This window comes from Glacieibacterium arshaanense, assembly GCF_004681125.1.
Taxonomy (GTDB): Bacteria; Pseudomonadota; Alphaproteobacteria; order Sphingomonadales; family Sphingomonadaceae; genus Polymorphobacter_A; species Polymorphobacter_A arshaanense.
Genome location: NZ_SIHO01000002.1, coordinates 961453 through 1016492, shown reverse-complemented (window position 1 = coordinate 1016492; position 55040 = coordinate 961453). Strand labels below are relative to the sequence as shown.

The following is a 55040-nucleotide window of genomic DNA, read 5'->3' as shown; positions in this document are numbered from 1 at the left end:
GCGGCGGCGATGCCCGCGCCCGCCGTTACCAATTACGGTCTCTGCCGCCGGCAAGCCAGCCCTAAGGTAGCGCCGGCAGATCAGGGCTTTCCCGTAGTTCGTTGCGGGACGGTATATGTTATGCTCTGCGCCTCGGTTCGAGGGGACAGGCCATGCATTTCCGTTCGCTACTCGCCTTGGTGTTGGTCGTGCCGCTGGCGCCGGTGACCGCCGCCGAACAAGTCGTCGTGCCGCCCAAGGCGCGCTACTGGATGAGCGCCACCACCGCCAACGGCATGAGCATGGGTGGCGGCATGAGCCAGGCCGACATGATGAAGATGGCCCTAGGGCAATCTGGGGGCGGCGGCGGCGCGCAGAAACTGCTCGACCTCGACCTCGGTTCGACGCTGGCGCCGACCGGCGGTGGCCCCAAGGCCGATGCGCTGATCCCGCCCGGCATGAACATGGGCGCGAGCCTGCCGCTGACCACGCCGGTCGCCAAGCCGGCACAGCGTGCGCCCGAACGCGAGGATGATGATTTCGAACGCCCCAAGGGCAAGCTGCTGCTGTTCTGGGGCTGCAGCGAAAAGGCCCGCCCTGGCCAGCCGGTGGTGATCGACTTTGCCGCGATGGCGGCGGGGCAGGTTCCGCCCAATCTGTTCGCCGGCGAACGCGTTCGCGTCGCCCGGCCGCCGAGTTCGGGCAATTCGAAAACTTTCGGCGAATGGCCGTACGGCGACAAGAACCCGCGCAGCATTCCCGCCAACGCCAGCCTGATCGGCAACCAGCGCGTCGAGGGCAATTACAGCCCGCCGATCAGCTTCGAGCTGGCGCAGGACTGGCTGGCGCCGCTGACGCTGAGCGGCAAGGGCAACGCCGCAGGCGGCCAGACGCTGGTCTGGAACGCCGTGCCCGCCGCCACCGGCTATGCCGCGACGATGATGGGCGGCGGCAAGTCGACCAGCGGCGAAGACAGCACGACGATGGTGTTCTGGAGCTCGTCCGACGTGCAGACCTTCATCAGCGGGCTGACCGACTATCTGGCGCCCGCCGAGGTCCAGCGGCTGATTGGCAAGAAAATGCTGATGCCGCCGTCACAGACGCAATGCGCGATTCCGGTCGAGGCACTCAAAGCCGTCGAAGGCGGCATCGTGTCGATGGTCGCGCACGGCCCCGAAATCAACAATGTTTCGCCGCCGCGCCCGGCCGACCCCAAGGTGCCGTGGGTGCAGGACTGGGTGTCGCGGACGCGCTTCCGCTCCACCGCCGGCGCGATGCTGGCGGACGGCGAGCTGATGACTAGCATGGGCGGCGGTATGGGTGGTGGTGGCGGTCACGCCGCAGCCGCCGGCGGTGTAGCACCGAACGCCAAGTGCCCGCCGCCCGCCAGCGCTAACCCCGCCGAAGCTGTCGGTGGCGCGATCGGCGGCAGCCTCGGCAGCGCGATGGGCTCGATGTTCGGCGGCAAGAAGAAGAAGGTCGACCCGAACTGCCCGCAATGATGGTTTCAAATCGCGCAGCTGATCCCGGCGCGCAGCACTTCGGACACGAGTTGGCGGTCGCCGGGCTGGTTGAGCTGGCGCGCGATGTCATTGAGGCTCATGTGGCCGATCTTGTCCTTGTTGAGCTGCGCCAGCGTCGCCAGCCGCTTCATCTGGTCGTGCGACAGCCGGTCGGCGAGGCGTTCGCCGACGCAGCGCGCCTGCGGCTCGGGGATGCCGACCTTGACGAGTTCGGTAGTGATGCGCTGCGCCGGTGTCGCGCACGCCGCCAGCAGCAGCAAAAGTCCAAACGCCAGCTTCCGCATCGCATACTCCTTGTCGGCAGCGGTTCTAGCGCAGCCCCGCGCCGCGCGCCATGCTTGGCGGTATCCACAACAGGCGCTAGAAGCGCGCACCATGTCGCTACCACCCGCCACTGATTTCCGCCCGCTCGGGCTGCGCCTGCTCAACGCAGTGTTTCCGCGCGTCTGGAACGCCGGGCTGCTGCCCTACCCAGACCTGCAGGAAGCGACGCTCGACGCGATGGCGACGAAGTCGACCGGGCTGAGCGATTTCGGCGATGACAGTTTCGCGCGCAGCCAGTTGCGCATGTTGCTGCCAGCGCTCGAAAGCGAAGCGCAACTCAACCCGATGGGCCGCGTCATTGCGCACGGCACCCTGCTCAAGTCGCTCAAGGAACGGCTGTGGGCGCAGGACCTGTTCAAGCGCCACCCCGAAATCCTCGACCGCCCGCTGGCACCGCCGATCGTCGTCATCGGCCAGATGCGGTCGGGCACCACGCGGCTGCAGCGGCTACTCGGCCAGGACCCGCGCTTTGCCGCGCTGCGGCTGTACGAATCGATGTCGCCGGTGCCGTGGCCGTCAAGCCAGCGTAACCCGAAGCGCGACCCCCGCGTCGGCTATACACAGCGCGCGTTCGCCTTCCTCAACTACATCAACCCCGGCATCGCCGCGACGCACCCCACCGGCGCGCTGGAGATCGACGAGGAGCTCGGTCTGCTCGATGCCAGCTTCACTGGTGCCGCGATTGAAGCGCAGCGCCGCGTGCCGAGCTTTGCCCGCTACTGCGAGGCGACCGACCAGACGCCGGCGTACCTGCATCTGCGGCGGCTGCTCCAGCTCGCCAGCTGGTTCCGCGGGCAAGACCCGGCGACGCCGTTCGTGCTCAAGATGCCGCAACACATGCAGGATTTGCCGGCACTGATGGCTGTGTTTCCCGATGCCAAGCTGGTGTTCATCCACCGCGATCCGGCTGCGGTGCTCGGCTCCTCGGCGTCGATGGTGTGGAACCAGATGGTCGTGCAATCCGACAGCGTCGATCCGCACTGGATCGGCGCCGAATGGCTGCACAAGGCGCACCACCGCGCTGCCGTCACCGCGGCGCTGCGGCCAAAGCTTGCCGCCGCCCAGCAGATCGACGTGCGCTTTGCCGACATGAACGCCGACTGGGTCGCTGTGATGCGCCGCATCTACGACTTCCTCGGTGTGCCGTTCGACGCAACGGCGCACGCCGCGATGGCGGCCTATCTGGCGCGCGCCGCGCGCGAACACCGCCATGACGAACATCGCTACACGCTCGAAGACTTCGGTCTCGACGCGCGTGTCATCAACGCCGGCTTTGCCGACTACCGCGCGCGCTTCGACATTCCGTTCGAAGTGCCTGCGGCAATGCGCGGGGCTGCAATTGCGCAAGACCCCGGCTACGGCATCGGCGAAGGAGTACCTGCATGATTTATAGTGGCCCCATCGCGTTCTGGCAGGGGATGCTCATCGCGCTCGGCGTCGTGCTGGTGATGGAAGGCGTCGCCTATGTCACGCACCGCTGGGTGATGCACGGCTTCCTGTGGGTGCTGCACGAATCGCATCACCGCCCGCGCATCGGGTTGTTCGAACGCAACGACTGGTTCGGGGTGTTCGGTGCCGCGGTGTCGATCACGCTGTTCTACCTCGGCGTCGAGCGCGGCTGGGGGCCGCTGACGGTATGGCTGGCGGTCGGCATCACCGCCTATGGCGCCATTTATTTCGGCTTCCACGACATCATCGTCCACCGCCGCCTCAAGCATCACTGGGTGCCCAAGAGCGCCTATATGAAGCGCATCGTCCAGGCGCACCGGCTGCACCATGTCGTCGAAACGCGCGAGGGCAACGTCAGCTTCGGGTTCATCTATGCGCCGCCGGTGCGGGTGTTGCTCGCCCAGCTCGAAGCGATGGGCGTCGGCAAGCTCAGGGTCTCGTCCAAAGTCCGGTCCGAGATGGACCGGGAGATGGCCAGCGTCGCGAACGGCTGAACGCCGCGGCGTAGCTCGCCGCGACGATCCCGAGCTTCTGCGCTGTCGAGGTACTGACGCGGTGCGCGAGCGCCGCCGCACCGCCAGCACGCACCTTGCGCCCGATGCCGCCGTAAATGCCCGCCGCCGCGAGCACCGCCCATGCCGAGCGCAGCGGCAGCGCCGGCGTGCCGTAGCGTGCTGACGCCTCATAGCCTTCGGCCAGATCGACCAGCCGCTTGACCACGCCGGCGAGCGTTTCGCGGTACCGGGGCGCGGCGTAATCGTCACGCGATAGCCCGGCAGCATCGATCCACTGCCCGGGCAGATAGCGCCGGCCGATTTCAGCATCCTCGACCACGTCGCGCGCGATGTTGTTGAGCTGAAAAGCCAGACCGAGGTCGCAGGCACGGTCGAGCGTCGCGCGGTCGTCGGGCGACACCCCCATGACAATCGCCATCATCACCCCGACGACGCCCGCGACGTGGTAGCAATAGGTCAGCAGGTCAGCCTCGGTCTCGAACGGGCGCTCCTCGACATCGATGCGGAAACCGGTGAGCAAATCAGCCGGGTAGCGTGCCGGCATGCCGGTTTGCGCCGCGACGCGCGCCAAGGCGTCGAACGCCATCACGCCAGTCGGTTCGCCCGCCAGTGCTTTCGCGGTCAGTGCTTCGAGTTCGGCGAGTCGCTCGGCGGGTGTCCCGGCATAGGCGATGCGGCCATGCCCCGATTCCTGCCCGTCGATGACGTCATCGCAGTAGCGGCACCACGCATAAAGCATCGTGGCACGGTCGCGCGTTTCGGGATCGAACAGCTTTGACGCCAGCGCGAAGCTTTTCGAGCCCTTGGCGATGGACGCACGGCTGGCGAGGACGAGTTGGTCGGTCACGCGGGCCTGCGTAGAGCAAGCCAGCCAAAACGGAAAGTTCTTCCCCTCTCCTCTTTCGGGAGAGGTAAGCATGACAATCAGGCGGCGCTGGCGCTGTTGTGGCCGATGCCGCCGCTATGGTCGACGACGGCCCCGCCTTCACCGTCGAGCATCAGCAGCGCCGTCGCCTTCGCCGACCCAACGACGCCCGGAATCCCCGCGCCCGGATGCGTGCCGGCGCCGACGAAATACAGGTTGGGCAGTGCGTCATCGCGGTTGTGCGTGCGGAAATAGGCGCTCTGCCACAGCACCGGTTCAAGGCTGAACGCCGAGCCCATGTGCGCGTTAAGTTCGTTGCTGAAATCCTGAGGGCTGAACGTCCGCATCGTCACCAGATTCTCGCGCAAACCGGGGATCAGCCGCGCCTCCAAGTAATCTAGGATGCGGTCGGCGTAGATCGGCGCCAGCGTCTCCCAGTCGCCCTTGAACTTGCCCAGGTGCGGCACCGGCGACAGCGCATAGAATCCGCTGCAACCTTCGGGCGCCATCGCCGGATCGGTCGCGGTCGGGTGGTGCAGGTAGATCGAGAAATCGTCCGCCACCACGCCGTGATCATAAATGTCCTTGAGCAGTTCACGGTAGCGCGGCCCGAACAGGATCGTGTGGTGCTTGATGTCGGGATACGTCTTGTTGAGCCCGAAATAGACCACGAACAGCGACGGCGAGAAGCTCTTGGCGGTCACCGCCTGCGTCGCAATCGCGCCGCGCGGATGCTCGGCGAGCAAGTCGCGGTAGGTGTGGACGATGTCGGCATTCGACGCGACCATGTCGAACTTCCCCGACCAGCCGTCAGCCGTCGTCACGCCGGCGACGCGGTTGCCTTCAGTGTCGATCGAGGTCACCGGCGAGCCGATCTTGAAGGTACCGCCAAGGTCCTCGAACAGCTTGACCATGCCGCGGATCAGCGCATGCGTGCCGCCACGCGGGAACCAGACGCCCCATTTCTTTTCGAGCGCGTGGATCAGCGCATACAGCGCGCTGGTCTTGAACGGATTGCCGCCGACCAGCAGCGAATGGAAGCTGAACGCCTCGCGCAGCTGCGGATCCTTGATGTAGCGCGCGACGATCGAATAGACCGAGCGGTACGCCTCGTAGCGCACCATCGCGGGTGCGGCCTTGAGCATCGACTTGAAGTCGAGAAACGCTACATGGCCGAGCTTGCGGTAGCCTTCGCGGAAGACATTTTCGGAATAGGCCAAGAAGCGCTTGTAGCCCGCGACGTCATCGGGGCTTTTGGCCTCGATCTGCGCGAACAGCGACGCGTCGTCGTTCGAATAGTCGAACACCGTGCCGTCGCTCCAGATCAACCGGTAGAACGGCGTGACCGGCAGCAATTCGACATAGTCCGACAGCTTGCGCCCCGACAGCTCGAACAGCTCCTCAAGGCACGACGGGTCGGTGATGACCGTCGGGCCGGCGTCGAACTTGAAGCCCTTGTCCTCCCAGACATAGGCGCGGCCGCCGGGCTTTTCGCGGCCTTCGATCAGCGTGGTTTGAATCCCCGCCGATTGCAGCCGGATGGCGAGTGCCAGCCCACCGAAGCCGCTGCCGATGACGGCTGCCGTACCCTTTGTCATGCGTCGTCTTTCCTGGAACTATCTTGCCTGAAACTATCTTGGAGCGGGGCCGAATATTGCCGACAGCGCGCGCCCGATCGGCACCGGCGGTTTTCCCGACAATACCCGGACCTTGTCGGCAAATGTCGACTGGCCGGCGTAGAATCGGCTGATGAGCGAAGCGTCGAGCCCGTAAAAGCGTTGTAGCACCTTGTAGCGCTGGTCGGGTTCGGCGGCGATGAACAGCATCTTGTTGAGCATCCGGTAAAAGCCGCGTGCCCTCCACGTCGAGGTGCTGTGTTGTCGCAGCGCCGCATATAGCGCCGGCGCCGACAGGTCGGGCAGGCTGGCGACCAGCTCCGCCGTACGCACCGCATCGGGGAAGCTGTAGCCGGTGGTCGGGTGGAACAGCGCGGCGCGCAAGCCGACGCGCGGCACGCCGGGCTCGCCCTCGTCCCACAGCGCTTCGATGTCGCCGTCGAGCGCAATCGGCAGCACCCCGGTTTCTTCGCGCAGCTCGCGCACCACCTGCAGGCCTTGGGCGGCGGCATAGGCCCGCAGCCGGGCGCGCAACGCTTCGGGCGCCAGCTCGGCGCCGTCGCTGTAATAGGTATCCTCGATCAGCACGCGGCGCGGTCCGAACGGCAGCGTATAGACGAAGCGGTAGCCGTCGAGCTGCGGCACCGTCGCGTCCATGATGATCGGCCCGGCCAGCCCATGGTCGGCCGCCAGCTCGAATTCGATACCGATGAATTTCTGCCAGCGCAGGTCGAGCGCATCCGTCGGCCCCTGCCCGCGCCCGTCGATGACCGCGTGCGCCTGCAGCACCGTACCGTTCGCTAACGTCACACTGGTCGGCGACAGCGCCGCTACTGCCACGCCGGTCAGCACGCAGCCCTGTGGCAAAGCCGCGCGCACCGCTGCATCGAGCCGTTCGGAGGTCGCGCTGCCATACGCCGCCGCCAGCTGCCGCGACCGCTTGGGGAAGCGGATGCCGTAGGTATCCCAGCGGTGTTCGGTCAGCGGCGCCGTCCAGCCGTGGGCGCCGCTATCGATATCACTGCCGAAGCTTGACCAGGTGTGGTTGCCGCCGATGGTCTCGGCCGCCTCGACAATCGCCACACGCAAATCGGGCCGCACTTCTGCCAGCCGCAGCGCGATCAGCCCGTTGGCAAGCCCGCCGCCGGCAAGGATGAGGTCGAAGTCCATTGCGGCGGGTTAGACGGTTTGTGCGCGCACCGCAATTTGGCGCGCGCCAGCGGCGTATCAGCGCAGGCGCGCGGGACGGCTGGCCCAACCGATCAGCAGTACCAGCCCGCCGAGCACGAACACGTGAATCAAATCCCCCTTCAGCGGCCCCAGTTGCGCAATCAGCGCCCCGCCGCTGATGCCGGCCAGCAGCACCGCGCCGGCGAACGTCGTGCGCGGCACCAGCAACAGCAACGCGCCGGTGAGTTCGATCACCCCGGTCAGGATGCGAAAGCCCTGCCCCAGCCCGATCTTTTCGAATTCCGCGACCATCTGTGGATTGCCGCTGAGCTTCATCACCGCCGCGTACAGGAACGCCGCGCCGACCAGCAGTTTGACCACCCACAGCGCGATATGCGTCCAGCTGCGACCGCTGGCATTGGCTTGTACCATTTCGGATTCCCCCGTGCTTTTTATCCGTCGCGCAGACTGCAACGGGTCGCGGCGCCATTGCAAGCCGCGCTGCGATGCCCCGTATCGCTCGCCGCGCGCACGCCGTATAAGCGCGGGCGATGCAAACCACCCTGACCTTGCTGCTGGCTGCGCTGGCGATGACCTTCATCGTCGCGGCGCGCTACCTGATCGTGTCGGGCGGCTTTGCCGCGCTGACGCGGGCGCGGCACCCGGAGCTCTACGCCGACAGCGCGCGCCGCACCGCGCAGGTGCGCCGCGAGATCGGCTGGTCGCTCAGCGCCGCCGCGATCTACGGCATCCCCGCCGGGCTGGTGATGGCGGCGTGGCGCAGGTTCGGCGCCACCGAAATCTACACCGATCCGCTGGCGCATGGCTGGTTGTGGCTGCTCGCCAGCGTGCCGGTCTATCTGTTCCTCCACGACAGCTATTTCTACTGGACGCACCGGTTGATGCATCGCCCGGCGCTGTTCCGCCGCATGCACGCCGTCCACCATGACAGCCGGCCGCCGACGGCATGGGCGGCGATGTCGTTCCACCCGTGGGAGTCGCTGTCGGGCGCGCTGCTCATCCCGGCGCTGGTGTTCATCATCCCGATCCACTGGGCCGCGCTCGCCGTCGTGCTGACCGTCATGACGGTATTCGGCGTCACCAACCACATGGGCTGGGAGATTTTTCCGCGCAGCTGGCTTGAAAGCGGCTTCGGGCGTGTCATGATAACCGCGTCACATCACCATCTTCACCACCGGAACTATCGCTGCAACTATGGGTTATACTTTCGCTTCTGGGACCGGGTTTGCGGCACCGACCAGGGCTGGGCAAAGGAACTGACACATGATCAAGAAACTCCTGCCATTGGCAATACTGGCGGCGCTGCCGTTCTCGGCCGTACAGGCAGCTGAAACCACGACGCTGCATGTCGTCGTCACCGGCCTGAAGACCACCACCGGCACGATCCGCGCCTGCGTCTTCACCACCCCGACGGCGTTCCCGAGCTGCGAAAAAGGCGTCGGCACCATCAAGGCCGAAACCCCCGCCAACGCCCCGACGGTCAAGTTCGATGTCCCCGGCGTGCCGGTCGGCGCCACCGTCGCGGTGTCGCTGTTCGCCGACGTCAATGACAACAAGAAAATGGACCGCGGCATGATGGGCATCCCCAAGGAACCCATCGGCATTTCGAACAACGCCACCAACTCGTTCAGCGCGCCCGATTTCAGCAAGGCGCAGTTCGTCGCCAAGCCGAACATGACGGTCAATATCGCGCTCCGCTACTATTGATTGCGAATCCGGCGCAAAAGCCGCACACTAAGCTTTGTTCCTGGGGGAGCCGCAAATCCGCGGCTGAGACGGTGCCGGCGCACCGAACCCTTTCGAACCTGATCCGGGTCATGCCGGCGTAGGAAACGGAACCATGCGCGCCCACCGATTGGCGCCCCGAATCCATCGTCCATGGCCCCCAACACGGGACGTAACGCCATGGCCGATATCAACTCGCCGATCGAAATGCCGGTCACCACCGGGCCGCTGCCCGGCAGCCGCAAGATCCATGTCGCGGGCGAGTTGTTCCCCGACATCCGCGTCGCCATGCGCGAGGTCAAGCTCGAGGACAGCGCCAAGGAGCCCCCGGTCCGCATCTATGACACGTCGGGCCCCTACACCGATGCCACCGCGCGCATCGATATCGACGCCGGCCTGCCCGCGCTGCGCACCCCGTGGATCGAAGCGCGCGGCGATTGCGAACGCTACCCCGGCCGCGCGGTCAAGCCCGAGGACAACGGCATCTTCGGCGGCAAGAAGCAGCCCGAAACCCCCGAGTTCCCGCACGTCAATCGCATGCCGTGGCGCGCCAAGGGTGGCCAAGCCGTCACCCAGATCGCCTACGCCCGGCGCGGCATCATCACCGCCGAAATGGAATATGTTGCCATCCGCGAAAACATCGGCCGCGCGCAGCTCGCCGGCCAGATCCGCGACGGCGAAAGCTTCGGCGCCGAAATCCCCGACTATGTGACGCCGGAATTCGTCCGCAGCGAAATCGCCCGCGGCCGCGCCATCATCCCGTCGAACATCAACCACCCCGAAGCCGAGCCCATGGCCATCGGCCGCAACTTCCTGGTCAAGATCAACGCCAACATCGGCAACAGCGCCGTCGCCAGCAGCATCGCCGAAGAAGTCGAAAAGATGGTCTGGGCCACCCGCTGGGGCGCCGACAACGTCATGGACCTCAGCACCGGCCGCAACATCCACAACACCCGCGAATGGATCCTGCGCAACTCGCCCGTGCCGATCGGCACCGTGCCGATCTACCAGGCGCTCGAAAAGGTCGGCGGCGTCGCCGAAGACCTGACGTGGGACGTCTACCGCGACACGCTGATCGAACAGGCGGAGCAAGGCGTCGACTATTTCACCATCCACGCCGGCGTCCGGCTCGCCTATGTGCCGCTGACCGCCAATCGCGTGACGGGCATCGTCAGCCGCGGCGGCAGCATCCTCGCCAAATGGTGCCTCAGCCACCACAAGGAGAACTTCCTCTACACGCACTTCGAGGAAATCTGCGAGATCATGCGCGCCTATGACGTGTCGTTCAGCCTCGGCGACGGCTTGCGCCCCGGCAGCATCGCCGACGCCAATGACCGCGCGCAATTCGCCGAACTCGAAACGCTGGGTGAACTGACGCAGATCGCCTGGAAGCACGACTGCCAGGTGATGATCGAAGGCCCCGGCCATGTCCCGATGCACAAGATCAAGGTCAACATGACCAAGCAGCTGGAGACCTGCGGCGAGGCGCCGTTCTACACATTGGGGCCGCTGACCACCGACATCGCGCCGGGCTATGACCACATCACCAGCGGCATCGGTGCCGCGATGATCGGCTGGTTCGGCTGCGCGATGCTGTGCTACGTGACCCCCAAGGAACACCTCGGCCTGCCCGACCGCGACGACGTCAAGGTCGGCGTCATCACCTACAAACTGGCCGCCCACGCCGCCGATCTCGCCAAGGGCCACCCCGCCGCCCAACTGCGCGACGATGCACTCAGCCGCGCCCGCTTCGACTTCCGCTGGCGCGACCAGTTCAACCTGTCGCTCGACCCCGAAACCGCGCTCAAGTTCCACGACGAAACGCTGCCCGCCGAAGGCGCCAAGGTCGCGCACTTCTGCAGCATGTGCGGCCCGAAATTCTGCTCGATGAAGATCACGCAGGACGTCCGCGACTATGCCGCCAAGCAGAACACCGACGCGATGCTGGAGGCCGGGATGGCGGAGAAGAGCGCCGAGTTCAAGGCGAAGGGCGGGGAGATTTATCTGCCAGCGGCAGAGTAGACTCTAAATCGCGCTTGGAGAAAAGCGACACGAGCGTCGTCGCGCCGGGCGAGCTTGTTTGGGCGCTCCCGCATTTGTGGAGCCATGGAAGCATGCAAATTGACACCAAATTCGACTTCAGAACTGACGCGTCGGGGAAAGACCCCGACGCGTACAGTGCGACGCTACGGCACTATCATCGCCACTTATGGAGCAAGCCGCTGCCAAGTGGCCAACCGTTCCATTTAGCGACCAACAAGCTCGGCGCTTACCTCCATCACGACTCCCATTTGGGTGAGTTCTTCCTCTCCAGCGACTCAGTCATTCCTTCATTCACGAGATGGAAGAGGCTGCAGCACATCATCGGGAAGTTTCCCGAAGAAGAAAATGAGGCCTTTCGCAGCATAAGCTACACAATCGGCGGCATGATGGTTTTTCCGGGCAACAAGGTCGATGGCAAGCAGACGATAAACGGAGCCCGTGGCTTTAACGGAAAAATTGCAGACCGTTTCGACCTGACGCTGGAGTGTATCCGCCGACACTATCTGAACCAAAGCAGTCCGCTCAGCGATACGCTGGCTCGATACCGCAATTTTTTCGCGCTATTCGATGATTTTAGCGGATATGCAGATTTCTTTTTGCTGCAAGATTTGGTCGCTCCAGATTATTCAGCGATCAAATTCTGCATGCCATTTGATAATTTTGACACGTCGCCGGTCCCCAAGGACTGTGACACCTACATAGAGTATCGAAGACGCAGCATCGAGTTCATCGTGTCGCGCAATGACCGCATAGACCGACAGACCAGCTGAGGCATAGCCACAGCCTGAGGTACAAATCTTTCGGGGTGACCACACCGCACCGGTCGCGCTAGCCTCTGCCCCGCGGCGATCAGGAGGCAGCGATGGCGGAGGGGTATCAGGCGCTGACGGCGAAGGAGAAGGAGGCGTTGCGCCTGCTGCTCGGCGGGCATGATGCCAAGTCGATGGCGAACCAGCTCGGCCTGTCGGTGCATACGATCAACGAACGGCTGCGCGATGCGCGGCGCAAGCTTTCGGTATCGAGCAGCAAGGCCGCCGCGCGCATCCTGCGCGACGCCGAGGCCCCCGCCCCCCAATTACTTGGGGACATGATTTCAGGGGATGCCGGCCAGCCCGCCCGCGCCCACAACTTCGACCCGGGCCCCGCGCACTCGCCGCGCCGGGCCGCCTGGACCATCGGAGGATTTGCCATGATCGCCATGTTTATTGCCGCGCTCGCGCTGTCGTCGACCGAACCCGCAGCCCCGCCCGCTGCGGCGACTGCCGCAACCACACCCGCCGCCGCCACGGCGCGCGTCGCCGAAAGCGATGTCAGCCGCGCCGCCCGCGACTGGCTGACGCTGGTCGATGCCCGCAAGTGGCAAGAAAGCTGGGCCGCGACCGCCGACTCGTTCCGCGCGCTCAACACGCTCGCCAACTGGCAGGCCGCCGCCGAGCAGGTGCACGCTCGCCTCGGCCCGGCGCAGTCACGCGAACTGGTGAGCGACGAAGACACCCCCGCCCCGCCCAACGGCTATCGCACCCTGCGCTTCCGCACCAGCTTCGCCAACAACCACGGCGCCACCGAAGTGATCTCGCTGGCGCAGCAGGGCAACCAGTGGCGCGTTGCCGGGATTTATGTCGAGTAAGCGCGTCGCCCGCGCCGCGACGGCGCGCGCAGACTTACGCCGGAAACGCGATTTCACTTGACATTACGAACCGAATCGGTTAGTGATGCTCTCAAGGCGGCGGGGAATGGGAGTTCCTCGTCCAACCTGTCCGGGCTCACGATCGCCACTTGCGTTCCCGGGCGTGACGTCTCACCGCCGCGCTTTTCAGCCCCGCGCTCTGTTAGATCGGGAACTTCAGCTCCAAGTGTTTCCAGGAGGACACTTTCTACCCTGTACGAAGCCTAGTGCTGACATACAGTACTGAAACAGTACTAGCGGCGTAAGAAACCGCCCGTCCTCCGCAACCCGGCTATCCCGATCAGCGTCACAAAGCCTGCCTCTTCCCGATGACCCAGCAACCCTCCCAAGGACGCCGTCATCGGGAAGAGGATTATCCCCACCGTGGCGGTGGGGGTCAGTACCCAAGGACGATGGACCGGGGCGGGGATAACCGCTGGCCGGAAATTCGTCGTGGGCGGATTTCCCACCCCCGACCCCTCCCGTGCCGGGAGGGGAGCAGAAAACAACCGGGTGCAGGCCTCAGGCCTGCCCGCCGGAGGCCCTTACTTGAGCAGCGGCGACTCCGGATCGATCACCAGAATAGGCTTCAGCGTCGCGCCGCTTTCGGAATCGGCGACGGCGCGGTTGATGTCGGCGAGCGGGTAGTAGCGCACCAGTTTTTCGAACGGGAACTTGCCCTGGCGCCACAACGTGATGAGCTTGGGGATGAACAGGTGCGGGACGGCGTCGCCTTCGACGACATAGCCCATCGACTTGTTGATCAACGCGTTCACCGGCACGGTGATTTCGGCGCCGGCCTTCGACACGCCGATAAAGGCGCAGCGGCCGCCGGTGCCGAGGCATTCGACGGCCTGGCGGATGACCGGCGGCAGCGCGCTGGTATCGACCGCGAAATCGACGCCGTCGGGCAGGATGGCGCGCACGGCTTCGACGGGGTTGCCGGCGCCGGCGTTGACGACATGCGTCGCGCCGAGTTCCTTGGCGAGCTTGAGCCGGTTGTCGTGGAGATCGACGGCGATGACGGTGGTGCAGCCGCTGGCGACGGCGGCCATCAGTGCCGCGAGGCCGACGGCGCCGGCGCCGAAGACCACGAAGCTGCTGCCCGGCCCGGGCTTCAACGCATTGAGCACGGTGCCCGAGCCGGTCATCAGCCCGCAGCCGAGCGGCCCCATCAGCGCCAGCGGCACGTCGTTGGGGATCTTGACCACCGAGCGCTTGTTGGCGACCGAATGCGTTGCGAATGACGACTGGCCGAAGAACATGCCGCCGACGCGTTCGCCGTCGCAGCCGCAGATCGGCGAGCTGCCGTCGGCGCGCATCGCCATCAGGTTGAGCAGCCCGAACTGCACGCAGCGCATCGGCTGGCCTGATGCGCAGTGCCTGCATTCGCCGCAATAGGCCGGCGCCAGCACGACATGGTCGCCGACCGCGACATGGGTGACATCGGCGCCGACGGCTTCGACAACGCCGGCGCCTTCATGGCCGAGCACGGCGGGCAGCGGTGTCGGCAGATACTGGTCGCGCACCGTCATGTCCGAATGGCAGATGCCGGTGGCGACGATGCGCACCAGCACCTCATCGGCGCGCGGCGCTTCGAGCTTGGCCTTTTCGACGGTCCAGGGCTTGAACGATTCGCGCAGGACGGCGGCGGTAATGTCGGTCATTCTATAATCCTTCGGCAGCAGTGTTCAGGTGATGCAGCGGTCAGCCGGGCGTCTTGGCGACGCGCGGCAGGTTGGCGAGGTTCGAAATCCACGGCTGCTCGCTGTCGCAATAGACCTGCACCGTCGGCTGCAGCCAGCTGACATCATCGAACGAGGCGGCCTTGATGGCAACCATACCCTGCTTCGTCAGCCCTTCGGTCTTCGAGATGATCGGCGACCCGCATTTGGGGCAGAAGCAACGCTCGACCTTGCCACCGCTGTCGGCAGTATCGAGATAGGTTTCGGGCTGGCCTTCGATCGCCAGCGCGCCGGCGGCGGCGAGCGCCACCACCGAGAACGCCGAGCCGGCGGTCTTCTGGCAATTGCGGCAATGGCAGACCGCGGTCATCGCCGGGTCGCCGGTCAGTTTGAAACGGATATTGCCGCACAGGCAGCCGCCGACATGGTCGGTCATCGATCATCTCCCCAGATGTTGTCCAGCGACCGCTAGCATGGCCGGACGCGGTCGTGCAGCACTTTTTGCACGCGGCGACACCAACTGCTAAGCGGTCGCAATGCGTTTGAAGTTTCTGGCTTTATTGTTCGCCGCCGCGCTGACGGCACCCGTCCAGGCTGAGCCCGGCATGTGGCGCGTCCATGACGCCGACACCGAAGTCATCCTGTTCGGCACGATCCACGAATTGCCGGTGACCGCGGTCTGGCAGACACCGCGCATCCTCGAAGCCTTTGACGCGGCTGATACGCTCGTCGTTGAGGTCGATATTCCCGATGACCCGTTTGTCGTGGCGCGCGCCGTCGAAACGATGGGCATCCAGTCGGGGCTGCCGCCGATCGCCGACCGCGTCCCCGCCGATCGCCGCGCCGCGCTGCTGAAGGCGATCAATGAGGCCAAGCTGCCGATTGCCGCGGTCGACCGCATGCGCACCTGGCTGGCGGCGATTACGCTAAGCGACCGGCTTGTCGATGCCGCGGGCTTCGATGCCGAAAGCGGCGCCGACACGCTGTTGATGCAACGCGCCCGCGCCACGAAGAAGCCGATCGTCGGGCTCGAGACGATCGAGCAGCAGCTCGGCTATTTCGATACACTGACCGAAGCCGACCAGCGTAAGCTGCTGCTCGCGACGCTCGATGACATCGGCACAGCGCGCGCCGATGCCGAAAAGTTGGTGGCCGACTGGCTGGCAGGCAACACCGACGCCATCGGTGCCAACGCCGACAAGGAGTTGCGCACCACGCCCGAACTGCTGGCGCGGCTGGTGCAGCAGCGCAACGCACGCTGGGCGACGTGGATCGAAGGTGTGCTGAAACGGCCCGGCAAGATCTTCGTGGCAGTCGGCGCCGGGCATCTCGCTGGCCCCGACAGCGTCCAGACCATGCTCGAGGCCAAGGGCATCAAGGTCGAGCGGATTCCCTGACCTCGGGCACCGGCCGCGCCGTGACATCGGCGCAGGGTGATCCGAACGGCGCGAAGCTGGCAGTACGCAAAGCGGCGGCGCGGCGGTGGCGCACGCCGTCATGGCGCACCCGGGCGCGCAGTTCATCGAGCAGCACCTGCCCGAACTCCCAGGTGCCAAGCGCGGAGGCGGCGTTGATATGGCCGAGCGCACCGGCATCGACAAAGGTGCTGCCCCAGCCGTCGGCCAGGCAGCGCGACCGCGCCGGCGTGGCATAGACATCATCGCGGCTCGCCACGACGACCGATGCGAACGGCAGCGCGATGGCCGGCAACGGTGCGAAGCGCTGCACCGACGGCGGCGCGTCAGGCCGCTCAACATCGCAAGGCGCGACCAGCAGCGCCGCGATGCGCGTGCTGCGCAGCGTCGTGTGCGCCGCCCAGTGCACGACGGTGGCGCAACCAAGGCTATGCGCGACCAGAACCACAGGTCCGGTTACGCCGGCAACCGCGTCTTCAAGCTGCGCGCACCATGCGTCAGGCTTCGGGTCGTTCCAATGCGCCTGCACGACACGCCGGCAATCGTCGCGTTCACGTTCCCACACCGACTGCCAGTGATCGGGCCCCGAGCCGTTGAGACCTGGAATGATCAATGTCGTCGGGTTCACCTGAGCCTCCTTGACGTCGCGTTGCGTTGTCAGGGTTGTATATCCTACTTGTTGAATAGGGATGACAAAGAAGATTTTGCTATCGCGACAAGCCGACGTTTCAGCGGCCACTGGCATAGCAGGCGAAAACGCAACTTGCTTGCTTTGGCGGGCCGCTGCCCCTATAGCCCCCGCTTCCTGCGCCCGCATCCCTGGAGGCGCGCAGGGTTTTTGCTATGGAGAAAGCACAATGAGCGAAACGCTGAAGCTTTCGGCCGAGATGCGCGAACGGGCTGGCAAGGGAGCCTCCCGTGCTGTTCGTCTGACTGGTCGAGTCCCCGCCGTGATTTACGGCAACAAGCTGGCCCCGGTGACGATTCACGTCGAAGAAAAGGCGCTGGTCAAGCACCTGCACACCGGCCATTTCATGAATTCGGTCGTCGAGCTCGAGCTCGGCGGCGCCGTCGAGCGCACCCTGCCGCGCGACGTCCAGTTCCACCCGGTCACCGACCGCCCGATCCATGTCGACTTCTATCGCCTCGCGGCGAACGCAGTCATTCACGTCATGGTGCCGGTGCACTTCATCGATGAAGACAAGTCGGTCGGCATGAAGAAGGGCGCCGTGCTCAACGTCGTCCGTCACGAAGTCGAACTGATCTGCCCGGCGGATTCGATCCCCGAACAGATCAACGTCAGCGTCGCGGGCAAGGATGTCGGCGATTCGATCCACATTTCGAGCGTGACGCTGCCCGAAGGCGCCAAGCCGGTGATCGACCGCGACTTCACCATCGCCACGCTCGTCGCGCCGTCGGCGCTGCGCAGCGAAACCGACGAAGCTGCCGCTGCGGAAGCACCGGCCGCCTAAGGCGACACGGGAACGCCGGGACCATCAGCGATGCTTGTCTTCGCCGGTCTCGGCAACCCGGGTGCTGCCTATGCGTTGCACCGTCACAACATCGGCTTCATGGCGGTCGACACGATCGCCGAAGTGCACCGGTTCGACCCGTGGCGCATCCGCTTTCAGGGCTGGGCCGCCGAAGGGCGCATCGGCGGCGAAAAGCTGCTGCTGCTCAAGCCCGCAACGTTCATGAACGAAAGCGGCCGTTCGGTCGGCGAGGCGCTGCGATTCTACAAGCTCGGCCCCGAAGCCTTAACGGTGTTCTACGACGAGCTCGATCTCGCGCCGTTCAAGGTGCGGGTGAAGTTCGCCGGGGGTGCCGCCGGCCACAACGGTATCCGTTCGATCGACAGCCACATCGGCCCCGACTATCGCCGCGTCCGGCTTGGGATCGGTCATCCGGGGCACAAGGACCGCGTGACGGGCCATGTGCTCGGCAACTTCGCCAAGGCCGAACATGACGACCTCGCCGACCTGCTCGGCGCGGTAGCCGCCGAAGCCGAATGGCTGGTAAAGGGCGACGACGCGCGCTTCGTCAACGACGTCGCGTTGCGCCTGACAAACGAGTAAGAGCCCCCAACAATCGGGTGCAGGGCGCCAATTTGTACAAGAGCTGGCCTGCCCTGCCGGAGGCGCTTCTCTGGCACTGACTAAGGACTGAATATGGGTTTTCGTTGCGGAATTGTCGGGCTGCCCAATGTCGGCAAATCGACGCTGTTCAACGCGCTGACGCAGACCGCGTCGGCGGCCGCCGCCAACTACCCGTTCTGCACGATCGAGCCCAATGTCGGCAACGTGCCGGTCCCCGATCCGCGCATGGAAAAGATTGCGGCGATTGCCGGGTCGCAGAAGATCATCGAAACCCAGCTCGGTTTCACCGACATCGCCGGCCTGGTGCGCGGCGCGTCGAAGGGCGAAGGCCTGGGCAACCAGTTCCTCGGCAACATCCGCGAAACCGACGCCATCGTCCATGTTCTGCGTTGCTTCGTCGATGACGATGTCACGCATGTCGAAGGCAAGATCGACCCTGTCTCCGACGCCGAAACCGTCGAGACCGAGTTGATGCTGTCGGACCTCGAAAGCCTCGAAAAGCGCGTCCCTGCGTTCGCCAAGAAAGCCACGCAGGGCGACAAGGAAGCCAAGGTCGCTGCGCGCGTGCTCGGCGAAGCGCTTGAGTTGCTGCGCGACGGCAAGCCGGCGCGGCTGACGGTGCCCAAGGACGAGGAAGAAGCCCGTATCTTCGCACAGGCGCAACTGCTCACCGCCAAGCCGGTGCTGTATGTCTGCAACGTCGAGGAGGCCTCCGCCTCGACCGGCAACGCGCTTTCTGAAAAGGTCTTCGCCAAGGCCGCCGCCGAAGGTGCGCGCGCCGTCGTCATCTCGGCTGCAATCGAAGCCGAAATAGCCCAGATGGACGCGGCCGATCGCCCCGACTTCCTCGCCGAACTGGGGCTGACCGAAACCGGCCTCGCCCGCGTCATCCGCGCCGGCTACGACCTGCTCCACCTGATCACCTATTTCACCGCCGGCCCCAAGGAAACCCGCGCCTGGACGATCGAAAAGGGCACGCACGCGCCTGCCGCCGCCGGCGTCATCCATAGCGATTTCGAAAAGGGCTTCATCCGCGCCGAAACCATCGCCTATGACGACTATGTCGCCTTCAACGGCGAAGCCGGCGCTCGCGAACACGGCAAGTTCCGGTCGGAGGGCAAGGACTATGTCGTGGCTGACGGCGACATTCTGAACTTCAGGTTCAACGTCTAAGGGCCTCCGGCGGGCAGGGCCTAAGGCCCTGCACCCGGTTGAAGAGCGCAAATCCAATGGGTGCAGGGCCTGAGGCCCTGCCTGCCGGAGGCCCTTCCCTTTACCCCGTCATTCCGCTTGAATGCGCCGGTGGGCAAACCGGGCATTCAACAATGAGTTTAACACGCGCGCATCGCGCCTTGCGGCTGCGCAGCCGACTGGAAACGCGGCTGCTGACGTTGTCGATCGTGCTCACCGCGCTGGTCGCGGCGTCGGGGATCGTCATCGGCTTGCTGTCGGGGTCGATGTCGATCCTGTTCGACGGCATGTTCTCGATCATCGATGCGGTGATGGGCATGGTCACCTTGACGGTGGCCAAGCTGTTGGTCAGCGAGGGCAACCGCCGCTACCAGTTCGGTTATTGGCACTTCGAACCCCTGGTGCTCGGGCTGCAAAGCTGCGTGCTGGTGCTGCTCTATGGCTATGCGTTCTTCAACGCGGTGATGGCCGTGCTGGCAGGCGGTACCGAGATCGAATTCGGCTTGGCCGTCATCTATGCCGCCGTTGTCGCGGTCGTGTGCTTCGCGATGTATCTTGTCGAGCGCCGCGCCAATGCCCGCATTGAATCGGCACTGCTCGGGCTGGAGGCACACAGCTGGCTGATGTCGGGGCTGATCACCTCGGCGCTGCTAGTGGCGTTCGTCGCGGCGAGCGCGATGAAGGGCACCGCCTACGAACGCTACGTACCCTATGTCGATCCGGCCATCCTCGCGGTGCTGGCGCTGTTGCTGCTGCCGATTCCGCTGCTGGCCGCACGTCGGGCGTTCGCCGAAATCTTCGGCATCACCCCGCCCGCCTATGACGCCGATGTCCGTGAGATCGTCGCCGAAGCCGTCGGCCGCTACGGTTTCGCCAGCTTCACCAGCTATGTCGCCAAGGTCGGCCGTGCCCGCTTCATCGAAATCTACATCGTCGTGCCGCCGGGTCATCCTATCCGCGACATCGCCGAATTCGACCGCATCCGCCACGAACTCGGCGATGCCATCGGTGACCCTGGCCCCGAGCGCTGGCTGACGATCGTGTTTACCGGCGACCCCAGCCAGACGTGAAGAGCCTCCGGCGGGCAGAGCTGCGCCCTGCACCCGATTAGTGGGTGCAGGGACGTGTTCCTGCCCGCCGGAGGCTGTTGCGGGGCAACCAACTGGCCGCCCCGCATTTGGCCTAGCCGAAAGTCAGCTCGACGATCTTGTCGGGCGTCGCGCGGCAATACATCGGAATGTTGCGCGTTGCGTCGGGATAGACGCCGACGAGCATCAGCCGGAACCGGTAGCCGCCATTGCCTTCCTGGACGTCGATGATCTCGCCGACGCGGATCTCGCTACCGCCGGTGGCGCCGATCTGCCGCGCCGCTTCGGTGAGGCAGGTGCTTGCCGAAGGCCGGGCGGCCGATGGCATCGCGTTGATATCGACGTTAATCGTCGCCGGTGCGCCACTCGCCTTGGGCGGGGGAACGTACACCGGCAACGGCGGCGGCGGCGCGCCCTGCACGACGACGACATCGGGCTGGCTGGCGGCACTGAGCAACGCCAGCAGGCTGGTCGTCACCGCAACGCCGAACAGCACGCCACCAACCGATGGGCCGTCGTTGTAGTAATAGCGCGGCGGCGGGTAGTAGCCGCCATGCCAGCCGCCATAGGGCGGGCGCGGCGGGCCGTAGTAGCCACCGTTGGGCGGGCGATAGTAGCCACCGCCGGGCGGACGATAGACCGGATAGCGGTTGGCATAGTTGCCCGACACATTGACGTTGGTGTTATGGTTGACGTTGACGTTGTTGTAATTGTTGCCGTTGTTGTGCGCGCCGTTGTTGACGCCCGGGCGGGTGTTGGCATTCTGGTTGTTGCCGGGACGGTTATTGGCGTTCTGATTGTAGCCCGGGCGATTGTTGGCGTTGTTACCAACACTGTTATTCACACCCGGCCGCGCCTTGTCATTCTGCGCCGCATAGCTGGGCTTCGTTGCGCCGCCGCCGGGTCGCGCCGATTTGTCGGCATTTCCAGCGTAAGCCGGCTTGGCCGCGGCACCCTGATGGGCATAACCGCTGCCGGCTGCTTGGCGCGTATTTGCCCCGCCACCACCGCCGCCGTGCGGCTGAGCCGCAGCCTTGCCCTGACCGCCGGCGGGTCGCGCCTGACCACCACCGTTGTGGTTGCCCGGCGCGGCGTTGGCCGGCACCGCCGCCAGCAACTGGGCAACAAGCATCGAGCCTGACCCCAGTGCCCCAATAAACTTCCGCAAAAGATTTCTCCTCGATTGCGAGCCCATAACTGTTGTTGCAGGTCGCAGGCGCATTGTCACCTGTTTCGGCGGCGCCTGTTTCAAGCGCCCTTGTGCGGATTGATCAGGTACTTCTCGCCGGTGGCGCGACGGTTATAGGCGTTGATGATATCGGGCTGAAGCGCCTCCGCCAGCGAGATCTCGCGCGTATAGTGACTGGCGAACGTCGTCTTGAGTTCGCGCGCCACGCGTTCACGCAGACCCTGTGCCCGCGCCGCGCCGATCTTCACCAGGAACGGCGTCAGCAGCCAGCCGCCGACGCTCCACGCCATCCCGAAGCCGCGGTTGAGTTCGGTCGGCCGCATGTCGAGCCCGCCGTAGATATAGACCTGCTTGTGCGTGCTCGATCCGTAGCGGCTGTAGACCTTGGCGGTCTTGTTGGCGGCGACTTCCATCGCCGTCAGGATCTGCCCCGCCAGCTTACCGCCGCCGATGGCATCGAACGCAATGGTGGCGCCGGTGGCGATCAGCGCCGCCTCAAGGTCATCGCGGAAGCTCGCAGCGCTCGAATCGACCACATATTGCGCGCCCTGCCCGCGCAGCAGCGCCGCCTGCTCTTCGCTACGCACGATGCAGACCAACGGCACGCCGTCCGACAGGCAGATCCGGTTGAGCATCTGGCCAAGGTTCGACGCGGCGGCGGTGTGGACGAGTGCGGTATGGCCTTCGTCGCGCATCACTTCGACCATGCTGAGCGCCGTCAGCGGGTTGACGAAGCACGATGCGCCATCGGCTGACGTCGCACCTTCGGGAAGCGGCAGGCAGTCGGCCGCCTTGACGATGCGGTACTGCGAATACATCGCGCCACCGATGGCCGCGACCTTCTTGCCGAGCAGACCCTGCGCGGCGCTGCCGGCGGCGACGACAGTGCCGGCACCTTCGTTGCCCACAGGCATCGACTCGTTCAGCCGTGGTGCCATCGCGCGCATGAACGCAGCCGGGATCGGTGCAGTGACGACCGGGCTGGCGGCAGTGCCCGACACGACTGCCGCGCTTATGTCGGCGGGGCCGATGAGGAGGCCAAGGTCGGACGGGTTGATCGGGCTGGCTTCGATGCGCACGACGACTTCATTGTCGGCGGGCGCGCGCAATGCGACGGGCACCAGCGACAGCTCAAGCTGGCCATCGGTGACGCGCGAGCGCAGTTCGAGGCTGGTGGCAGGTAGTTCAAAAGCCATGATGGTCTCCCCTGTTGGTGTGCCCTGCGGGCATTTGTCATTCGGTCAGCGCGCACGGATGTCGCAGCGCGGGCAGACTGGCCCGATTGGGCCCCGGCAGCAAGCGGCAAACTGGTGCGCCCGAAGGGAATCGAACCCCCGACCTGCGGTTTAGGAAACCGTCGCTCTATCCGGCTGAGCTACGGGCGCACGCGGATTGTCACTAGGGTTTGGCGCCGGAGCCGTCAACGCGGCCGCCCGCCCTCAGCTGTTGCGGGCGCGGCGCGTGGCGAACGGCAGTGGCGCGATATCTATGCCGTCTTCGACTAGTGCCGCGGCTTCGACAAGGCTGGCTTCGCCGTAAATGGCGCGCTTGGGGACTTCGCCGAAATGCAGTGCGCGGGCCTGGTTGGCGAAGTCGCTGCCGACATAATCGGCATTGGCTTCGACTACGGCCTGCAGCTTCGCCAGTGCGGCGAGCGCCGCCTTGGCGTCGACCGGGGCAATGTCGGCCTTGCGGTTGCCCTTGGCGGGCACTGCGGGTGCCATCACGGCCTTACGTATATTGCTGTCTTCGCAGATCGGGCACGCGACCAGCCCGCGCGCCGCCTGCGCTTCGAACGCCTCGGTCGAGCCGAACCAGGCTTCGAATACATGGTCGCGCCCGCACGCCAGATCGAAGACGATCATGCCGGCACCAGCGTAAACGGTCGGGCGTGCACCAGCGCCGGAATCCGCGCGCGGGTGTCCGCCACAGCGCCAAGGTCGATATCGCAAATTGCGGTGCCCGCCGCCTCGCCCATGTCGAGCAGCACCTCGCCCCACGGGTCGATGACCAGCGAGTGGCCATAGGTCGCGCGGCCGTCCTGGTGTTCGCCGGACTGTGCCGCCGCCACGACAAAACTGCCGGTTTCGATGGCACGGGCGCGCAGTAGTGCGTGCCAGTGCGCCTTACCGGTCGGCCGCGTGAACGCCGCCGGCACTGTCAGCAGTTGCGCGCCGGCGTTGGCGAGTGCGGCGAACAGGCCGGCAAAGCGCAAGTCATAGCAAATGGCGAGCCCGAGCCGCGCCCACGGCGTGTCGACAACGACGGCTTCGGCACCGGGGCGATAGGTCGCCGACTCGCGGTGACGCTCGCCGGTTGGCAGGTCGACATCGAACAGATGGATCTTGTCATAGCGCGCGCGGATTTCGCCCTGCGCGTCAATCAGGAAGCTGCGGTTGGCGAGGCGGTCTTCGCCGACGCTGATGGCGAGCGAACCGAGTTCAACCCAGACGCCGTGCTGCCTGGCTGCTGCAATTACGGCTGCCAGCACGACATCATCGGCCTCGACACGGACATTGGTCATGATGCGCGTACGGTCGCGGTCGAGCAGTCCCGACATTTCGGGCGTCAGCACCAGTTGCGCGCCGCCGGTCGCCAGCTCGGCAATAGCCGCCACCAGCATCTCGGCGTTGGCGGTAGGGTCGATGCCCGAATTGGTCTGGACGATGCCGAGGCGCAGCTTGCTCATAGCCCAAGCAACGGGTCGAGCCCGCCACGCTGGTCGAGCGCGGCCAAGTCATCCGAGCCGCCGATGGCCAGGCCATCGATGAAGATCTGCGGCACCGTCGTGCGGCCGCTGCTGCGCTCGATCATTTCAGTGCGCTTGGGGCCGCCCATGCTGATGTCGATTTCCTCGAACTCGACGCCCTTGCGCTTGAGCAGCGCCATGGCGCGCGTGCAATAGGGGCAGAAGAATTTGGTATAGACTTCGATCCGCGCCATCGACGCTCTCCAGCAATTTCTAAGCCCGCCGCTTTAGGTAGGCACATTATGTCACGCGGTCGGCGTCGCGCACAACCCGCGCCCAGGTCAGTATATGCACGCGGCGCGCGCCCTTGCGCAACAACAGTCGCGTGCAGGCCTCGGCGGTGGCGCCGGTAGTCATCACATCATCGATCAGCACGATGTTGCGACCGCGCAGCATTTCGGGGCGTGCCACCTTGAAGACACCGCGGACATTGGCGGCACGGCGGCTGCGGCTCATGCCGCGACTGCGCGGCGTGGCGCGCACGCGCACCAGCGCATCGACTGCGACATCGAGCCCACGCGCCTGGGCGATGCGCGCTGCCAGCAGCGCCGACTGGTTGAAGCCGCGCCGCAGCAGCCGCCAGCGATGCAGCGGCACCGGCACTAGCAGCGGATTGTCATCGAGCAGGTCGACGCCGGCGCGCAGCATCGCCGCCGCCATGACACGCGCCAGATGCTCGCGGTCGCGATTCTTGAAGTTGAGCAGCACGGCGCGGCCGGTGTCGGCATAGACCATCGCGGCGCGCGCTTTTGTAAACTTTGGCGGCGTTGCAAGGCACGCCCCGCAACGCGCCGCCGGGCCGAGATCGAACTCGAACGGCAGCCCGCAACAATCGCACAGCGGCGCGGTGATGAAGCGCAGCCCGTCCCAGCATGGCGCGCAATATTGCAGGTCGCCGGGCACGATGCACCCGCAACCAGGGCAGCGCGCCGGCAGCACCAGATCGACCAACGCGCGCAGGCCGGTACGAGGCAGGGCAAGGGCAGTTGCCAACATCGCGCCAGCCTAGCGCATTATCGTCGCCTGCCTATGGTAAACTGCAGCATTGGAAAGCGCGGCGCGACTGTCTAGGGCAGACGCAATGGAAACCACCGCCGAATTGTTCGACCGTCACCGCCGCCGCGTGCTGCGTGACCGCGCTGCCGCGCGCTACGCCGACTATGCATTTCTGAAGGACGCGATGGTCGATGACATTGCTGCCCGTGTCGCCGACACCGGCAAAAGCTTTGGCCGCGTGCTCGACCTTGGCGCGCATGACGGCCGGCTCGGTGCGCGCATCGCCGGCGACTGGTCCGTAACCGTCGATGCCGCCGCCGCTTTCAAGCCGACGCTGGTCGCCGATGAAGACGCCTTGCCGTTTGCCGATGACAGCTTCGACCTGATCGTCTCGGCGGGCAGCCTGCACAACGTCAACGACCTGCCCGGCGCGCTGATCCAGGTGCGGCGCGCCTTGCGGCCCGGCGGCATGTTCATCGCGGCGTTCGTCGCCGGCGAAAGCCTGTTGCAGTTGCGCCATGACCTGATCGCGGCCGATGACGCCGCCACCGGCCGCGTCGGCGTGCGCGTCGCGCCGATGATCGATGTGCAGGGCGCCGCAGGCCTCCTGCAGCGTGGCGGCTTTGTCTCGCCGGTTGCCGAAATCGACAGCTTTACCGTGCGTTACGCCGGCCTGATTGCGTTGCTCGCCGATCTGCGCGGCATGGGTGAGGCCAATGCGTTGGCATCGCGGCTGCCGCTGCGCCGTGATGTGCTCGCCGATGTCGCGGCGCGCTTCGCCGACCGTGCCGACGCCGATGGCAAGACGAACGTGCCGGTGCAGGTTATCACGCTGACGGCGTGGAAGGCCGGCTAGACCAGCAGGTTGAGCAGCCCGAGCAGCGGGCGATCGGCGGGTGGCATGTCGAGCCCGAATAGTTCGGGCGGCCGCACCCAGCGCACCCCCTGCCCGGCCAGACCGCGCGGCACCCCCTGCCATTTGCGGATGGCGAACAGCAGCAGCACGAGCTGGAATTCGTCATAGGCGTGGCTGGCAAAGCCGGCGGGCGCAAGGCACGACTGGTGCACGCCGATGCCAAGCTCCTCCTCGAGCTCGCGCACCAGTGCTGCCTCGGGGCTTTCGCCGGGCTCAATCTTGCCGCCTGGGAATTCCCACTGCCCCGCAAGATGCTTGCCCTCGGGGCGCTGCGCGACCAGCACGCGACCATCGGCGTCGATCAGAGCCGCAGCCACGACATGCAACAGCGGCAGCCCGGCGCGACCGGCGGGCAGCGACGGACATTCGGGTGCATTGGCCGCAACCTTGGTCAGATCAGCCGCCCCATGGCGAGGAACTTGGCACGGCGGCCGGCGCGCAACTCGGCCGGCGACTGGCCTTCAAGGCCCGCCAGCTCGGTCGCCAGCGCGGCACCGAGATTTGCGATTGCTTCGGCCGGCGCGCGGTGGGCGCCGCCTGGCTCAGCAACAATGCGGTCGATGACGCCGAGCTTAAGCAGGTCGGCGGCGGTCAGCTTCATCGCCTCGGCGGCTTCGGCGGCGCGCGATGCGGCCTTGTCATCGCCGCGCCACAGGATCGACGCGCAGCCTTCGGGCGAAATCACCGCATAGACGGCGTTTTCAAACATCACGATGCGGTTGGCCGCCGCCAGTCCGATGGCGCCACCCGACATGCCTTCGCCGACAATCGCGGCGATCATCGGCACCGGCAGATCGAGGCTGGCCTGCGTCGCGCGGGCAATCGCTTCGGCCTGGCCGCGCGCTTCCCCTTCGGCACCTGGATATGCACCGGCGGTATCGACAAGCGTGATCACCGGCAACCCAAAGCGCCCGGCCAGCTCCATCAGGCGGATCGCCTTCCGGTAGCCTTCGGGGCGGCCCATGCCGAAGTTGTGCTTGACGCGCGACGCGGTGTCGGCGCCCTTTTCATGGCCGATGACCATCACTGAGCGGCCATTGAAACGTCCCATGCCGCCGATGATTGCCGCGTCCTCGGCAAAACCACGGTCGCCCGACAGCGGCGTGAATTCGGTAATCAGCGCGGCGACATAATCCTTGAAATGCGGCCGCTCGGGGTGGCGCGCAACCTGCGTGCGCTGCCAAGGGGTCAGCTTGGCATAGAGCGCCGCAGCCGCCTTGTCGGCGCGCGCATCGAGCTTGGCAGCGGCCTTTTCGCCCGCCGGCGTACCGGTGGCGCGCAGTTCCGCCGCGCGGGCAGCGGCCTCGGCGAGCGGTTTTTCAAAATCAAGGTAGGTTGTCATGGTCCGCCATGTCTGGAGCGTAGCGGATTGCGTTACCGCAGCATGTCGCAAGGCGTCAATGCGCGTGCTGCACCGCAGCGACGGTCATCATGGTGTTGCGCGACCGGAAATTCCGCGCCAGAACGACCCGCGGAACTCGTTCCGGGGGCATTGTACGGGGAATTTGAATGACTGAAGCCACGCACGCCGCCCTGCCGCGGTGGTCCTGGATTGCGCCGCTGCTGGGCGTCGCGGGCGCTGCTGCCGCACTCGGACTCGGCATTCACGGCGGACTGCTTGCCGTCGTCATATTGGCGGTGCTGATCGGCGCAGTGCTAGCTTGCGTCCATCATGCCGAAACCATCGCGCACCGCATCGGCGAGCCCTATGGCGCGCTGGTGCTGGCGATTGCGGTAACCATCGTCGAAGTGTCGCTGATCGTCACGCTGATGCTCGCGGGCGGCCATGACGCCGAAACACTGGCGCGGGATTCGGTTTTCGCGGCGTTCATGATCGCCACAACTGGCATTACCGGCGCCTGCCTGCTGGTCAGCGGTATCCGCTTTGGCGAGGCGAATTTCCAGGCGCGCGGCGCCAGCGCCACGCTGTCGGTGCTGGCCACGCTGGCAGTGCTGACGCTGGTGCTGCCGAACTATACGGTGATCTCTGTCGGTCCGTCGTTCAGCCCGGCGCAGCTGACTTTTGTCGCCGTGGTATCGCTGCTGCTCTACATGACTTTCCTGTTCGTCCAGACGGTGCGCCACCGCGGCGACTTCCTCGGCGTCGATATCGAATCCGGCCATGTCGCCGCACCGCCAACTAACCGCGAGGCCTTGCAGGCCGCCGGGCTGCTGCTCGTCGGTCTCGTCGCCGTGGTGACACTCGCCAAGTCGCTGGCGCCGACGCTCGACCGACTCGTCGGCGATTTCGGCGCACCGCCAGCCGCTGCCGGCGTGGTCATCGCTGCGCTGGTCATGCTGCCCGAAGGCCTGTCGGCGCTGCGCGCGACGCGCGCCAACCGGCTGCAAATCGCGCTCAACCTCGCGCTTGGTTCGGCGCTCGCCACGATTAGCCTGACCATTCCGGGCGTCGCACTGGCGTCATTTCTGTTGCATGAACCGCTGGTGCTGGGCATCGGTCCCGAAGAGATCGTGCTGCTGATGCTGACGCTGCTGATCAGCGCCATCACGCTGGTCACCGGCCGCGCGACGATCCTGCAGGGCGCGGTGCACCTGACAATCTTTGCGGTGTTTTTGCTGCTTGCGGTAATTCCCTGATCGATCTGTCAGACCCGCAGATAGCGGAAATACCAGACTTCGTGTCCTAGCCGCCGCGCTTTCGCCTCGTAGCGTGTCTGCGGCCAGTCGGTGGGGCGCGTGTTCCAGTCAGCGGGGCCGGTGACCTGCCATTCGAAATCGCGCCGTGCCGCCATCTGCATCAGCGTCCAACGGCAATAAATGTCGTGGTCGGTGCCGATGCGCAGTTCGGCACCCGGCTTGAGCTTCGCCGCCAGCATGTCGAGTGGCCCCGGATTGACGAAGCGGCGCTTGGCGTGGCGCATCTTGGGCCAGGGGTCGGGATGCAGCAGAAATGCGCGGTCGAGCGAGGCGTCAGGCAGCCGTTCGAGCACTTCGAGCGCGTCGCCCATGTGCAGCCGCACGTTGGTCAGCCCGCCCGACTGGATATGCCCGAGTGCGCCGACGACGCCGTTGAGAAACGGTTCGCAGCCAATCAGCCCGACATCTGGGTTGGCGGCGGCCTGCCCCGCCAGATGCTCGCCTGCGCCAAAGCCGATTTCAAGCCACAGCGGGCAATCGCGCCCGAACAGCGCCTGCGCATCGAGCGGCCCCTCGGGGACTGCAACACGCGGCAACAAATCCTCGACAAGTGCGGCCTGGCCGGTGCGCAGCGCATGCCCCTGCCGCCGGCCGTAAAGGCGGCGCAGTGTCGTGGGATCGTTGGCGACAGGCGCGGGACTAGTGATATTCAGTTCCATTCCAATGCAGGACAGGACGTACCTTGAGCGCCGGCCCGCCGTATTCAATGTCGCGCCAGCCGCTCTGGCGCGTGTCGAGCGATTCCGCGATGCCGGTCGCGCCGCCGACCTTGCGCCAGCTGCCATCGGGGTTGCGGGCCATGATGCTGAAGGCCTGGCCGTCGCGGCCGAAGCATACCGCATTGATTTCGGTCAGGATGACTTCGGGATTGCCGTCACCCGACAGATCGACAGAATCGAACGTGAAGCGCGACGCCGGTGCTGCGGTATTGGTGGTGGTGTTGCAGCCCATCGCAAAGCCGCCGCGGACGACAAAATCGGCGCCTTTGTAGATCGCGGTGGTTTCGGGTTCGCTCAGCGTGACAGGTGCTGCCGTTGCGGCAACGCCGGCCAATGTCATGACAACCGCGATGATGCGCGCAACCATCCTGCCCTCTCCGTTGGCACGGCAGGCTAGCACGGTGCGGTCACGCGACAAATCAACACTGGCGCGGTCGCGCGCAAAATCGCTCAGAGCGCCGCCTTGAGCTTGTCGACGAGGTCGAGCTTTTCCCAGCTGAAGCCGCCTTCGGCATCGGGCTGGCGGCCGAAGTGGCCGTACGCCGCGCTTTGCTGGTAAATCGGCTTGTTGAGGCCCAGATGCGTGCGGATGCCCTTGGGCGTCAGCCGCACGAGCTGCGGCAGCAGCGCTTCGAGCTTTGCTTCCTCGACCGTGCCGGTGCCGTGCAGGTCGACATAGACCGACAGCGGCTCGGCAACGCCGATGGCGTAGCTCAGCTGGATCGTGCAGCGGCGCGCGAGGCCGGCCGCCACTACGTTCTTGGCGAGGTAGCGCGTGATGTAGGCAGCCGAACGGTCGACCTTCGTGGGGTCCTTGCCGCTGAACGCGCCGCCGCCGTGCGGCGACGCGCCGCCGTAAGTGTCGACGATTATCTTGCGGCCGGTCACGCCGGCGTCACCATCGGGGCCACCGATTTCGAAGCGGCCGGTCGGGTTGACATGGATGACGGTGTCCTTGGTGATGAAGCCCTTGGGCAGCACATCGTTGAACACGCCGATGACATAGTCGCGCAGCTTGGCGTACTTCGCCGGATCGCCTTCGCCGCCGTGGAAGTAATAGTCGGGCGCGTGCTGCGTCGAGACGACGAGCGCGGTGGCACGCACCGGCACTTCGTTTTCGTACGCAAGCGTCACCTGGCTCTTCGCATCGGGTTCAAGGAACGGGGCCTTGCCCGAGTGGCGGTCGGCGGCCATGCGCTCGAGGATCTTGTGCGAATAATACAGCGTGGCGGGCATGTAGTCGGGAGTTTCATCGGTGGCGTAACCGAACATGATGCCCTGGTCGCCGGCGCCTTCGTCCTTGTTGCCCGATTCGTCGACGCCCTGGGCGATGTGCGCCGATTGCGGGTGGAGGTGGTTTTCAAAGACGAGGTTCTGCCAGTGGAAACCATCCTGCTCGTAACCGATGCGCTTGACGGTTTCGCGCACGACCTTCTGGATTTCTTCCTGTGCGCCCGGCGCCCAGTTTCCGTCCTTGTCGATCATGCCTTCGCCGCGGACTTCACCGGCCAGCACGACGCGGTTGGTTGTGGTCAGCGTTTCGCAGGCGACGCGCGCGTAAGGATCTTTCGACAGGAACAGGTCGACGACGGCATCCGAAATCTGGTCGGCGACCTTGTCGGGATGGCCTTCGGAGACCGACTCACTGGTAAAAAGGAACGAACTGCGCGGCATGGGAGGGGTCTCCGGTTGCTGGATAATGCTGCGAGGCAATAATGGCGAGGCGGCCATGGCGCAAGCGTATAAAGATATCTTTATATCTGGATGTCCAACTTGCGTTGACCACCGTGGCGGCCCGCTAGCAATGCCAGTCCAGCAAGCAGCAGGCCGAACACCAATGTCGTCCCGTGCCCGAACCGCGCGAACAAGGTCGGCGGCAGCGGCGACGGCAAAACCCCGTGCAGTACCCCGACCTGCAGCTGCGGCAACTTCGCACTCACGCCGCCGCGTGCATCGATGAAGCCCGAGATACCCGTTGGCGTGACGCGCACGACGGGCAGGCCTTCCTCGATGGCGCGCAGCCGCGCCTGGGCGAAATGCTGCGGCGGGCCGTCGCCGCCGAACCACGCATCGTTCGAAATCGTCAGCAGCCAGGCCGGCCGGTCACGGCCATCGATGACGCGCGCCGGAAAGATGATCTCATAGCAGATCTGCACGCCCATCGGCGGCAGGCCAGGCAGATGCAGCGTCTGCGGCCCCGGACCTTCCCAGAAGTCGAGCTCGCCGGGCACCAGCCGCGCCAGCCCCAGCGGCGTCATCAGCGGCCGGAACGGCAGATATTCGCCGAGCGGCACCAAGTGCGCCTTGTCATAGCGGCCATGGATGGTGCCCCGTTCGTCGAGCGCGAACAGGCTATTGCGTGCGCCCACCGCAACACCGTCGGCGTCACGTTCGATATGGTCACTGCCGAACAGCAGCAGGCCGCTTTGGGGAATCATGCCGGCGAGATAGGCGCGCACGGCGGGGTCTTCCTCAAGCGTGAACTGCAACGCACCTTCGGGCCAGATGACCACCTGCGCGCCGGCGGCAAATGCCTGGGTGGTCAGCGCGGCATATTGCGCGAGGTTGGCGTTGGGATCGGCATAGCGGCTGCCCTGCCCGATATTGGGCTGGACCAGCGCGAGGCGGATTGACGTGGGCGCGGGCAGCGGTGCACGTAGTGCCCAACCGGCGACCGCCGCGATCAACAGCAGCGGCGCGACCAATGTGGCCGGCTGGCGCAGGCGATCGCTGCGCACTAGCAGCGCCAACGCACTCGCAACCACCCAGACCAATCCCGACAGTCCGATGGCGCCAACCCATGCAGCAGCGCCCGCCAATGGCGACAGCGGCAACCAAACCGCGCCGAGCGGGTTCCACGCAAAGCCGCTGAGCAGATGCCCGCGCAACCATTCGGTCAGCATCCACAGCGCTGCGAACCACAGGCTGCGGCTCGCCAGCCCGCGCCCAAGCCGCCACGCACCCCAGGCCGACAGCGCCGGATAAAGGGCCATCAGCGCCGCGACCCCGACCACTGCCAGCCAGCCAAGCGCCGGCGGCATCGCCGCCTGATACGTGAACGCCGTCGCAATCCAGTTGAAGCCGAGGACGAAGTGCCCCAACCCGAACCACCAGCCTAACCCGAAAGCGCGGCGCCCGGTCGGCGCCGCATCGATCAGCCACAACAGGGCTGCCGCCGCGACCAGCGTCAACGGCCACAGCGCGAACGGCGTGAACCCCAGCGCGGCAAGCGCGCCGAGGAGTAGCGGCAGGGCAATCCAGAGGTGCTTCATGGCTATTCCGCCGGCGGCACGTAAAGCGTGGCGCGGAAGTTTTGCGCGGTCAGCGTCGTCACCGGCCGATAATCTGCGAGCGACTCCTTCAACTCGGGCGGCGGCTGGTAGATGCGCGATTCAGTGACTTCGGGCACCCAGACGCGCGCATGAGGGTGACGGCGCAACGTCAGTGCATAGTCGCCCGCCACCGGCCACGGGCCTTGCAGATAGAAGAACAGCGGCGCGTAATCCCAGCGCAGCGGTGGGACAAACAGCAAGTCCCCGGACTGTGACTGTGCATTAATCGTCAGCGCCAAGGTCTTGTAATCGCGTGGGCTGACGGGTTCAGCACGCGCCAGTTTGATGCTGACCGCGAACACCAGCGCCAGCAGCGCCGCAACTCCGAGCCCCAGCCAGCGCGGCAACACCGCCAACCCCGCCGCAACGACAATCAGCAGATACGGCACGAAAATCAGGAAGGCCCGCGGCGCCGTCACCGGCACCATATGCGACGCGGTCCATAGCAGCAGCGCCGGCACCAGCGCCAGCAGCGGCACCAGCCCGAATAGCGGGCGCAATCTGCGGCGCCAGCCATCGGCAAAGCCCAGCCACGGCCGCAGCCAGCCAGCCACCGGCGGCACCGCGAGCAACAGCCACGGCAGCACCAGCAGCCCGGCAATCGCGCGCTGGCGCTGCCAGGCGATCAGCATAATGCCCGCGACCACCGCACACGCCCCCGCCGCCGCTAGCCACAGCGGCGCGCGGGCCGGCAGCTGCTGCGCCGGCAGGTCAATCGGTTCATTAACCGGCACGCGCAAACCATTGACGATCAATGGTATGGCCAGCGCCAGCAGCGCCAGCGCCGCCATGCCGCCAAGCCTTGGCGCAAGGTCGCTGTTGTCACCAAACAGAAAACCGAAGCTGAAAAAGTCGCGCAGGAAGCCCGGCGTCGGCACCGGCGCAAAGCCGCCGCCACCGAGCATGACGTCGTGCACGAGGCTCGGTAGCACCATTAACATGCCGAACAGCTGAACCCTGAAAATGCGGTTATTTGCCAGATCGGGCGCGTTGAGCGCGGTCCACAGCATCTGCACGGCAAGCAACGGCCAGAAGAATTCGACCGTCGACGCACCGCCGAGCACGGTCAGCAGCCAGGCGATTTCGAGGCTGCGACGCGGCCGCGCGGCGTTCGTCATCTCGATCAGCAGCCATGTCGACACCAGCCCGAAAAGCGCGCCGGGCACATACATGCGTGCAATCTGGCTCCAGTACAGGTGGAAGCCGTGCGCCGCGAGCAGCGCTGCTGCGATAACGCCGGCGCGCACGCCGTAGCTCGCACGGCCGAGTCGGTTGATGACATAGACCGACGCAATGCCCATCAATGCTTCGGGCAAGCGGATCGCCCAGGCGCTGGTGCCAAAAACTCGCGTCCAGCCCCACATGCCGAGGTAATAGCCCATCGGGTGCGGCTCATCGCGGAAGTGCCAGATGAAGGTTTCGATGAAGCCAATCCGCGGCGGCGGCTCGGTGATCTCCGCGGGCAATGCGATACCGGGAATATAGACTTCGGGATGCGAAATGCTCTTCAGGTCAAGCCCGGTCAGCCGCAGCACCGTGCCGAGGGCGACGGCGAGGAGCAGCAACACCAGCCATGTCCGAGAAAGCGGCACCTCGGCAATGTGGCCGCCCGCATAGCCGCGTTCGGCATAGGTAAACCACAGCAGCGCTGCAAACAGCGCCAGCGCGCCCGCCCAGATCACGCCGCCGCCGAACCATGCGGCTTCGAGTCCCGTCAGCATGGCAGGTATCGCACGGCGGTCCGTGTCAACGAGCTGTAGGGCGCTGGGTCTGGCATCGAACGGTTTCCCCTGACTGCGCGCGACCCTATCGGCGCCGCGCCCGACACGCAATCAGGCCCGCATCATCTACGGGCCTGACCGGGGGCAATCGGGGGACTTGCAGGTGCCATGACCGGAGGGGGATCGGTCACGCCACCTTTCGGGGCCGACTTACGCCTTGGTGGCAGCAGCCTTGCCCGCGGCGACTGCGGCATCGATGCAGTTCTGCTCGGCGGTGCGGCTGGCGACATCGTTTAGATCAGTGGCGCAGACGGTCTTGGCGGCTGCCTTGACGCGGCCAGCATAGGCGCTCTGGCCGGCCGGGCTCGCCATGTTCAGGTCGCTCGACGAAACGCTGATCGTGGTGACATCCATTGTCGCGGCGTGTGCCGGGGCGGTCGCGGCACCGACGAAGGTCATGCCGAGAACCAGGGCGGCGAAGCTGCCGAGGACGTTGCGCGAGAGAGTGGCGGTAGTGGTCATGGGAGGGTTCCTTGCTTTGGGGGGTTTGGGGAGGGACGCGGTACGCAGGGATTGGGGGAGGTGGGCGGCGTGACATCAGGGGGGAAATGTCACGCCGCCGCGCGGGGTAGCGTTACGAGTTGCTGGCGGCAGGCAGCTTGGCGCCGGCGATGGCGGCATCGATGCAGGCCTGTTCGGCGCTACGGCTGGCGACGTCGCTGAAGTCGTTGGCGCAGACGCTCTTGGCAGCGGTCTTGACGCGGGCAGCGAGGACGTTCTGGCCGGCGGCGGTCGCCATGTTGAGGTCGTGGTACGAAACGCTGACCGAGGCGGCATCAACCGTGGCGGCGTTGGCAGGCGCCGTAGCGGCGCCGACAAAGGCGAAACCGAGGACCAGCGCGCCGAAGCCGCCGATAAGGTTGCGCGAGAAAGTGTTGCTGTTGATCATGATTTTGCTCCTGTTCAAACGGTGGAAGCGTGATTGCTTGCCGTCCATGCCAAGAGCATTGCATCAACCGTGCCAAGTTGAATTTTTGAATTTTAAATTATTATATTTCAATAAGTTGATAAATATGAGCCGGGCGGCATCCAAAAATGAACGCTGCATGAATTGCTGAATATTGGTTCATGATGCTAACTATTGGCAGCGCATTTCGAATGCGTTTTCAGTACGTATCCGGTTCGAAAAAATGTGCCAGCGCAATGCCGCTGCTCGTCGCGACATTGAGCGAATCGAACCCGGGCACGATCGGGATCGCCACCGCCCGTGCCCGCGCCAGCAGCGCATCGGGTAGCCCCGGCCCCTCGGCGCCCAGCAGCAGCGCGATGCGCGGCGCGCGCACCAAATCCGCCAGCCGCGTCGCGCGGTGCGGGCTCAGCGCCAGCGCCTCGAACCTGTGCTGCGTCAGCAGATCGAGCAGATCGCCTTCGACAGTGGCAAACGGTACCGTTAACGTCGCCCCCACCGATACTCGGACCGCCTTGCGGTACAGGGGGTCGCAGCAGTCAGGGGCCAGCAGAACCGCCGCCGCGCCGAACGCCGCAGCGTTGCGGAAAATGCCGCCGATATTGTCGTGATTGGAAATGCCGACCAGCACGACGAGCAGCACGCGGTCGGGCAAGCTCGCCAGCAACGCGTCAGCGTCGATTGGCGCGGCGGCGGCACCATGCGCCAGTATGCCCCGATGCAACGCAAACCCGGCAATACGGTCGAGCACCGGCTGCGCCGCCGCATAGACCGGCAGGTCGCCCGCCGCCGCGATCATGTCGCCCAAGGCAGGCACACGGTGTTCGGCAATCAACAGCGACCGCGCCTTGTGCCGCGATCCCGCGAGCATGCGTTCGACGACGACCTTGCCCTCGGCAATGAACTCGCGGTCACGCCCGACGAGGTCGCGTTCGCGGATGTCGCGATACGGGGCCAGTCGCGGGTCGTCGGGGTCGATGACGACGACGACTGGCATCAGCCGTCGCGGTCGCCGAGGTGCGCAATGCCCAGTTCGGTGGCACGCGCGACCTGGCGTTCGCGCTCGGCATAGCCGGCGCGTTGCGTATCGCTACGGGCATCGTGGCAGTACGGGCAACTGATGCCCGGCACGTAGAGCGGCGAGGCGCGATCTTCGGCGCTGACCGGCATGCGGCAGGCGTGGCACAGTTGGTACGTGCCCGGCGCCAGCCCGTGCCCGACGGCGACACGGCCATCGAACACAAAGCATTCACCGTTCCAGCGGCTCTGGTCGGCGGGCACGGTTTCAAGATAGCGCAGGATGCCGCCGTGGAGGTGGTGGACATCGTCGAAGCCGCGCGCCCGCAGCAGCGCCGTCGACTTTTCGCAGCGGATGCCGCCGGTGCAGAACATAGCGACGCGCGGTTTGGGGCCATCGGCATAGCGCGCCGCAAAATCATCGAACCATGCCGGAAAATCGGCAAAGCGCGATGTTGCAGGGTTAAGCGCGCGCTCGAATGTCCCGACGCGGACTTCGTAGTCGTTGCGGGTATCGATGACGATGGTCGCGGGGTCGTCGATCAGCGCGTTCCAGTCGGCCGCCGCGACATAGCTGCCCGCCGCCTGCGTCGGGTCGGCCTCGGGCGCACCGAGCGTGACGATCTCGCGCTTGATGCGCACCTTCATGCGCAGGAACGGCGGTGTCGCGGCGCTCGAAAACTTCAGTTCGAAATCGCCACCCCCGGAGAGCGCGCGCAAATGCGTCACCACCGCATCGACGCTCGCAGCACCGCCGGCAATCGTGCCGTTGAAGCCTTCGGGCGCGAGCAGGATCGTGCCTTTGACGCCGTGTGCGATGCACAGGTCGAGCAACGGCGCACGCAGCGCCTCGGGCGCGTCGAAGCGCGTAAAATGATAGAAGGCCGCTACGCGCAGCGGCGCGGCCTCGACATCGGGCGAATTGGTCGGCAAGTTCATCGTGCGCGTCCTACACCAATCGACGCACCACCGTGAACCAGCGAATCGAGCAGCACCATGACAACCAAGCAAGTCCTGATGTCGGCGAAGGGCCATGCGCGTGCCGCTGCCGAACTGGCGCAGTTCGACGGGCTGGACATCATCTGCCTCAACCCCGGCGGCGTTTTCACCCGCAACGGCGCTGACATCGCCGCCGATGAGGTCGATCCCGAGATATTCTGGGCGAGCCTAGACCTGCACTATGACGGGCTGCTCGGCGATTTCTTCCGCGTCATCCTGAAGGGGACGCGCGGCAAATGGGTGCAGCTGTTCAACGCCGGGCTCGACAATCCGGCGTTCCGCAAGCTGATGGAAAAAGGCGTGCGACTGACCAAGAGCGACGCGCAGTCGCCAGCCATCGCCGAATATGTCATCGCGCATGCGTTCAGCCTACTGCACCCGATTGCCGATCAGGCTGCAGCCCAAGCTGCGCACGACTGGCAGCGCATCGAGTTCCGCGAGATCGCCTCAACGCGCTGGCTGATGCTCGGCTACGGCCCGATCGGCCAGGCCATCGCGACGCGGCTGGCACCCTTCGGCGCCAAGCTCGATGTCATTCGCCGCAATCCCGCCAGCGACCCGCATGTCGCACGCTTCGGAACCGACGCCGACATCCCCGCCTGGCTGCCCGATGCCGATGTCGTGGTGCTCGCCTGCCCGCTCAACGACGCGACGCGCGGGCTGGCCGATGCGGCGTTCTTCGCAGCGATGAAGCCCGGCGCTATCCTGATCAACATAGCGCGCGGCGAGATTGTCGATGACGCCGCGCTGCACGCCGGGCTGGCGCGCCAGCAGCCGGCGTTCGCAGTGCTCGACGTGCTGCCCGTCGAGCCGCTGCCCGCCGACAGCTGGCACTGGGACCACCCGCAAGTCCGCGTCACAGCGCATTGTTCAAACGCCGGCGACGGCCCGCCGGCGCGCGGTGCGGCGCGCTTCGTTGATAACCTGCGGCGCTACCTCGCCGGCGAGCCGCTCTACAACGAAGCGGCGCGCAGCGAAGTCGGACTTTAGCGCGCCGCCACCTTGGCAATCGCGTCGGCAATCTGGTCGACGAGTTGCACCGGCAGGTCATGGCCCATGCCGGGAATGATCATCAGTTCGGCATCCTTGATGCTCGCGGCCGTGTCATGGCCGCCTTCAACCGGCACCAGCGGATCGGCATCGCCGTGGATGACCAGCGTCGGCGCGGTGATACTGGCATTGCGATCGCGACGGTCGCCGTCGGCGACGATCGCCGCCATCTGCCGCGCAAAGCCGGCGGGTGAAAAGCTGCGTTCGAAATCGGCGCGGACACGTGCGGTGAGGCGCGATTCCTCGGCCGGATAGGCCGGGCTGCCGACGATGCGCGCGGCGGCCACGCCAAAAGCCACGATAGCATCGACGTCCGCCGTCGTCGGGCGGCCGGTCAATGCCGCCATGGCATCGGGCTTGGCCGGCGGCAGTTCGCGGTTGCCCGTCGTCGACATGATCGAGGTCAGCGTGCGCGTGCGCGTCGGGTGATTGGCGGCAACCAGCTGCGCGATCATGCCCCCCATCGAGGCGCCGACGATATGCGCCTGCGCAATGCCCAGCGCATCGAGCACCGCCACCGCGTCATTCGCCATATCGGTCAGCGTATAGGCGATGTCGGGCGCCTTGCCGCCCATCAGCGCCATCATCAACGACGGCATGTCGGGGATACCCGCGGAGTCGAACTTGGTCGAAAGCCCGATGTCGCGATTGTCGAAACGCACGACGCGGAAGCCGCGGGCCACCAGGGCATCAACAAGCTCGATCGGCCACAGCGTCAGCTGCGCACCGAGTCCCATGATCAGCAATACCGTCGGCGCATCGAGCGCCCCGTAGCTTTCGACTTCGATGCTGATGCCGTTCGCGTTCACCTTGGTCATGCACACTCCCCTTTTCGCTTTGCCTTGGCCGCTTGGCTGCGCGGCGCTACTGACGTTTGCGTCAACCATAAGGGAGCTATCGCAATGCGCAATCTTTTCAGTGTCGAGGGCAAGAATGTCCTGATTACCGGCGGCTCGCGCGGCATCGGCGAAATGATCGCGCGCGGCTATATCGAAAACGGCGCCAATGTCTTCATCTCGTCGCGCAAGGCCAATGTCTGTGATGGCATTGCCGAGGAACTTTCGAAGCACGGCAAATGCACCAGCCTGCCGTTCGACCTGTCCGAAATGGCCGGCGTCGAAGGCCTCGCCGCCGCATTGGCGGCAAAGGTCGACAAGCTCGACGTGCTCGTCAACAACGCCGGCGCCAGCTGGGGCGCGCCGATCGACGAGTTCCCCGAAAGCGGCTGGGACAAGGTCATGGACCTCAACGTCAAGTCGGTGTTCTTCCTGACCCAGAAGCTGCTGCCGCAACTGCGCGCCGCCGCGACCGCCGCCGCCCCGGCCCGCGTCATCAACATCGCGTCGATCAACGGCCTCGCGCCGTCCACGCTCGAAACCTATTCCTATTCGGCGTCGAAAGCCGGCGTCATCATGCTCACCCGCCAGCTGGCGAAGCGGCTGGCTGGCGACCACATCCTCGTCAACGCCATCGCGCCGGGCCCGTTCCCGAGCCAGATGATGGCCGCAACGCTCGCCACCGCCGGCGATGCCATACGCGCCAGCAACCCGCTGAAGCGCATCGGCCAGCCCGAAGACATCGCCGGCGTGGCGATCTTCCTGGGGTCGCGGGCGTCGGCGTATACGACCGGCGCGGTCGTGCCGTGCGACGGGGGGATTGCCGAGGTTTAAGAGCCTCCGGCGGGCAGGGGCTTGCCCCTGCACCCAAATATTGGGTCAGTGCCAACTACGCGGCGCGGCGATTGATGCACCGGCGCAAGTATCGGGTGCAGGGGGCAAGCCCCTGCCCGCCGGAGGCCCTTCACTTCGCCAGCCTGTATCCCACGCCAGGCTCGTTGAGGATCAACCGCGGCGCTGCGGCATCGGCTTCGAGCTTGGCGCGCAGCCCGCGCACGGTGACGCGCAGATATTCGGTGCTGGCTTCGTGCGCCGGGCCCCAGACGCTGCGCAGCAGCTGGCCGTGGGTGATGACGCGGCCGGGGTGTGCAGCGAGCGCGGCGAGCAGGCCGTATTCCTTGGGGGTCAGGTGGACTTCGGCGCCGCTGCGGCGGACGCTGCGTGCATCGAGGTCGATTTCGACATCGTCGACGCGCACCACTGCGGCGCTGGTTTGCGTGGCGCGGCGCTGGCGCAGCGCAGCGCGGACGCGCGCCAGCAGCTCGTCGCTGTCGAATGGCTTGGTGACATAATCGACTGCGCCCAAATCGAGCGCCGCGACCTTTTCCTCGACCGATTCGCGCGCCGACACGACGATGACGGGCACGGCGCCGAGCAGCGGCAGCAGTTCAAGCCCGTCGCGGTCGGGCAGGCCGAGGTCGAGCAGCACGAGGTCGGGCTTGTCGATCGGCAGCACGCTCAGCAGTTCGCGCGCCGTCACCGCTTCGGCAATGACGTAGCCGGCTCGTTCGAGGCTGGCACGCAGCAGCCGCCGGATGTGCAGTTCGTCATCGACGATCAGGATGCGCGCGCCGGTCATGGCGCCGCCGCTAGCAGCAACGGCGCGGGCAGTTCCAGCGTGAACGCCGCGCCACGTGCTTCGGTACGGTTGGCGGCACTTACGCGCAGCCCCATCGCTTCGGCAAAGCCCTTAACGATGGCGAGCCCGAGCCCGGTGCCGCCGATGCGGTCCGATCCTTCGAGGCGCGTGAAGGTATCGAACACCCGCGCTTCGCTGCCCGGCGGCAGGCCGGGTCCGGCATCGCACACCGCCAGCGTCAAACCGTCGCCGTGCTTCGCGGCAGCAATGGTCACTGGCGCACCGGCGCCGTGGCGGCGGGCGTTGTCGATGAGGTTGATCAGAATGTGGTGGAACAGCTGCGCATCGAGCCGCACCAGCGGCAAGTCGGCGGCAACATCGACCTTCACGTCTTCACCGCCGCGGACGTCGCGCAGTGCGGCGGCCACTGCATCAACCAGATCGACGGGTTCGAGGTTGAGCCGGATCGCGCCGGCTTCGATGCGCACCATGTCGAGCAGATTGGCAATATAGCGGTCGAGCCGCCGTGCCTCGCTGTCGAGCGTCGCGACCAGCGCCGGGTCGGCAGCGGTCGCGCGCAGTTCCGCCGATGCCGCCAGTATCGCCGTCAGCGGTGTCCGCAAATCATGCCCGACTGAAGACAGCAGCGCCCCGCGCAACCGGTCGCGTTCGCGCAGCGCGGCGACGTCGTGCAGTTCGCGCGCCAGCGCAGCGCGTTCGAGCGCCAGTGCCGCCTGCGTCGCGATGCTGGCGAGCAAAGGGTCATCGCCGTCAACCGGTGCGCGCCCGTCGCCGCGCGCCAGCCCAAGCGCGCCGACCACCCCCGACGGCGTCGGCAGCGCGACAAAGCTCCAGTCGGCGGCCTGCAGCGTCGCCGTGCCACGGCCGCTGCGACCGCCGCTTTCGATGCAATGTTGCGCCGCCTGCAGATCGAGCCCGGCCAGCCGATCGAACGGCGGCGCGGCGGCGAGCGGCACGTCGTGCCCGCGCAGCACCACCAGCGCATCGGCATCGAAGATGCGTGCGGCTTCGGCGCAAATGGCATGCGCCAGTGCCACTTCGTCGCTGCTGCCGGCGAGTTGCCGCGCGAAGCTGGCGAGTGCGGCATTGCGCATTGCCGCCGCTTGCGCATCGCGCGCCTGGCTCCGCAGTTGCGCGGTCAGCCGGCTGGTGAACACGGCCACCGCCAGCAGCGCGATGACGGTGACGATGTTCTCATTGTCATCGATGCGCAGCGTGCGGAGCGGCGGCACGAAGAAGAAGTTGTACGCCAGCGCCGAGGCGATGCCGGCAATGATGCCCTGCCCCAGCCCGTGCAGCCGCGCCGCGACCGCGACCGGCACCAGATAGAGCAGGTCCATAGCCGATGTCGGGATGCGGCCATGCGAGGCCAGCCCGATGCCGGTCACCGCAGCCACCATGAGCAGCGTTTCAGCGGTCGCGCGGAGTTCGATGCGGTTCACGGGGTGCAGCCTATACCGTGCCGCCCGCGTCAGCCAGCACCCGACGCGACCTTTACGCAATCCTTATGGCTTTGGCGCCGGTCACCCCGCGCATCCTTACGCCCGTTGGGCGCAATGCAGCGGTCAATGCAACCAGCAAGGATGCCCACAGTGGCCAGTACCAGTATCGCGCCTGAAAGCTCCCCCGCGCACCACGCCCCGCGTGACGGCCTCGCGACGCTGGCGATCGGTGCCATCGGAGTTGTGTTCGGCGATATCGGCACCTCGCCGCTGTATGCGCTGAAGGAAAGCTTCATCGGCCAGCACCCGCTGCCGGTCGACCAACCGCACATCTTCGGCGTCATCAGCCTGGTGTTCTGGACGATGATGATCGTCGTGACGCTAAAATACGTGCTGATCATCCTGCGCGCCGACAACCGTGGCGAAGGCGGCAGCCTGGCGCTGCTGGCGCTGGTGTCGCGTCACCTCGGCACGACGCGCTGGTCGCCGTTCGTCATCCTGCTCGGCGTGCTGGCGACGGCGCTGTTCTACGGCGACGCGATCATCACACCGGCGATTTCGGTTTTGTCGGCGGTCGAGGGGCTGACAGTTGTCGATGGCCGGCTGGCGGCGCTGGTGCTGCCGCTTTCGATCGGGATTCTGGTCGGGCTTTTCGTCATCCAGGCGCACGGCACGGCGCGCGTCGGCAACATCTTCGGGCCGGTGATGCTGGTCTATTTTGCGGTGCTGGCGGTGCTCGGTGTCACCAACATCGTCGTTCACCCCGACATCCTCGGCGCGCTCAATCCGTACTGGGGCTTCCACTTCTTCCTGCTCAACCCCGGCCTTGGCTTTCTGGCGCTCGGCGCCATCGTGCTCGCGGTGACCGGCGCCGAGGCGCTCTATGCCGACATGGGGCATTTCGGCCGCCGGCCGATTGCGCTGGCATGGCTGTGGATCGCCTTCCCGTGCCTGATGCTCAACTATATGGGCCAGGGCGCGCTGCTGCTGACGACGCCCGCCAGCGTTGCCAACCCCTTCTACCTGATGGCGCCCGAATGGGCGCGGCTGCCGCTGGTCGGGCTGGCGACGCTCGCCACCATCATCGCCAGCCAGGCAGTGATTTCGGGTGCCTTCTCGGTGACGCAGCAGGCGATCCAGCTCGGCTTCCTGCCGCGGCTGCGCATCCTCCACACCAGCGCGCGCGCTGCCGGACAGATCTATATCCCGATGGTCAACTGGTCGCTGCTGGCACTGGTCATCGCGCTCGTGCTCGGCTTCGGCACCTCGACAGCGCTGGCGTCGGCGTACGGGATCGCGGTGACCGGCACGATGTTCATCACCAGCTGCATGTTCGGCATATTGGCGTTCACTGTATGGCGCTGGAACCGTTGGCTGGCGGGTGCATTGACGGCATTGTTCCTGACGGTGGACGGCGCCTATTTCGCCTCGAACCTCACCAAGATCCCCGATGGCGGCTGGTTCCCGCTGCTCGTCGGCGCGATTGCCTTCACCTTGCTCACCACCTGGGCGGCCGGCCGCAAGCTGATGCGCGAGCGCCTTGCCGAAAGTGCGCTGCCGCTGCCGCTGTTCGTCAAGTCGGCGCAGACTTCGGCGGTGCATGTGCCCGGCACCGCGGTGTTCCTCGCGGCGAGTGCCGAAGGCGTGCCGCCGGCGCTGCTTCATAACCTCAAGCACAACAAGGTACTCCACGCCCGCAACATCATCCTGACCGTGGCGATCGACGACATCCCGCACATCCCTGCGGCCGAGCGCACCTCGGTCAAAGAGCTCGGTGATGGCTTCTGGCGCATTGTCCTGCGCTACGGCTTCATGGACGATATCGACGTGCCCGCCGATCTGGCCAAGGTCGAAGGCTGCGGCGCCGGCTTCCGCATGCTGGAGACCAGCTTCTACCTCGGCCGCGAGACGCTGATCAGCAGCGCGCATCCCGGCATGTCGGCTTGGCGTGAGCAGTTGTTCGCGCTGATGATGCGCAATGCCGAGCCGACGATGGCCTATTTCAAGCTGCCGATTAACCGTGTCGTCGAGCTCGGCAGCCAGGTCGCGATCTAGGCCTTGCGCGCCGCATCGAGGAACGGCTTCGCCATTGACCGGGCCAGTGTATGCGGGTCGCGCGCGTTGAACGCGCGCACCTCGATGGCATGGCGGTCGGTGTCGTGTTCGGCGATGTTGCGGCGCACCGCGAGCAGCCCGGCACGCGCAATGTCGCGCGGGGAGGCCTTGTCGATGCCGGTGACATGGTCGGCCATGCGGGTATCGACCGAGCCGACGATCAGCGCCGATAGCTGCGTGCCCTGCGGCGCCAGCTCGGCGCGCAAACAGTCCGATGCGGCGCGCGCCGCGAACTTCGACGGGCTGTAACCGCCCATCACCGGCACCGCGACGATGCCGCCCGCCGACAGCACATTGACCACCGCGCCGCCGCCATTGGCCTTGAGTATCGGCGCAAACGCCCGCACCATCGACACCATGCCGATGTAGTTGGTGTCGATTTCGCTGCGCAGCGCCGACAGGTCGGGCGCGGTCAGCAACGTCGTCATCGCAAAGGCGCCGGCGTTATTGACCAGCAGGTTGACGTCGGTGCACCGCGCAGCGGCGGCGGCAACCTGATCCTCGCGCGTCACATCGAGTTCGATCGCCACCAGTCGTGGGTCGCGGCTGGCTGCTGCCTGCGCATCGGCCAACTGCCGCGCCGCGACATAGACCCGCGCCGCGCCGGCTTCGAGCAGCTCGGTGACAAAGCCTTCGCCAATGCCGCGGTTGCCGCCGGTGACGATGGCGGTGCAGCCTTCGATATTCATGGCCATGGTCGCTTCCCCTTGTTTGCTTGCCGCATCATTGGCGGCAGCGCTGCACCCAAGTCAATCACCCGCCATCGACCTTGCCCTGCCCGCGCAACGTCAATATCACTGGCGGATAAATTCACGGCAGCGCGACCGTTGCGACGCTGCCGGACCATTTGGGATGATGCCATGAAACTTGAAACATTCCCGCGCGTGAAGTCGTCGCTGCAGCCGAGCAACCACCCCTATCTCAACGGCGCGTGGACGCCGCAGCATGAAGAGGTCACCGCGACCGACCTCGATGTCATCGAGGGCAAGATCCCGACCGACATCGACGGCGTCTATCTGCGCAACACCGAGAACCAGCTGCACCACCCGCTCGGCCGCTACCATCCGTTCGACGGCGACGGCATGATCCACCAGATCGACTTCCGGAACGGCACCGCCAGCTACCGCAACCGCTGGGTGCGGACGCGCTGCTTCCAGGCCGAACAGGAAGCCGGCGGGTCGATCTGGGGCGGGCTCGCCGACGGTCCCGCCGTGTCGAAGCGCCCGGGCTTCGGCGCGCACGGCGGGCTCAAGGACAGCTCCTCGACCGACATCGTGGTGCATGCCGGCAAGGCGATTTCGACCTTCTACCAATGCGGCGAAGGCTATGTGCTCGACCCCGAAACGCTCGAGCAGTCGGGGCTGGCGCCGTGGGTGCCGCTCGACGGCATTTCGGCACATCCCAAGGTCGATGAAGCGACCGGCGAGCTGCTGTTCTTCAACTATTCGGTGCATGCGCCCTACATGCACTACGGCGTCGTCAATGCGGCAGGTGAGCTCACCAACTATGTCGAAATCCCGCTGCCCGGGCCGCGCCTGCCGCACGACATGGCGTTTAGCGAGCATTGGTCGATCCTCAACGACATGCCGCTTTTCTGGGATGCCGAGCTACTCAAGCGCAACATCCACGCGGTCAAGCAGCACCCGTTGCCGACGCGCTTCGCGCTGATCCCGCGCCACGGCACCCCCGACCAGATCCGCTGGTTCGACGCCGCGCCGACCTATGTGCTGCACTGGCTCAACGCCTATGAGGAGGGCGACGAAGTCATCCTCGACGGCTACTTCCAGGAGAATCCGGTCCCCAAGCCGCTGCCCAACGAAGACGGCTACGGGCACCTGATGGCCTATGTCGATGAGCACAGCTTCCGGCCCAAGCTGCACCGCTGGCGCTTCAATCTGGCGACCGGCAAGACCGCCGAACAGCGCCTCGACGACCGCATCCTCGAATTCGGCATGTTCAACCAGCGCTACGCCGGCAAGCCGTATCGCTATGCGTACAGCACCACCACCAAGCCCGGCTGGTTCCTGTTCAACGGCTTCGTCAAGCACGACCTCGTCAACGGCCAAAGCTGGTCGCTCAACCTGGCGGAAGGCCGCTACGCCAGCGAAGCACCGTTCGTCCCGCGTATAAATGCCAAGTCGGAAGATGACGGCTATCTGGTGAGCTTCATCACCGACGAGAACACCGGCACCTCGGAATGCATCCTCGTCGATTGCCTGAACTTCGAAGCCGGGCCGGTGTGCCGCATCGCACTGCCGCACAAGATCAGCAGCGGCACGCATTCGACCTGGGTCGACCGCAGCGAACTCGACAAGGCCCGCGAGGCCGATTCCGCCAGAAAGGCCGCATGATGACCGACGCCGAAAAACTGGCCTTCGCCGAAAAATTCCTCGGTGCCATCGAAAGCGGCGACACCGACACGGTGCGCGCCTGCTACGCCCCCGATGCGCAAATCTGGCACAACAACGACGGCGTCACGCAGACCGTCGAGCAAAACATGAAGGTGCTCGGCTGGTTCATGGCAAAACTGCCCGACCGCCATTACCGCCTCGTCCGCCGCGTCGCGCTTCCCGACGGCTTCCTGCAGCAACATGTGCTGGAGGCGACGCTGCCCGACGGCACGCGCTGGGAAATGCCGGCGTGCGTCATCGTCCGCATCGAAAACGGCCGCATCACCCGGCTCGACGAATATCTCGATTCGGCGCACGCCAAGGCGCTCAACGTCCTCGGGCGCTGAGCACGGCAGTCCCGCAGCCACGACGAATTTCCGGCCAGCGGATATCCCCGCCCCGGTCCATCGCTCCAGTACTGACCCCCACCGCCACGGTGGAGATAATCCTCTTCCCGATGACGGCGTCCTTGGGAGGGTTGCTGGGCCATCGGGAAGAGGCAGGCTTTGTGACGTTGATCGGGATAGCCGGTTGCGGAGGACGTTGTGCGGTTTCTTACGCCGCTAGTACTAGGGTCAGCACTGGTTTCAGTACAAAGTTTAGCACTAGGGTAGAGGTGTCCTCCTTGGAACACTTGGAGCTGAAGTTCCCGATCCAACAGAGCGCGGGGCTAAAAAGCGCGGCGGTGAGACGTCACGCCCGGGAACGCAAGTGGCGATCGTGAGCCCGGACAGGTTGGACGAGGAACTCCCATTCCTCGCCGTCTTGAATGACCTATTAACCGATTCGGTTCGTAATGTCAAGTGAAATCGCGCGAACGGCCTCCCTCTCCCCGGTGGGGAGAGGGCGACTCGCGCCACTTGGCGCGGCGGGGTGAGGGGGTACGACGCACAAGATTGCAGCACCCATCTCCTTCAACACCGCCGCCGAACCCCCTCACCCGGGCCGGCTTCGCCGTCTCTCGCCTCTCCCCAACGGGGAGAGGGGGGATTCGACCGGGATGTGGCGTTTAGCCCGCCTTGTCGCGCAACCCCGCGTGGCGCCTGAGCAACGGCGCTACCATCGGCGTCGTCAGCATTGTGCTGCCCACCGCCATCAGCAGCAGCGCGGTGAAGGCCTCGGCAGTGATGACGTGCTTGTCGAGCAGGATGTTGGCGAAGATGATCATGATCAGCGCCTTGGTCTGCAGCAGCCAGCCGACCAGCGCCGCCTCGCCCTTTTGCCAGCCGAGGATGCGACCGGCGATGTGGACGCCCGCCAGCTTGCCCGCCACCGACACCACCAGCAGCAACGCTGCAGCTCCGAACACCGCCACACCGCCGACATCCCAGTTGGTGCGCAGGCCGGTGCTGAGGAAGAACACCGGCATCAACGCCAGCAACACGGTTTCGCGGAAGCGGTCCATGCGCGCCTGGTCGAACCAGCGCGCTTCTATCACCGCGCCCGACAGGAACGCCCCGACCATGAAATGCAGCCCGGCCCAGTCGGCGGCAAAGCCGCAGCCGATCAGCCAGACCAGCGCGATAAACCAGCGGTCGTTTTCGGCCAGCCGCGGCAGCAAGCGGCGCAGCGCGAAGCCGGCGACGGCGAACAGCAGCAGAAACGCGACTTGCCGCCCCATGCGTTCCCAATCGACCAATATCGCTGCGAGCACGCCCCAGATGGCGATGTCGTCGAGGCTGGCATAGCGCAGGATGCGTTGGCCGAGCGGCTGGCGCAGGATGTCGAGCTTTTCCATGAACAGCACCAGAATCGGCAATGCCGTCACCGCGCACGCCATGCCGATGCCGATGACGAACTGCCACGGCGCCGCCTTGTCGCCGATCCAGCCGCTGCCGAACTTGAGCAAAACCAGCGCCGCCGCCGCGCCGAACAGCAACGGCATGCCGAGCGCCAGCCCGGCGGTGACGCCAGTCTCACGGCGCCGCTGCCATGCCGCGCCAAGGTCGAGCTCGACGCCAGCGACCCAGACGAACAGCATCACCGCCCACCAGGCGATGCCGTTCAGCGCCGCAATCACCGGCTTGTCGAAGACGAACGCATAGTAATCGGGGAACGCCGCGCCGAGCACGCCGGGGCCGAGCAGGATGCCGCACAGGATCTGCACGACGACCAGCGGCGCATAATATTCGGTGCGGCCGAGCCGCCAGATGGCGATCGGCACGACGAAAATCAGCAACATCGCCAGCAGGAAAACTTCGGTCGTCGACATCGGGCCTCTCAGGCAGCAAGCGCCTGCAATACGCGATGCCGGCGGGTCAGGCGATATCGAAGCGCACGCCGCCGATGCGGATGGTGCCGTCAGGGCCGATGACGCCGGCGGCTCGCGCGCGGCGCCGGATTTCCGCCGCATCAGCCACCTTGAGCGTGACCGCCGCCACCAGCGTCGGCGCGCCCGCGGCCGCCGATTCGAAGCGGATTTCGCCGTGCTTCAGCGGCAAGACCAGCGGATCGGCGGCACTGGGCGCCGTGCCGAGCAGCGTCGCCCAGCGCGCCGCCAGCGCCGGTGCATCCGCCGCCGAAATCGTCACAGCCGCCAGGTCGAGCACGTCGGCCGTCCGCGCGTCGCGCCAGTCGGGCCCGGCAGGCATCCAGTCGCCATAGGGTTCGAGGTAATCGGGCGCACTGCGCTGCTGGTCGATCGACGTCAGCACGCCACCGAAATCGGCCGGGTGGAAATGCGAGGCGCGGTAGTCGCCGCTGTCGAGATCATCGACGACGCGCACGCCGAGTCCGGTGACGCGGGCGCGCTCCGCCTCGGCATCGGCGGCCTGCAGGATGACCATATAGCCGGCGTCACCGCCGCGCCGGTCGATGAAGCGCCCGGCCGAGGCATCGGCTTGCACCGGCTCGACAATCTCCAGGAACCCGGTGCCGGCGGGCAGCACGGCGTTGCGTAGGCCGTAGTGATGGATGTGCGGGTCGTTATACGCGACCTTCAACCCGAACACCGCCGCCAGTTCTGCCGCCACCTCGTCGAGCCGCCGCGACGCCAGTGCCACTTGCCTCAATCGCATCGTCATTCCTCCTGTTAGCGGGTCGGCCCGGTCCATGGTGCAAAGCGCGGCGGCCGCCGTTCGACGAACGACATCGCGCCTTCGGTGGCGTCGGGGTGGCGCAGCACCGTCGCCATCAGCCGGTCAGCCTCATGCGCGGCGGTATCGAAATCGGTCTGCAGATGGCGCAGCAACTGCGCCTTCATGTGTGCCAGCGATTGCGGTGCGCAGTGCGCGGCGAGATCATCGACATAGGCCTGCACAGTCGCAATCAGCGCATCATCGGGCACGACACGATCGACGAGGCCGAGCCGCAGCGCCTCGGTCGCGTCGATCTTGCGCGAGCTCCACAGCACATCGAGCGCGCGCGACAGCCCGATCAGCCGTGGCAGCAGCCAGCTCATGCCGTGCTCAGCAATAAGGCCGCGCTTGGCGAAAATCGTCGAGATGGTCGCGGATTCGGCCATGAAGCGCATGTCGCACATCATCGCCAGCACGAAGCCGCCGCCGGCGACGGTGCCGTTGATCGCGGCAAGCACCGGCTTCGAAATGTCGAGCAGGAAGCTGAACAGGGCGGGACGCGCGCGCACGGTTTCGGGCTCGGCGGCAGGTGCGCCACTACTGGTGCTATCGACCAAAATGCTCATGTCGATGCCGGCGCAAAAGCCGCGCCCGGCGCCGGTGATGCAGATGGCGATGACGTCGGGGTCGCGCTCGGCGGCTTCGGCATAGGCTTTGACCGCGGCAATCATCGGCAGCGTCAGCGCGTTGAGCGCATCGGGCCGTTCGAGCCGGATCAGCGCCATGCGCCCCTGCTTCGCGTACGAAACCTCGTCAGCCATATCCGCTCCAACCCCATGCCGGGCCGGACATCCGCTTGGCGCGGCTTTGCCCGACCGGTCAGCGGCGATGATATCCACGCGAACCCCGCAACGGGCAAGCGGCGATTGGCGCAAATTATTGACACGCCGCCGCGCACCGGTGCAATCGCCGCGGCAAGGGTGGCGCAGCGACCACCCGCCTTGGGAGTTGAACACGATGCAATTTGTCAGGCGCGATGCGCCCCGAGGACGGGCATGAGCGCCTCCCCGCTCGCGGCGGCACAGGTCGCCGCCTATCTGTCGCGGATATGGGGCACGCCGGTCAGCATCGACGCACTGGCGCGCATCCCCGGCGGCGCCAGCCGCGAAACCTACCGCTTCGATGCGACCGCCGACGGCAAGCTCCACCAGCTGATCCTGCGCCGCGATCCCGGCGCCAGCCTGATCGACACCGAAAGCGAAACCGAATTCCGCGCCTATCAAAGCGCCTGGGGCACCGTGCCGGTGCCGCGCGCCGTCGCGCTCGAAGCCGCCGGCGCCGAACTCGAACGACCGTTCTTCATCATGGAGCGGGTCGAGGGCGGCGAAGTCGCCTCGGCGTTTGCGCGCGCCCCGTTCGGCGACCATGGCGAAGCGCTGGGCGAAGCGTTCTTCAGCGCGCTCGGCCGGCTGGCGGCACTCGACCCCGCGAACACGCCGCTCGGCCAGCATCTGCCGACGCCGGCGCCTGACGAAGCATGGCGCATCGCGCTCGACTATTGGGAAGGCGTGCTCGACGAGGACCAGCAGCGCCCGCTGCCGGTGGCGCGCGCCGCGATTCGCCGGCTGCGCGCCAATCCGCCACCACCGGCGCAGAAAATCGCCATCGTCCACGGCGACTATCGTTCGGGCAATGTCATGCACGACGGCCGCGGCGGCATGCTGGCGATGTTCGATTGGGAAATGGCGCATCTGGGCGATCCGGTCGAAGACCTCGGCTGGGCGCTCGATCCGATCTGGGATCATTTCGAACCCGGCCGCGTCTGCGGCATGACCGACCGCGCCCGCGCGCTGGCGCATTGGGAAGCCGCGAGCGGGCTCAAGGTCGATCCGCGCGCGATGCGCTGGTGGTCGCTGTTCAATTCGGTCAAGGGCCGCGCCATCTGGACCTCGGCGTTCAAGACCTTTGTCGATGGCGGCCACACCGACCCCATCCTCGGCGTGTCGGGCTGGTACACCGCAGTGCGCCAGGACAGCATCATTGCCGCGCAGCTGGAGGCCTTTTCATGAGCGAGTTGAGCGATGTACTGACCGGCGCCGGGATCGTCGGTATCGGCGCGGGGCAGCTGGCCGCCGAACATGACGCCTTCGGCGGCTCGAAGATGCTCGTCGCAGGGCTGCTCGCGGTGCTCGGCGCGCAGGAGGCCGACAAGGCGGCGGCGTGGCGGCTGGCCGACATCCGCGCGATGCAGGCGCTGCTCGGCGACGCGGCACCGGCTGTCGGTGTCGGCCTTACGCTGACCGAGCTCGATGCTGCCTGGTCGACGCTGTCCGACGCGCTGATCGCTCATCATGCGCGCATCGAAGCCGCTGGCGACCGCGCTGCCGACGCGGAAATCCTGAAATTCTACGTCGAAAGCTGCGCGCGCCGAGATCTCGTTTGGCCGATGTAGCCCGCAAATACAAAGCCGGCCGGTGATGGTTCACCGGCCGGTTTAAGTATCAATCTGGATGTTTGGTGCGCCCGGAACGATTCGAACGTCCGACCCTCAGATTCGTAGTCTGATGCTCTATCCAGCTGAGCTACGGGCGCGAGATGGCGGCTGATAGAGGGTCAGCGCGGCTGATGCAAGCCCCTGCTTGCAGCTAATTGCACCGGGGTCTAGGAACCTGCCGATGCGAAGCCTGATAATCGTTGCGCTGATCGCGCTCCCCGCCTGTGCGCAGTCGAAAGACAAATGGCCGAGCCTGGCGCCGCGCGCTATCGAATCAGCGACGCCGGGCAGCGCCGCACCCGCGCAGCCCGCCAGCGTCTCGGCCCCTGCCGCCGCCGTCATCGACGCCAATGCCCGGCTGACCGTCATCGGCCGCGAGGTCGATACGCTCGAAACGCGCTGGAACCTGCAGTCCAAGGCCACCACGACCGCCGTCGCCGCCGCCAAGGGCAGCGCGCCGAGCAGCGAGGTCTGGTCGACGGCGCAGCTCGAACTCACCCGCCTCAACCAGCTCGGCAACCAGATCGACGACATGCGCGTGCGGCTCGACCGTATCGCCGGGGATTTGGCGGTGGCGGCGAATGGTGGCGCCGATGCGCGCGCTTCGATTGCGGCAACCGGCGCGATGATCGCGCGCGTGCAGGCGCTGGGTGCGCAGCATAGCGCGGCGTTCCGGGCGGCGGATGCGGCGTTGCCGCGCTAGGTCCAAGGGCCTCCGGCGGGCAGGGCCTCGGGCCCTGCACCCAAAATTTGAATGATCGGGTGCAGGGGCTAGCCCCTGCCCGCCGGAGGCCCTTAGGCCTACCCGAACACCCCGCGCCGCGTCGCGCGCGCCACCAGATCCGCCGCCAGCGTCCCGAGCACCGCGAGCGTCACCGCATCGACCGGCGGCGTTCCCGGTGCAGCGGTCGACAGTGCGAAAATCGAATCGCCGTCGAACGGCGTGTGGATCGGCCGCACGGCGCGTGCCAGTCCGTCCTGCGCCATTACCGCGATGCGCTGCGCCTGCGCGCGGGTCAGCGGGGCATCGGTGGCGAAGGCGCCGATGCAGGTGTTGAATGACGCTGCCAGCGCGCGGCCGGTGGCGTGTTTGGGCAGCGGCACGGCGCCTTCGGGGGGTGCGCCTGTGTAGACCTCGCCGTAGCTGTTAACCGCAACCAGCGCGCCGAGCGTGTAGCCATTCCAGCGCAGTGCGACCGAGCCGATGCCACCCGGCCGGCTGCCGGCGGTGGCGCCGAATCCCGCGCCGACCGGCCCGCTGGCGTCATTCCCCAGCGCCGCAAGCGCCGCCAGTCCGAGCGCCGGATAGGGGTTGGCCGCCCAGGCCTTGTCGCCACCGTTGTTGAGGTCGAACAGCCCGGCGGCCGGCACCACCGGCACCGCGCGCGCGCCGGCGGCGAGCCCGACTCCACGCTGCGACAGTTCGAACACCACCGCGTCCGCCGCCGCCAGCCCGAAGACCGAGCCGCCCGACAGCACCAGTGCATGGACGCGCTCCACCAGATTGTGCGGCGAAAGCGCCTCGGTCTCGCGCGTGCACGGGCCGCCGCCGCGCACATCGACCGCCATGATCACCGGCACGTCGGGCACGATGACGGTGGTACCGCTGCGGATGCCCGCGTCATGCGCGTGGCCGACGCTGATGCCCGGAACTGCGCTGAAATGGTCGCTTGCCGCGGCTTCGGGGGGTGGAAACTGGCTCATCCGCGCCATCGTGCCGCAGGCGGCATACGATTGCCACGCACAAAGTTTGCCGCACTGTGCAATAAAGCGGCCTGTCGCGCGTTTGCGAAGCAGTATACATTGTTGCAGTTCCGAGGAGACGAGCATGGCGACCGCGCACATCAACCGGATTGGCACCGCCGTCCCGCCGCATGACGTCCACGAACCGTTTGTGCGTTTCGTCGAAGGTTTCATGACCGAGCGCCGCGACCAGATGATCTTCAAGCGCATGGTCAGCCGGTCGGGCATCGAACGGCGGTTTTCGTATTTCGAGCCCGTCACCGACCCCGACGGCTTCATCGCCGATACCGAGGGCTTCTATACGCCAGGCAATTTCCCCGGCACCGCCGCACGCATGGCGCGGTTTGAAAAGACCGGCCCGCAACTGGCGATGCAGGCGCTCGACGCGCTCAACCTCGACGGCGAGCGCGAGCGCATCACGCATCTGGTGGTGGCATCGTGCACCGGCCATATCGCGCCGGGCATCGACCAGCTCATCGTCAAGGCGGCCGGGCTCAACCCCGGCGTCGAGCGCACTGCGGTGGGTTTTATGGGCTGCTACGCGGCGGTCAACTCGCTGCGGCTGGCGCATCATTTCGTGCGATCGGAGCCGCATGCGCGCGTGCTCGTCGTCAACCTCGAGCTGTGCACGCTGCATTTCCAGCAGACCGGCAACATCG

Annotated in this window: 57 protein-coding genes, 2 tRNA genes and 1 riboswitch (1 of these 60 running past the window's edge); of the genes, 24 read left to right on the top strand and 35 right to left on the bottom strand. The window is 66.1% G+C overall.

From position 1 onward, the window contains the following. Nucleotides 1-152 precede the first annotated feature (152 nt). Nucleotides 153-1481, top strand: coding sequence for a hypothetical protein (locus EUV02_RS11120; RefSeq protein ID WP_135246283.1), 1329 nt, complete (start codon nucleotides 153-155; stop codon nucleotides 1479-1481). A gap of 5 nt (nucleotides 1482-1486) precedes the next feature. Here EUV02_RS11120 and EUV02_RS15680 read toward each other — a convergent pair whose 3' ends face one another. Then, nucleotides 1487-1786, bottom strand: coding sequence for a hypothetical protein (locus EUV02_RS15680; protein WP_166430600.1), 300 nt, complete (start codon nucleotides 1784-1786; stop codon nucleotides 1487-1489). 91 nt (nucleotides 1787-1877) lie between these two features. Between EUV02_RS15680 and EUV02_RS11115 the strand changes: the two genes are divergently transcribed. Further along, the gene (locus EUV02_RS11115; protein ID WP_166430599.1) at nucleotides 1878-3212 is read left to right on the top strand and encodes a sulfotransferase family protein; all 1335 of its coding nucleotides are present in this window, start codon (nucleotides 1878-1880) and stop codon (nucleotides 3210-3212) included. After that, nucleotides 3209-3769 carry a sterol desaturase family protein gene (locus EUV02_RS11110; protein WP_135246281.1) on the top strand — a complete coding sequence of 187 codons (561 nt, stop codon included), beginning with the start codon at nucleotides 3209-3211 and terminating at the stop codon, nucleotides 3767-3769. The genes EUV02_RS11115 and EUV02_RS11110 overlap by 4 nt, the downstream gene beginning before the upstream one ends. Here EUV02_RS11110 and EUV02_RS11105 read toward each other — a convergent pair. From EUV02_RS11105 to EUV02_RS11090, 4 genes are all read right to left on the bottom strand, one after another. Continuing rightward, nucleotides 3705-4637 carry a phytoene/squalene synthase family protein gene (locus EUV02_RS11105; RefSeq protein WP_243445865.1) on the bottom strand — a complete coding sequence of 311 codons (933 nt, stop codon included), beginning with the start codon at nucleotides 4635-4637 and terminating at the stop codon, nucleotides 3705-3707. The two genes, EUV02_RS11110 and EUV02_RS11105, sit on opposite strands and share 65 nt — an antisense overlap. Nucleotides 4638-4714: 77 nt before the next feature. Beyond that, on the bottom strand, nucleotides 4715-6253 hold the full coding sequence (locus EUV02_RS11100; RefSeq protein WP_135246279.1) for a phytoene desaturase: 1539 nt from the start codon (nucleotides 6251-6253) through the stop codon (nucleotides 4715-4717). A gap of 33 nt (nucleotides 6254-6286) precedes the next feature. Further along, nucleotides 6287-7441, bottom strand: coding sequence for a lycopene beta-cyclase CrtY (gene crtY / locus EUV02_RS11095; protein ID WP_135246278.1), 1155 nt, complete (start codon nucleotides 7439-7441; stop codon nucleotides 6287-6289). Between the two features lie 57 nt (nucleotides 7442-7498). Beyond that, nucleotides 7499-7873 carry a DoxX family protein gene (locus tag EUV02_RS11090; protein WP_135246277.1) on the bottom strand — a complete coding sequence of 125 codons (375 nt, stop codon included), beginning with the start codon at nucleotides 7871-7873 and terminating at the stop codon, nucleotides 7499-7501. 119 nt (nucleotides 7874-7992) lie between these two features. Here EUV02_RS11090 and EUV02_RS11085 point away from each other — a divergent pair, with 119 nt between their 5' ends. The 5 genes from EUV02_RS11085 (at nucleotide 7993) to EUV02_RS11065 (ending at nucleotide 12857) form a co-directional block, all read left to right on the top strand. Beyond that, the gene (locus EUV02_RS11085; protein ID WP_135246276.1) at nucleotides 7993-8793 is read left to right on the top strand and encodes a sterol desaturase family protein; all 801 of its coding nucleotides are present in this window, start codon (nucleotides 7993-7995) and stop codon (nucleotides 8791-8793) included. Continuing rightward, entirely contained in the window at nucleotides 8726-9169 is a 444-nt protein-coding gene (locus EUV02_RS11080; protein WP_135246275.1) for a DUF2141 domain-containing protein, read from the top strand. Before EUV02_RS11085 ends, EUV02_RS11080 begins: the two co-directional genes overlap by 68 nt. Before the next feature lie 32 nt (nucleotides 9170-9201). Next, nucleotides 9202-9312, top strand: a riboswitch (TPP riboswitch). Between the two features lie 55 nt (nucleotides 9313-9367). Next, complete coding sequence (thiC, locus tag EUV02_RS11075) at nucleotides 9368-11209, top strand: phosphomethylpyrimidine synthase ThiC (RefSeq protein ID WP_135246274.1); 1842 nt, start codon at nucleotides 9368-9370, stop codon at nucleotides 11207-11209. Between the two features lie 14 nt (nucleotides 11210-11223). After that, the gene (locus EUV02_RS11070) at nucleotides 11224-12000 is read left to right on the top strand and encodes a DUF6994 family protein (protein WP_207790160.1); all 777 of its coding nucleotides are present in this window, start codon (nucleotides 11224-11226) and stop codon (nucleotides 11998-12000) included. Nucleotides 12001-12092: 92 nt separating this feature from the next. Beyond that, a complete protein-coding gene (locus tag EUV02_RS11065) occupies nucleotides 12093-12857 on the top strand; it encodes a helix-turn-helix domain-containing protein (protein ID WP_135246273.1) in 765 nt (254 codons plus the stop codon). Nucleotides 12858-13441: 584 nt separating this feature from the next. Here the strand turns inward: EUV02_RS11065 and EUV02_RS11060 are convergent. Together EUV02_RS11060 and EUV02_RS11055 are read right to left on the bottom strand one after the other, a co-directional pair. After that, nucleotides 13442-14563: an NAD(P)-dependent alcohol dehydrogenase gene (locus EUV02_RS11060; protein ID WP_135246272.1), complete on the bottom strand. Its 1122-nt coding sequence runs from the start codon at nucleotides 14561-14563 to the stop codon at nucleotides 13442-13444. A gap of 40 nt (nucleotides 14564-14603) precedes the next feature. Continuing rightward, nucleotides 14604-15017: a GFA family protein gene (locus tag EUV02_RS11055; protein ID WP_135246271.1), complete on the bottom strand. Its 414-nt coding sequence runs from the start codon at nucleotides 15015-15017 to the stop codon at nucleotides 14604-14606. A gap of 100 nt (nucleotides 15018-15117) precedes the next feature. On the opposite strand from EUV02_RS11055, the gene EUV02_RS11050 reads away from it, so the two are divergent. Further along, the gene (locus EUV02_RS11050) at nucleotides 15118-15978 is read left to right on the top strand and encodes a TraB/GumN family protein (protein WP_135246270.1); all 861 of its coding nucleotides are present in this window, start codon (nucleotides 15118-15120) and stop codon (nucleotides 15976-15978) included. Here EUV02_RS11050 and EUV02_RS11045 read toward each other — a convergent pair. Continuing rightward, complete coding sequence (locus tag EUV02_RS11045) at nucleotides 15956-16624, bottom strand: RBBP9/YdeN family alpha/beta hydrolase (RefSeq protein WP_207790159.1); 669 nt, start codon at nucleotides 16622-16624, stop codon at nucleotides 15956-15958. The two genes, EUV02_RS11050 and EUV02_RS11045, sit on opposite strands and share 23 nt — an antisense overlap. Before the next feature lie 229 nt (nucleotides 16625-16853). On the opposite strand from EUV02_RS11045, the gene EUV02_RS11040 reads away from it, so the two are divergent. From EUV02_RS11040 to EUV02_RS11025, 4 genes are all read left to right on the top strand, one after another. Beyond that, nucleotides 16854-17468, top strand: coding sequence for a 50S ribosomal protein L25/general stress protein Ctc (locus EUV02_RS11040; RefSeq protein ID WP_135246268.1), 615 nt, complete (start codon nucleotides 16854-16856; stop codon nucleotides 17466-17468). A 30-nt stretch (nucleotides 17469-17498) separates the two neighbouring features. Beyond that, a complete protein-coding gene (pth, locus tag EUV02_RS11035; protein ID WP_135246267.1) occupies nucleotides 17499-18071 on the top strand; it encodes an aminoacyl-tRNA hydrolase in 573 nt (190 codons plus the stop codon). A gap of 93 nt (nucleotides 18072-18164) precedes the next feature. After that, entirely contained in the window at nucleotides 18165-19265 is a 1101-nt protein-coding gene (ychF, locus tag EUV02_RS11030) for a redox-regulated ATPase YchF (protein WP_135246266.1), read from the top strand. A 152-nt stretch (nucleotides 19266-19417) separates the two neighbouring features. Further along, nucleotides 19418-20353 carry a cation diffusion facilitator family transporter gene (locus tag EUV02_RS11025; protein WP_135246265.1) on the top strand — a complete coding sequence of 312 codons (936 nt, stop codon included), beginning with the start codon at nucleotides 19418-19420 and terminating at the stop codon, nucleotides 20351-20353. 112 nt (nucleotides 20354-20465) lie between these two features. On the opposite strand, the gene EUV02_RS11020 is transcribed toward EUV02_RS11025, so the two are convergent. From EUV02_RS11020 to EUV02_RS10990, 7 genes are all read right to left on the bottom strand, one after another. Beyond that, on the bottom strand, nucleotides 20466-21503 hold the full coding sequence (locus EUV02_RS11020; protein WP_135246264.1) for a hypothetical protein: 1038 nt from the start codon (nucleotides 21501-21503) through the stop codon (nucleotides 20466-20468). Nucleotides 21504-21619: 116 nt separating this feature from the next. Beyond that, a complete protein-coding gene (locus EUV02_RS11015) occupies nucleotides 21620-22756 on the bottom strand; it encodes a zinc-binding dehydrogenase (RefSeq protein ID WP_135246263.1) in 1137 nt (378 codons plus the stop codon). A 112-nt stretch (nucleotides 22757-22868) separates the two neighbouring features. Next, a tRNA-Arg gene (locus EUV02_RS11010) sits at nucleotides 22869-22945 on the bottom strand. Between the two features lie 54 nt (nucleotides 22946-22999). Then, a complete protein-coding gene (locus EUV02_RS11005) occupies nucleotides 23000-23425 on the bottom strand; it encodes a DUF1178 family protein (protein WP_135246262.1) in 426 nt (141 codons plus the stop codon). Further along, nucleotides 23422-24240, bottom strand: a complete 819-nt coding sequence (locus EUV02_RS11000; protein ID WP_135246498.1) for a carbon-nitrogen hydrolase family protein — start codon at nucleotides 24238-24240, stop codon at nucleotides 23422-23424. The genes EUV02_RS11005 and EUV02_RS11000 overlap by 4 nt, the downstream gene beginning before the upstream one ends. 5 nt (nucleotides 24241-24245) lie before the next feature. Then, on the bottom strand, nucleotides 24246-24503 hold the full coding sequence (gene grxC / locus EUV02_RS10995) for a glutaredoxin 3 (RefSeq protein ID WP_135246261.1): 258 nt from the start codon (nucleotides 24501-24503) through the stop codon (nucleotides 24246-24248). 46 nt (nucleotides 24504-24549) lie between these two features. Next, nucleotides 24550-25305: a ComF family protein gene (locus tag EUV02_RS10990; protein WP_135246260.1), complete on the bottom strand. Its 756-nt coding sequence runs from the start codon at nucleotides 25303-25305 to the stop codon at nucleotides 24550-24552. Between the two features lie 85 nt (nucleotides 25306-25390). Between EUV02_RS10990 and EUV02_RS10985 the strand changes: the two genes are divergently transcribed. Continuing rightward, a complete protein-coding gene (locus EUV02_RS10985) occupies nucleotides 25391-26161 on the top strand; it encodes a methyltransferase domain-containing protein (RefSeq protein ID WP_135246259.1) in 771 nt (256 codons plus the stop codon). Here the strand turns inward: EUV02_RS10985 and EUV02_RS10980 are convergent. Together EUV02_RS10980 and EUV02_RS10975 are read right to left on the bottom strand one after the other, a co-directional pair. After that, nucleotides 26158-26547 (bottom strand): (deoxy)nucleoside triphosphate pyrophosphohydrolase, encoded by a 390-nt coding sequence (locus EUV02_RS10980; RefSeq protein ID WP_279379517.1) that lies wholly within the window; start codon nucleotides 26545-26547, stop codon nucleotides 26158-26160. The genes EUV02_RS10985 and EUV02_RS10980 overlap by 4 nt on opposite strands. Nucleotides 26548-26612: 65 nt before the next feature. After that, complete coding sequence (locus EUV02_RS10975; protein ID WP_135246257.1) at nucleotides 26613-27563, bottom strand: acetyl-CoA carboxylase carboxyltransferase subunit alpha; 951 nt, start codon at nucleotides 27561-27563, stop codon at nucleotides 26613-26615. A 167-nt stretch (nucleotides 27564-27730) separates the two neighbouring features. Between EUV02_RS10975 and EUV02_RS10970 the strand changes: the two genes are divergently transcribed. After that, nucleotides 27731-28819 carry a calcium:cation antiporter gene (locus EUV02_RS10970; protein ID WP_135246256.1) on the top strand — a complete coding sequence of 363 codons (1089 nt, stop codon included), beginning with the start codon at nucleotides 27731-27733 and terminating at the stop codon, nucleotides 28817-28819. Between the two features lie 8 nt (nucleotides 28820-28827). Here EUV02_RS10970 and trmB read toward each other — a convergent pair whose 3' ends face one another. From trmB to trhO, 9 genes are all read right to left on the bottom strand, one after another. After that, nucleotides 28828-29538 (bottom strand): tRNA (guanine(46)-N(7))-methyltransferase TrmB, encoded by a 711-nt coding sequence (gene trmB, locus EUV02_RS10965; RefSeq protein WP_135246255.1) that lies wholly within the window; start codon nucleotides 29536-29538, stop codon nucleotides 28828-28830. After that, nucleotides 29519-29965 (bottom strand): hypothetical protein, encoded by a 447-nt coding sequence (locus tag EUV02_RS10960; RefSeq protein WP_135246254.1) that lies wholly within the window; start codon nucleotides 29963-29965, stop codon nucleotides 29519-29521. Before EUV02_RS10960 ends, trmB begins: the two co-directional genes overlap by 20 nt. 83 nt (nucleotides 29966-30048) lie before the next feature. Beyond that, a complete protein-coding gene (metK, locus tag EUV02_RS10955; protein ID WP_135246253.1) occupies nucleotides 30049-31272 on the bottom strand; it encodes a methionine adenosyltransferase in 1224 nt (407 codons plus the stop codon). A gap of 80 nt (nucleotides 31273-31352) precedes the next feature. After that, the gene (gene lnt / locus EUV02_RS10950) at nucleotides 31353-32870 is read right to left on the bottom strand and encodes an apolipoprotein N-acyltransferase (RefSeq protein ID WP_135246252.1); all 1518 of its coding nucleotides are present in this window, start codon (nucleotides 32868-32870) and stop codon (nucleotides 31353-31355) included. A 2-nt stretch (nucleotides 32871-32872) separates the two neighbouring features. Continuing rightward, nucleotides 32873-34651, bottom strand: coding sequence for a glycosyltransferase family 39 protein (locus EUV02_RS10945; RefSeq protein ID WP_135246251.1), 1779 nt, complete (start codon nucleotides 34649-34651; stop codon nucleotides 32873-32875). 210 nt (nucleotides 34652-34861) lie between these two features. After that, entirely contained in the window at nucleotides 34862-35173 is a 312-nt protein-coding gene (locus tag EUV02_RS10940; protein WP_135246250.1) for a UrcA family protein, read from the bottom strand. A gap of 112 nt (nucleotides 35174-35285) precedes the next feature. Next, entirely contained in the window at nucleotides 35286-35600 is a 315-nt protein-coding gene (locus EUV02_RS10935; RefSeq protein WP_166430598.1) for a UrcA family protein, read from the bottom strand. Nucleotides 35601-35817: 217 nt separating this feature from the next. Next, nucleotides 35818-36615 (bottom strand): TrmH family RNA methyltransferase, encoded by a 798-nt coding sequence (locus EUV02_RS10930; RefSeq protein ID WP_135246248.1) that lies wholly within the window; start codon nucleotides 36613-36615, stop codon nucleotides 35818-35820. Beyond that, a complete protein-coding gene (trhO, locus tag EUV02_RS10925; protein WP_135246247.1) occupies nucleotides 36615-37574 on the bottom strand; it encodes an oxygen-dependent tRNA uridine(34) hydroxylase TrhO in 960 nt (319 codons plus the stop codon). Before trhO ends, EUV02_RS10930 begins: the two co-directional genes overlap by 1 nt. A 57-nt stretch (nucleotides 37575-37631) precedes the next feature. Here trhO and EUV02_RS10920 point away from each other — a divergent pair, with 57 nt between their 5' ends. Beyond that, nucleotides 37632-38624 carry an NAD(P)-dependent oxidoreductase gene (locus tag EUV02_RS10920; protein ID WP_135246246.1) on the top strand — a complete coding sequence of 331 codons (993 nt, stop codon included), beginning with the start codon at nucleotides 37632-37634 and terminating at the stop codon, nucleotides 38622-38624. On the opposite strand, the gene EUV02_RS10915 is transcribed toward EUV02_RS10920, so the two are convergent. After that, nucleotides 38621-39502, bottom strand: coding sequence for an alpha/beta fold hydrolase (locus tag EUV02_RS10915; protein WP_135246245.1), 882 nt, complete (start codon nucleotides 39500-39502; stop codon nucleotides 38621-38623). The genes EUV02_RS10920 and EUV02_RS10915 overlap by 4 nt on opposite strands. A gap of 78 nt (nucleotides 39503-39580) precedes the next feature. On the opposite strand from EUV02_RS10915, the gene EUV02_RS10910 reads away from it, so the two are divergent. Further along, on the top strand, nucleotides 39581-40354 hold the full coding sequence (locus tag EUV02_RS10910; RefSeq protein ID WP_424022193.1) for an SDR family oxidoreductase: 774 nt from the start codon (nucleotides 39581-39583) through the stop codon (nucleotides 40352-40354). A gap of 130 nt (nucleotides 40355-40484) precedes the next feature. On the opposite strand, the gene EUV02_RS10905 is transcribed toward EUV02_RS10910, so the two are convergent. Together EUV02_RS10905 and EUV02_RS10900 are read right to left on the bottom strand one after the other, a co-directional pair. Next, on the bottom strand, nucleotides 40485-41159 hold the full coding sequence (locus tag EUV02_RS10905; RefSeq protein WP_135246243.1) for a response regulator: 675 nt from the start codon (nucleotides 41157-41159) through the stop codon (nucleotides 40485-40487). Further along, on the bottom strand, nucleotides 41156-42622 hold the full coding sequence (locus EUV02_RS10900) for a DUF4118 domain-containing protein (protein WP_135246242.1): 1467 nt from the start codon (nucleotides 42620-42622) through the stop codon (nucleotides 41156-41158). The genes EUV02_RS10905 and EUV02_RS10900 overlap by 4 nt, the downstream gene beginning before the upstream one ends. A gap of 141 nt (nucleotides 42623-42763) precedes the next feature. On the opposite strand from EUV02_RS10900, the gene EUV02_RS10895 reads away from it, so the two are divergent. Then, nucleotides 42764-44677: a potassium transporter Kup gene (locus tag EUV02_RS10895; RefSeq protein WP_243445864.1), complete on the top strand. Its 1914-nt coding sequence runs from the start codon at nucleotides 42764-42766 to the stop codon at nucleotides 44675-44677. On the opposite strand, the gene EUV02_RS10890 is transcribed toward EUV02_RS10895, so the two are convergent. Beyond that, a complete protein-coding gene (locus EUV02_RS10890; protein ID WP_243445863.1) occupies nucleotides 44674-45432 on the bottom strand; it encodes an SDR family NAD(P)-dependent oxidoreductase in 759 nt (252 codons plus the stop codon). The two genes, EUV02_RS10895 and EUV02_RS10890, sit on opposite strands and share 4 nt — an antisense overlap. Nucleotides 45433-45597: 165 nt before the next feature. Between EUV02_RS10890 and EUV02_RS10885 the strand changes: the two genes are divergently transcribed. Then, nucleotides 45598-47088 carry a carotenoid oxygenase family protein gene (locus tag EUV02_RS10885; protein ID WP_135246240.1) on the top strand — a complete coding sequence of 497 codons (1491 nt, stop codon included), beginning with the start codon at nucleotides 45598-45600 and terminating at the stop codon, nucleotides 47086-47088. Next, nucleotides 47085-47474 carry a nuclear transport factor 2 family protein gene (locus tag EUV02_RS10880; RefSeq protein ID WP_207790158.1) on the top strand — a complete coding sequence of 130 codons (390 nt, stop codon included), beginning with the start codon at nucleotides 47085-47087 and terminating at the stop codon, nucleotides 47472-47474. Before EUV02_RS10885 ends, EUV02_RS10880 begins: the two co-directional genes overlap by 4 nt. A gap of 662 nt (nucleotides 47475-48136) precedes the next feature. Here the strand turns inward: EUV02_RS10880 and EUV02_RS10875 are convergent. The 3 genes from EUV02_RS10875 to EUV02_RS10865 are packed head-to-tail and all read right to left on the bottom strand — an operon-like array spanning nucleotide 48137 to nucleotide 50965. Further along, on the bottom strand, nucleotides 48137-49339 hold the full coding sequence (locus EUV02_RS10875; RefSeq protein WP_135246239.1) for a cation:proton antiporter: 1203 nt from the start codon (nucleotides 49337-49339) through the stop codon (nucleotides 48137-48139). Between the two features lie 46 nt (nucleotides 49340-49385). Continuing rightward, complete coding sequence (locus EUV02_RS10870) at nucleotides 49386-50144, bottom strand: VOC family protein (protein ID WP_166430597.1); 759 nt, start codon at nucleotides 50142-50144, stop codon at nucleotides 49386-49388. A 14-nt stretch (nucleotides 50145-50158) separates the two neighbouring features. Then, nucleotides 50159-50965: an enoyl-CoA hydratase-related protein gene (locus EUV02_RS10865; RefSeq protein WP_135246237.1), complete on the bottom strand. Its 807-nt coding sequence runs from the start codon at nucleotides 50963-50965 to the stop codon at nucleotides 50159-50161. A 234-nt stretch (nucleotides 50966-51199) separates the two neighbouring features. Here EUV02_RS10865 and EUV02_RS10860 point away from each other — a divergent pair, with 234 nt between their 5' ends. Then, nucleotides 51200-52213: a phosphotransferase family protein gene (locus tag EUV02_RS10860; RefSeq protein ID WP_135246236.1), complete on the top strand. Its 1014-nt coding sequence runs from the start codon at nucleotides 51200-51202 to the stop codon at nucleotides 52211-52213. Then, nucleotides 52210-52596: a hypothetical protein gene (locus tag EUV02_RS10855; protein WP_135246235.1), complete on the top strand. Its 387-nt coding sequence runs from the start codon at nucleotides 52210-52212 to the stop codon at nucleotides 52594-52596. The genes EUV02_RS10860 and EUV02_RS10855 overlap by 4 nt, the downstream gene beginning before the upstream one ends. Before the next feature lie 63 nt (nucleotides 52597-52659). Here the strand turns inward: EUV02_RS10855 and EUV02_RS10850 are convergent. Then, nucleotides 52660-52736: transfer RNA gene (locus tag EUV02_RS10850), tRNA-Arg, on the bottom strand. Nucleotides 52737-52819: 83 nt separating this feature from the next. Between EUV02_RS10850 and EUV02_RS10845 the strand changes: the two genes are divergently transcribed. After that, entirely contained in the window at nucleotides 52820-53341 is a 522-nt protein-coding gene (locus EUV02_RS10845) for a hypothetical protein (RefSeq protein ID WP_135246234.1), read from the top strand. Nucleotides 53342-53439: 98 nt separating this feature from the next. Here the strand turns inward: EUV02_RS10845 and EUV02_RS10840 are convergent, their stop codons facing one another. Then, entirely contained in the window at nucleotides 53440-54342 is a 903-nt protein-coding gene (locus EUV02_RS10840) for a P1 family peptidase (protein ID WP_135246233.1), read from the bottom strand. A 124-nt stretch (nucleotides 54343-54466) separates the two neighbouring features. Between EUV02_RS10840 and EUV02_RS10835 the strand changes: the two genes are divergently transcribed. Next, on the top strand, nucleotides 54467-55040 hold the 5' portion of the coding sequence (locus tag EUV02_RS10835) for a type III polyketide synthase (protein ID WP_135246232.1). It continues 524 nt past the right edge of the window; the window shows 574 of its 1098 coding nt (coding positions 1-574); it begins with the start codon at nucleotides 54467-54469; the stop codon falls past the right edge of the window.

Bases quoted from the DNA above. Each gene is read 5' to 3' on its own strand.
- EUV02_RS10930 (WP_135246248.1), bottom strand. From the start codon at position 36,615: ATGCCAGTCGTCGTCGTCATCGACCCCGACGACCCGCGACTGGCCCCG.
- EUV02_RS10855 (WP_135246235.1), top strand. From the start codon at position 52,210: ATGAGCGAGTTGAGCGATGTACTGACCGGCGCCGGGATCGTCGGTATC.
- EUV02_RS10940 (WP_135246250.1), bottom strand. From the start codon at position 35,173: ATGACCACTACCGCCACTCTCTCGCGCAACGTCCTCGGCAGCTTCGCC.
- EUV02_RS11060 (WP_135246272.1), bottom strand. From the start codon at position 14,563: ATGACCGACATTACCGCCGCCGTCCTGCGCGAATCGTTCAAGCCCTGG.
- lnt (WP_135246252.1), bottom strand. From the start codon at position 32,870: ATGAAGCACCTCTGGATTGCCCTGCCGCTACTCCTCGGCGCGCTTGCC.
- EUV02_RS10975 (WP_135246257.1), bottom strand. From the start codon at position 27,563: ATGACAACCTACCTTGATTTTGAAAAACCGCTCGCCGAGGCCGCTGCC.
- metK (WP_135246253.1), bottom strand. From the start codon at position 31,272: ATGCCGCGCAGTTCGTTCCTTTTTACCAGTGAGTCGGTCTCCGAAGGC.
- EUV02_RS10860 (WP_135246236.1), top strand. From the start codon at position 51,200: ATGAGCGCCTCCCCGCTCGCGGCGGCACAGGTCGCCGCCTATCTGTCG.
- EUV02_RS10985 (WP_135246259.1), top strand. From the start codon at position 25,391: ATGGAAACCACCGCCGAATTGTTCGACCGTCACCGCCGCCGCGTGCTG.
- EUV02_RS10920 (WP_135246246.1), top strand. From the start codon at position 37,632: ATGACAACCAAGCAAGTCCTGATGTCGGCGAAGGGCCATGCGCGTGCC.
- EUV02_RS10945 (WP_135246251.1), bottom strand. From the start codon at position 34,651: ATGCTGACGGGACTCGAAGCCGCATGGTTCGGCGGCGGCGTGATCTGG.
- EUV02_RS10895 (WP_243445864.1), top strand. From the start codon at position 42,764: ATGCCCACAGTGGCCAGTACCAGTATCGCGCCTGAAAGCTCCCCCGCG.
- EUV02_RS11110 (WP_135246281.1), top strand. From the start codon at position 3,209: ATGATTTATAGTGGCCCCATCGCGTTCTGGCAGGGGATGCTCATCGCG.
- pth (WP_135246267.1), top strand. From the start codon at position 17,499: ATGCTTGTCTTCGCCGGTCTCGGCAACCCGGGTGCTGCCTATGCGTTG.
- EUV02_RS10870 (WP_166430597.1), bottom strand. From the start codon at position 50,144: ATGCGATTGAGGCAAGTGGCACTGGCGTCGCGGCGGCTCGACGAGGTG.
- EUV02_RS10880 (WP_207790158.1), top strand. From the start codon at position 47,085: ATGATGACCGACGCCGAAAAACTGGCCTTCGCCGAAAAATTCCTCGGT.
- EUV02_RS11025 (WP_135246265.1), top strand. From the start codon at position 19,418: ATGAGTTTAACACGCGCGCATCGCGCCTTGCGGCTGCGCAGCCGACTG.
- EUV02_RS11085 (WP_135246276.1), top strand. From the start codon at position 7,993: ATGCAAACCACCCTGACCTTGCTGCTGGCTGCGCTGGCGATGACCTTC.
- EUV02_RS11005 (WP_135246262.1), bottom strand. From the start codon at position 23,425: ATGATCGTCTTCGATCTGGCGTGCGGGCGCGACCATGTATTCGAAGCC.
- EUV02_RS10935 (WP_166430598.1), bottom strand. From the start codon at position 35,600: ATGATCAACAGCAACACTTTCTCGCGCAACCTTATCGGCGGCTTCGGC.
- EUV02_RS11065 (WP_135246273.1), top strand. From the start codon at position 12,093: ATGGCGGAGGGGTATCAGGCGCTGACGGCGAAGGAGAAGGAGGCGTTG.
- grxC (WP_135246261.1), bottom strand. From the start codon at position 24,503: ATGGCGCGGATCGAAGTCTATACCAAATTCTTCTGCCCCTATTGCACG.
- EUV02_RS10915 (WP_135246245.1), bottom strand. From the start codon at position 39,502: ATGACCAAGGTGAACGCGAACGGCATCAGCATCGAAGTCGAAAGCTAC.
- EUV02_RS10865 (WP_135246237.1), bottom strand. From the start codon at position 50,965: ATGGCTGACGAGGTTTCGTACGCGAAGCAGGGGCGCATGGCGCTGATC.
- EUV02_RS10875 (WP_135246239.1), bottom strand. From the start codon at position 49,339: ATGTCGACGACCGAAGTTTTCCTGCTGGCGATGTTGCTGATTTTCGTC.
- EUV02_RS10905 (WP_135246243.1), bottom strand. From the start codon at position 41,159: ATGACCGGCGCGCGCATCCTGATCGTCGATGACGAACTGCACATCCGG.
- EUV02_RS11080 (WP_135246275.1), top strand. From the start codon at position 8,726: ATGATCAAGAAACTCCTGCCATTGGCAATACTGGCGGCGCTGCCGTTC.
- EUV02_RS11100 (WP_135246279.1), bottom strand. From the start codon at position 6,253: ATGACAAAGGGTACGGCAGCCGTCATCGGCAGCGGCTTCGGTGGGCTG.
- thiC (WP_135246274.1), top strand. From the start codon at position 9,368: ATGGCCGATATCAACTCGCCGATCGAAATGCCGGTCACCACCGGGCCG.
- EUV02_RS10990 (WP_135246260.1), bottom strand. From the start codon at position 25,305: ATGTTGGCAACTGCCCTTGCCCTGCCTCGTACCGGCCTGCGCGCGTTG.
- trmB (WP_135246255.1), bottom strand. From the start codon at position 29,538: ATGGAACTGAATATCACTAGTCCCGCGCCTGTCGCCAACGATCCCACG.
- EUV02_RS11055 (WP_135246271.1), bottom strand. From the start codon at position 15,017: ATGACCGACCATGTCGGCGGCTGCCTGTGCGGCAATATCCGTTTCAAA.
- EUV02_RS10960 (WP_135246254.1), bottom strand. From the start codon at position 29,965: ATGGTTGCGCGCATCATCGCGGTTGTCATGACATTGGCCGGCGTTGCC.
- EUV02_RS11115 (WP_166430599.1), top strand. From the start codon at position 1,878: ATGTCGCTACCACCCGCCACTGATTTCCGCCCGCTCGGGCTGCGCCTG.
- EUV02_RS10970 (WP_135246256.1), top strand. From the start codon at position 27,731: ATGACTGAAGCCACGCACGCCGCCCTGCCGCGGTGGTCCTGGATTGCG.
- EUV02_RS11020 (WP_135246264.1), bottom strand. From the start codon at position 21,503: ATGCTTGTTGCCCAGTTGCTGGCGGCGGTGCCGGCCAACGCCGCGCCG.
- EUV02_RS10885 (WP_135246240.1), top strand. From the start codon at position 45,598: ATGAAACTTGAAACATTCCCGCGCGTGAAGTCGTCGCTGCAGCCGAGC.
- EUV02_RS10845 (WP_135246234.1), top strand. From the start codon at position 52,820: ATGCGAAGCCTGATAATCGTTGCGCTGATCGCGCTCCCCGCCTGTGCG.
- EUV02_RS11090 (WP_135246277.1), bottom strand. From the start codon at position 7,873: ATGGTACAAGCCAATGCCAGCGGTCGCAGCTGGACGCATATCGCGCTG.
- EUV02_RS15680 (WP_166430600.1), bottom strand. From the start codon at position 1,786: ATGCGGAAGCTGGCGTTTGGACTTTTGCTGCTGCTGGCGGCGTGCGCG.
- trhO (WP_135246247.1), bottom strand. From the start codon at position 37,574: ATGAACTTGCCGACCAATTCGCCCGATGTCGAGGCCGCGCCGCTGCGC.
- EUV02_RS11040 (WP_135246268.1), top strand. From the start codon at position 16,854: ATGAGCGAAACGCTGAAGCTTTCGGCCGAGATGCGCGAACGGGCTGGC.
- ychF (WP_135246266.1), top strand. From the start codon at position 18,165: ATGGGTTTTCGTTGCGGAATTGTCGGGCTGCCCAATGTCGGCAAATCG.
- EUV02_RS11050 (WP_135246270.1), top strand. From the start codon at position 15,118: ATGCGTTTGAAGTTTCTGGCTTTATTGTTCGCCGCCGCGCTGACGGCA.
- EUV02_RS10890 (WP_243445863.1), bottom strand. From the start codon at position 45,432: ATGGCCATGAATATCGAAGGCTGCACCGCCATCGTCACCGGCGGCAAC.
- EUV02_RS11015 (WP_135246263.1), bottom strand. From the start codon at position 22,756: ATGGCTTTTGAACTACCTGCCACCAGCCTCGAACTGCGCTCGCGCGTC.
- EUV02_RS11120 (WP_135246283.1), top strand. From the start codon at position 153: ATGCATTTCCGTTCGCTACTCGCCTTGGTGTTGGTCGTGCCGCTGGCG.
- crtY (WP_135246278.1), bottom strand. From the start codon at position 7,441: ATGGACTTCGACCTCATCCTTGCCGGCGGCGGGCTTGCCAACGGGCTG.
- EUV02_RS10840 (WP_135246233.1), bottom strand. From the start codon at position 54,342: ATGAGCCAGTTTCCACCCCCCGAAGCCGCGGCAAGCGACCATTTCAGC.